The sequence below is a fragment of the Microbacterium sp. SLBN-146 genome, from assembly GCF_006715145.1.
Lineage (GTDB): Bacteria > Actinomycetota > Actinomycetes > Actinomycetales > Microbacteriaceae > Microbacterium.
In genome coordinates, this window is sequence record NZ_VFMR01000001.1 from 2,802,342 (window position 1) to 2,860,012 (window position 57,671).

Sequence of the window (57,671 nt, forward strand, 5' to 3'; positions counted from 1 at the left end):
CCGACGGCGCGCTGGACCTCGCGATGGTCATCCGCACGATCGTGACGCACCCCGGGGGTGCGTACGTCGGCGCCGGCGGGGGCATCACCTGGCACTCGGATGCCGCGGCGGAAGTCGCCGAAGTCGGCGTGAAGGCCCGCGGCCCGCTCGCGGCGATCGGTGCGACGCTGCCGCTCGGCTGGTGACGATCCCCGTCCGCTAATCTGGAGGATGGCGCTCCGGCGCTTTCCCGGCATCCATTGATTGGTTCTTCCCCGTGAGTCAGACCCTGCCCCCCGAGACCGACGCGCACTCCGACGGCGCGTTCGACGCGTACGCCATCCAGCAGAAGTGGCAGGCGCGCTGGTCAGAGGCCGATCCGTTCCGCGCGGGAGGGGCGGGTGACACCCGTCCGCGCAAGTACGTGCTGGGAATGTTCCCCTACCCGTCGGGCGACCTCCACATGGGGCATGCCGAGAGCTACGCGTATGTGGACATCGTCGCGCGATTCTGGCGTCACCGCGGGTACAACGTGCTCAACCCGATCGGCTGGGACTCCTTCGGTCTTCCCGCCGAGAACGCCGCGATCCAGCGCGGTGCGGATCCCCGCGAGTGGACCTACGCCAACATCGCGCAGCACAAGAAGAGCTTCCGCGAGTACGGCTCTTCGTACGACTGGTCTCGCATCCTGCACACGAGCGACCCCGAGTACTACCGCTGGAACCAGTGGCTCTTCCAGGCGCTGTACGAGCGCGGGCTCGCGTACCGCAAGGAGAGCCCCGTCAACTGGTGCCCCAACGACCAGACGGTGCTCGCGAACGAGCAGGTCGTCGACGGGCATTGCGAACGCTGCGGCGCCGAGGTCGTCAAGAAGAAGCTGACGCAGTGGTACTTCAAGATCACCGACTACGCCGACCGCCTCCTCGACGACCTGAACCAGCTCGAGGGGTTCTGGCCGCAGAAGGTGATCCGGATGCAGCGCAACTGGATCGGTCGCTCCGTCGGAGCCGACATCGAGTTCGAGATCGAGGGCCGCGATGAGCGTGTCACGGTCTTCTCCACTCGCCCCGACACGCTGCACGGCGCGACGTTCTTCGTCGTCGCGCCCGACAGCGATCTGGCCGCCGAACTCGTCGCGGGAGCAGATCCCGACGTGCGCATGCGCTTCCAGGACTACCTCGACCAGGTGCAGAAGCAGAGCGAGATCGAGCGCCAGAGCACCGACCGGCCCAAGACCGGCGTCTTCCTCGGCCGTTGGGCCGTCAACCCGATCAACGGGGAGCGACTCCCCGTGTGGGCCGCCGACTATGTCCTCGCCGACTACGGCCACGGCGCCGTCATGGCCGTTCCCGCGCACGATCAGCGCGACCTCGATTTCGCTCGTGCGTTCGACCTCCCCGTCAAGGTCGTCGTCGACACGACAGCCCCCATCACCGGCGCGATTCCCGTCATCGAGCTCGACGAGCACGGTGTCCCCATCGACCCGGGCGCCGATGAGGCGTCGCTCGATGAGATCGACCCCGCCAAAACGGGGATCGCACTGACCGACGACGGTCGCATGATCAACTCCGGTTCGCTCGACGGCCTCTCGAAGCGCCACGCGATCGCGCGGATCACGGAGCAGCTCGAGGCCGCCGGTGTCGGGCGCGCCGCGAAGTCGTACCGCCTCCGCGACTGGCTCATCTCGCGACAGAGGTTCTGGGGCACGCCGATCCCCATGATCCACACCGAGGACGGCAGGATCGTCCCAGTTCCCGAGGACCAGCTGCCGCTCGTCCTCCCCGACGCGCAGAACCTCGATCTGGCACCCAAGGGCACGTCGCCTCTCGGCGGGGCGACGGAGTGGATGCAAACGGTCGACCCGGAGACGGGCGAGCCGGCGCTGCGCGACCCCGACACGATGGACACGTTCGTCGACAGCTCGTGGTACTTCCTGCGCTTCCTCGACCCGAGCGATCCCGAGCGCGCCTTCGATCCTCGTGAGGCCGACAAGTGGGCGCCCGTCGACTCCTACATCGGCGGCGTCGAGCACGCGATCCTGCACTTGCTCTACGCGCGCTTCATCACGAAGGTCCTGTTCGACATGGGCCTCGTCGAGTTCACTGAGCCGTTCTCGAGCCTCATCAACCAGGGCATGGTGCTGCTCGACGGATCGAAGATGTCCAAGAGCAAGGGCAACCTCGTCGAGTTCGAGGCCAGCATGATGGACCCGGGCGCCGATGTCGTGCGCACCGCGATCGCCTTCGCCGGGCCGGTCGAGGACGACATCAACTGGGAGGACGTCTCGACGACAGGCGCCGCGAAGTTCCTCGCGCGCGCCTGGCGCGTCGCGAAGGATGTCACGAGCGAGCCCGACGTGGTGTGGGCGGAAGGGGATGCCGCGCTCCGCCGCGTCACCCACCGCCTGCTCGCCGACGCGCCCGGACTCGTCGAGCAGACGAAGTTCAATGTGCTCGTCGCGCGTCTCATGGAGCTCGTCAACGCGACGCGCAAAGCCATCGACACCGGTGCCGGTCCCGCCGACCCCGCCGTCCGAGAGGCTGCGGAGTCGACCGCGATGATGCTCGACCTCTTCGCGCCCCACACGGCGGAGGAGATGTGGGAGATCCTCGGCTACGAGCCGTTCGTCGGCCTTGCCACGTGGCGCCAGCCCGACCCGACTCTCCTCGTGGACGAGTCCGTCACGGCGGTCGTCCAGATCGACGGCAAGGTGCGTGCGACGCTCACGGTTCCGGCTCGGATCGACGCTGCCGAGCTCGAACGTCTCGCGCGCGAGGACTCGCGCATCACCCGATCGCTGGGCGACCGCGAGATCGTTCGTGTGATCGTGCGCGCTCCGAAGGTCGTGAGTTTCAGCACGCGCTGATCTTCTCCTCCCCAGAGCGGAGCTGATCAGCGGTATCCACCTTCGCGAGGTCTGGTCGTCTGCCGTGTCCGGTGCGCGCATAACGTGTCGGGATGGCATCCGACCCGTCGTACACGGATACCCGGCGCAGGCTGGGTGTCGGCGCGCTCGTGGTTCTCGTGCTCGTCGTCCTTGCGGCGACGGTCGGCATCGGCATCCTCAGAAGCGCTCTTGCGCCGGTCGAGACGATCTCGTTGGATGAGCCGGCAACGCTCGCGACCGCACCGTCAGCGGGTGTGTACGTGCACGTCTCCGGAGCTGTCGAGATTCCCGGGCTGTATGTGGTCGCGGAGGGATCCCGTGTGGTCGACGCCGTCGCCGCCGCGGGAGGATTCACAGACGAGGCGGATGCGGATGCTCTCAACCTCGCACGCCCTGTCAGCGACGGCGAGCAGATCATCGTGCTGGCAGCGGGCGAGGCGCCGGCCATGACGGAGGCGGGCGTGGCGGGGGACGGGCGGGTCAATCTCAACACCGCCGACCTGAGCGACCTCGACACGCTTCCGCGTGTCGGGCCGGCCATCGCACAGCGCATCATCGAATGGCGCGAATCGAACGGGCGCTTCTCGAGCGTCGACGATCTTCTGGCGATACCGGGCATAGGTGACAAGATGCTCGAGTCGTTCCGCGATCTCGTCACCGTGTGAGTCGCCAGACCGTTGCGCGCGTAGGCTCGATACCCATGGCCCTGGGTGCGACGATCCACACATTCGATGTGCAGTTGGCGGATGTGGACCGCGGGGTCTACGAGGATCTCTCTTTCCGCGTCGCCCGACACCCGTCCGAGACCGACGCGTACATGATGACGCGCGTGCTGGCCTACTGCCTCGAGTACCAGGAGGGGATCGGGTTCAGCGAGGGCGTTTCGGCGACGGATGAGCCGGCTGTCCTCATCCGTGACCTCACGGGGCACATCACGGCGTGGATCGAAGTCGGCGCGCCCGATGCCGAGCGGCTGCACTACGCGAGCAAGCTCGTCGATCGCACGAGGATCTACACGCATCGTGACCCGGAGAAGGTGCGCGCACCCTGGGCCGGCAAGCGGATCCACCGTGCGGAGGAGATCGAGTTGCACAGCTTCGATCCCGACTTCATCGCGCACGCCGTCGGAGCACTTGCGCGGCGCAACACGATGAGCCTCTCGGTCACAGAGCGCCACGTCTACCTCGAGCTCAACGGCACGTCGTCGGAATCCGACATTCACACGCTCAGCCTCGACTGAGCGTTTCCTCCCCAACCGGGGCGGAGTGCCCGGTTGTCCCCGGACTCATATCGCTCACATCGCGCGGCACCTCGTCTGCCTAGCGTGGGCACATGGGGTCGTCCACGCACGCGTTCACGGACCGCGTGCGGCTCGTGCCCGTCGTCCTGACGTCCTGGGGGGTCGCCCTGTGGACGACACACAACGGCGACGCACCCCTTCTTTCTGTGACCTTCTGGGTTCTCGGTGTCGTCGTCGTTCTCTGTCTCGCGGTGCTCAGCGGCCTCGGAGTCCGACGACGGGGCGTCCGGCACGCGGCGGCGATCATCGTTCTCGCACTCGCCTGCGGTGCCGCCGTCGCAACGCACGTCACGATCGGCGCGCACGACCGGAGCACACTCGCGGAGGCGGCGCTCGACGGTGGACGCGCCATCGACGTGCGTGCCACGGTGAGCGGAAAGATCGAGCATCGCGTCGACGGATCCGTCACTTTCGATGTCGTCGTGCAGGAGGTGACGGCGGGGGCGGACGCGAGGAGGGTGCACGGCGACGCCGTCATCCGGATCGATCCCGATGATGTCTCGTCGCCCCCCGGGACGCTGGACGTCGGCGCTGTCGTCTCGGCGCGCGGGTCAGCGGTCCCCGGTCGGGTCGGTGCGCGAGCGGTGTGGGAACTGAGGGCGTCGGAGCTGGAGGTGATCTCACCGGCGTCCGGGCTGCTCGGTGGCGCCGCAGCCCTGCGTCAGGGGCTCGTCGCCGCAACGTCCGGACTTCCCGATCCTGGAGCCGGGCTCGTCCCGGGGCTCTCCGTCGGCGACACCTCCGCCGTCGATCCGACCCTCGACGAGGCGATGAAGCAATCGTCCCTGTCCCACCTCACAGCGGTATCCGGTGCCAACTGCGCGCTCGTGGTGGGTCTCGGCTTCCTCGCCGCAGCGGGACTCGGAGCGGGCAGGCGCCTGCGGGTCTGCGTGGGACTCGTCGTGCTCGTGGGCTTCGTCATCCTCGTGACCCCGGAGCCGAGCGTCATCAGGGCGGCCACGATGGCCGCGATCGCCATGCTCGCCCTCCTCCTCGGCAGAACGGGCGTCGGGATGTCGGTACTGAGCCTCGCCGTCGTCGTTCTTCTCGTCCTCGACCCCTGGTTGTCCGGTTCTTTGGGATTCGCCCTCTCCGTCGCCGCCACGGCGTCGCTCCTTCTGCTTGCGAAGCCGCTGACGCTCGGCCTCGCCCGATGGCTTCCACGGTCGCTCGCGCTGCTCCTCGCCGTACCTCTCGCGGCCCAGCTCGCATGCGGACCGCTTCTCATCCTCATCGAGCCGAGCGTTCCGGTGTTCGGCGTGCTCGCCAACGTGATCGCGGCGCCGGCGGCTCCCGCCGCGACCGTCATCGGACTCCTCGCATGTCTGACCGTCGCGTTCCCGCTCGTGCAGTCCGGACTCGCCGCCGTAGCCTGGATCCCCGCGACCTGGATCGCCGTCACGGCTGACACCGTCGCGAACCTTCCCGGCGACCTCTTGCCGTGGATCGATGGTTGGCTCGGAGCCACGGCGCTCGCATTGCTCAGTGCCGCGTGCGCGATCGTGACCGCGGTCCCCTCGGGCGGGTCGCTTGTTCGCCGTGGCGCACGCGCAGCGTCTGCCGTCGCCATCGCCGTCGTGCTCGGTGCGGCCCTCGGATCGACGGCCACGCGCACGATCGCGGGTGGGTGGACGCTGCCCGACGACTGGAGCATCCTCCAATGCGACATCGGTCAGGGAGATGCCGTCCTCATTCGTTCGCACGGGGCTGTCGCGCTCGTCGACACCGGTCCCGATCCTGAAGCGCTCGACGCGTGCCTGTCTCGGGCAGGAATCGCGCGGATCGATCTCCTGGTCCTCACGCACTTCGATCTCGACCACGTCGGCGGTACGGAGGCCGTGCTCGGTCGCGTCGGCACCGTCGTGCACGGGCCGCCCGTGGATCCACCCGACGACCGCCTGCTCGATGAGCTCACCCGGGGCGGTGCGCACCTGATCCGCGGTGCCGCGGGCCACGAGGGGGCGCTCGGAGAAGCGCGCTGGCGTGTGGTGTGGCCGCCGCCCGACAGCCCGGCGTTCCCGTCGGGCAACGACGCGAGCGTCGTGATCGACATCCGTGGCGGGGGAGTGCCCGCGAGCCTGTTCCTCGGCGATCTCTCCGAGTCCCCGCAACGTGCTCTCGCGGCATCCGGCGAACTCGCGCCTCCGTACGCCGTCGTCAAGGTCGCTCACCACGGCAGCCGCGACCAGGATCCGGGACTCTATGCAGAGGCCGATCCGTCCATCGCGCTCATCGGCGTGGGTGCCGACAACGACTACGGACACCCTCGGAGAGAGATCCTCGACGTCCTCACGGTCCTCGGCGTCGTCATCGCGCGAACGGACACACAGGGCATCACGGCCGTCTCGGCCCGCGACGACGACGTCGTCGTCTGGCACGAGCGCGGCTGACTTCAGCACGTCGCTCACACCTCCCTCCCCGCGCGCAGTTCACTTGTCTCAAAGGGCGGCCCCCGCGCCGTAGACCTCGCCCTTTGAGACAAGTGAACGGGGAGGTGACCGATCGGATGCCTCGGGGAGGCGGTCGATGTCGGGGGTCTCGATAGGCTGAGTGCTATGGCCGCGGCACCTCGACGATCACCCTCGACGTCGAAGTCGGCGATCCCTCAGCTCTCGTGGCGTTCACCGCAGCCGGCCCCTGTCGTCCTCGTCTCGGGGCCTGAAGACGTGTGTGCCGAGCGAGCGACAGCGACGCTTCGCGACTACCTGCGGGCAGAAGACCCCAGCCTCGAGGTCTCGGACCTGCGTGCCGACGACTACGTCGCAGGCTCCCTCCTCGGGGTCACGTCGCCGTCGCTCTTCGGTGAGCCACGCCTCGTCCGCGTCACCGGCGTCGAGAAGTGCTCCGACGCGTTCCTCTCCGAGGCGCTCAGCTACCTCGCGCAGCCGCAGGAGGGCGCGACGCTCGTCCTGCGGCACACCGGTGCGACGGTGCGGGGCAAGAAGCTCCTCGACGCCATCCGCGCCGGAACCGGCGGCGGCGTCGAAATCGCCTGTCCCGCGATCAAGCGCGATTCCGACAAGTTCGACTTCGCGGCGGGGGAGTTCCGCGCTGCGCAGAAGCGCATCGTCCCGACAGCGCTCCGCACCCTGGTCTCCGCTTTCGCCGACGACGTCACCGAACTCGCGGCCGCCTGCCAGCAGCTCATCTCCGACGTCCCCGGCGACATCACGGATCAGATCGTCGAGCGGTACTACGGAGGCCGTGTCGAGACGTCCGCCTTCACGGTCGCCGACACCGCCATCGCGGGTCGCTATGGCGACGCACTCATCGCTCTCCGCCACGCGCTCGCCTCGGGCGCCGACCCCGTGCCCCTCGTCGCTGCCATCGCGTCGAAGCTCCGCACGATGGCGCGTGTCGCCGGACACCGCGAGTCATCCGCGGCGCTTGCTGCACGACTCGGCCTCAAGGACTGGCAAGTCGACCGCGCCAAGCGCGATCTGGCCGGGTGGAACGAAGCATCCCTCAGCGGCGCGATCCAAGCCGCAGCGCGCGCCGACCTCGAGGTCAAGGGCGGCTCCCGCGATCCGGTGTTCTCCCTCGAACGCCTCGTCACCGTCATCGCGACGCGCGCCCCCTACGCATCCTGACCGGAATGCAGAAGAGCCCGCCCCACGGGGGGACGGGCTCTTCTCACACGGATGCGGCTCAGAGAGCGGCGACCTGCTTCGCGATCGCAGACTTGCGGTTCGCAGCCTGGTTCTCGTGGATGACGCCCTTGCTCACGGCCTTGTCGAGCTTCTTCGTCGCGGTCGCGAGTGCCTTCTCTGCGGCGGCCTTGTCGCCGGCGGCGACGGCCTCGCGGGTGCGGCGCACCTCGGTACGAAGGGCGCTCTTGACGGCCTTATTGCGCTCGTGCGCCTTGTCGTTGGTCTTGTTGCGCTTGATCTGCGACTTGATGTTGGCCACGTTCGACGTATCTTTCGTTCGTTGGATTCGGAGTTGTGCCGCGTTACGGTAGAGGGGCCGCTCGCGGCGTCGTGCGGAGGTGGGACCCCACACGCAAGCCAAAAGCCGATTCTAGCAGGCGCGTCGTGATTCTCACGAACGAGACGCGGTCGGCAGGTCGCCCCGAGCGTCGATCGTCGCGATGGCGAGGTCGAGCAGCGCGTTGAAGACCCTCGGGCGCATCGCCGTCACGAGATGAGACGTGCGCGGTACGACGATCAACTCGGCGTGCGGGGCAATCGACGTGAAGAGGCGTTCGTTGACGCGAAGCTGGTCGTACTGACCGTTGATGAACCACAGCGGAACGTCGATGCGTGCGAGGGCCGTGAGGAGGTCGAGCACCGAGAGGCTCCGCAGAGCGACGTCCTGAGCGTCGAAGGCGTATCCGCCCGCTCCGAAGTCCGCGCGTGTCTCCTCGGGGAGAGTCGCGGCGAGCATTCGCTGCGTCAGCCACATTCCGCGGTCCGGCAGCGCGTCGAACCTCCGAGCGAGGAAGCGGTAGGTCGCCAGGCCCGCCCCCCGCGGTATCGCGGTGCAGGATGCCGCAATGAATCCGGCCACGGGCGGGGGATTCTCTGCTCCGACGTAATCGATGCTCAGGAGACCGCCCATCGAGTGCCCGGCGAGGAGCACCGGACCTTCGAGAGCTGCCGCACGGACCGCCCTGTCGATCGTTGCGAACGCCTCGTCGAGGGTGAAGACCTCGGCCATGCGCGATCCGTGCCCCGGAAGATCGACCGCTGTGACAGGAATCCCGCGATCGCGGAGGTGGGCGGCCTGCACACGCCACATGGAGGCGGACGTACGGATCCCGTGCACGAGCACGACTTGAACCGTCACGCTTTCAGGATAACGACGCGGTCCTATCGTTGAGGTCATGCCCGAGATCGCCCCGCACGTCGACCGGATGCCGGGTTCCGGCGTGCGACACATCCTCGAACGCGCGCTGCAGCGCCCGGACACCATCATCCTGGCTGTCGGGGAACCTGGCGAGGTCGTCGGCGTGACAGTGCGGGATGCCGCGGCGGCGGCGTGGCATGAGGGGGATATCCGGTACACCCCCAACGGCGGCATCACGCCGCTTCGCGAGGCGATCGTCGAGAAGCTCGCTCGCGAAAACGATCTCGCGGTGGATGTCGAGCAGGTGTGGGTCACGGTCGGCGCGACCCAGGCGCTCCACATGGCGATGGCCATGACGCTCGCGAAGGGCGACGAAGTCCTCGTCCCCGACCCGGGCTATACGACCTTCACGATGAATGCCCATCTGCTACAGGCGACCCCAGTGCCGTATCCACTCCGCGCGGAGCGGTTCTTCCAGCCCGACCTCGACGAGCTCGAGTCGCTCGTCACACCCCGCACGCGCGCGATCATCGTCAACACGCCCTCGAACCCGCTGGGCTCGACGTTCGACCGTACGACGCTCGAGGCAATCCTCGACCTCGCCCGACGGCACGACCTGTGGGTGATCTCCGACGAGGTCTACGAGCGATTCACCTGGAGCGTTCCGCACGTGAGCCTCACGTCGCTCGACTCCGACGATCGCGTCCTCACCGTCTTCTCGATGTCGAAGACGTACGCGATGACCGGCGCGCGAGTCGGATGGCTCGTGACGCCGCCCGGCTGGCGCCCCGCCATGCTCCGCGTGCAGGAGTCGATCGTCAGTTGCGTCGACGCCCCGTCGCAGCGTGCCGCTCTGGCCGCGCTCACAGGCGACCAGTCCGATGTCGAGCGGGCCGCGGCGCACTATCGCGACAATCTGATCGAGGCGACCCGGCTGCTGGACGACCGCGGCATCCACTACCTCCCGCCGACGGGGGCCTTCTACCTCTGGATCGACGTCGCGCACGCATCAGGGGGCGACGTCGTCGCGTGGTGCGAACGGTTCCTCGACGAGCAGGGCGTCGCCGTCGCTCCGGGATCCGCGTTCGGCGCATCAGGCGAAGGATGGGTGCGCGTGTGCGTCGCGAGCGCTCGAGGTCCGCTCCTCGAAGGCCTCCGACGACTACCCGCTCCGGCGTGAACAGGCTTCTCAGCCGCGCCCCCCGTAGAATCGATGGGATATGTCACCGCGCGCACTGAAGCCTCTCGAGCCGTCTGCCACGCCGCCCGAGCTCCTTCGCAATTTCTGCATCATCGCCCACATCGACCACGGCAAGTCGACGCTGGCGGATCGGATGCTGCAGACGACGGGCGTCGTCTCCGATCGCGACATGCGTGCGCAGTATCTCGACCGCATGGACATCGAGCGCGAACGCGGCATCACGATCAAGTCGCAGGCGGTGCGGATGCCGTGGCAGGTGAACGGCACGACATACGCCCTGAATATGATCGACACGCCCGGGCACGTCGACTTCACGTATGAGGTCAGCCGCTCGCTTGCCGCGTGCGAAGGGGCGATCCTGCTCGTCGACGCCGCCCAGGGCATCGAGGCGCAGACCCTCGCGAACCTCTACCTGGCACTCGAGAATGATCTGCAGATCATCCCGGTGCTCAACAAAATCGACCTGCCGGCGGCCGATCCCGAGAAGTATGCGAAGGAACTCGCGAGCCTCATCGGGGGCAAGCCCGAGGATGTCCTGCGGGTCAGCGGCAAGACCGGTCTCGGCGTCGAAGAGCTGCTCGACCACGTCGTCGACCTGATCCCCGCCCCCAAGGGCGATCCCGACGCCCCGTCTCGGGCGATGATCTTCGACTCCGTGTACGACTCGTACCGCGGTGTCATCACGTACGTGCGAATGATCGACGGATCGCTCACCCCTCGTGAGCGCATCCAGATGATGTCGACGCGGGCGACCCACGAGCTTCTCGAGATCGGCGTGTCGTCACCCGAGCCGACCCCGACGAAGGGGCTCGGCGTCGGCGAAGTGGGCTACCTGATCACGGGAGTGAAGGACGTACGCCAGTCCAAGGTCGGCGACACCGTCACGAACGCGCAGCGGCCATCGAAGGAGGCGCTGCCCGGCTACACGGACCCGAAGCCGATGGTCTTCTCGGGGCTGTACCCCATCGACGGGAGCGACTATCCGGTGCTCCGAGAGGCCCTCGACAAGCTGAAGCTGTCGGATGCCTCGCTCAACTACGAGCCCGAGACGTCGGTCGCGCTGGGCTTCGGCTTCCGCTGCGGGTTCCTCGGTCTCCTGCACCTGGAGATCATCACAGAGCGTCTCGAGCGCGAGTTCGGCCTCGACCTCATCTCGACCGCGCCGTCCGTGACCTACGAGGTCAAGACCGACGACAACAAGATGTTCGTCGTCACGAACCCGAGCGAATTCCCGTCGGGGACCAAGATCGCGAGCGTGACCGAGCCGATGGTGAAGGCGGCGATCCTCGCGCCGAAGGATTACGTCGGCACGATCATGGAGCTCTGTCAGTCCCGTCGCGGAACGCTGCTCGGGATGGAGTTCCTCGGCGAGGACCGCGTCGAGATCCGGTACGCGATGCCGCTCGGCGAGATCGTCTTCGACTTCTTCGATCACCTCAAGTCGAAGACCGCCGGCTACGCGTCGCTGGATTATGAGCCGGACGGCGACCAGGAGGCGGATCTCGTCAAGGTCGACATCCTGCTTCAGGGTGAGGCCGTCGATGCGTTCAGTGCGATCGTCCACCGCGACAAGGCATACGCGTACGGCGTGCTGATGACCGAACGCCTGAAGAAGCTCATCCCGCGCCAGCAGTTCGAAGTGCCGATCCAGGCTGCGATCGGCGCGCGCATCATCGCCCGCGAGTCCATCAGAGCCATGCGCAAGGACGTGCTCGCGAAGTGCTACGGCGGTGACATCAGCCGCAAGCGCAAGCTCCTCGAGAAGCAGAAGGAGGGCAAGAAGCGCATGAAGATGGTCGGCCGCGTCGAAGTGCCCCAGGAGGCGTTCATCGCCGCCCTCTCGGGGGACGTCGAGGGCAAGGGCGCGAAGTAGGCTGGTCGGCATGCGCCGCGGAAACTTCCGAGACGAGACCGTCGACTATGCCGCGGTCGGAGCCACTCAGGCGCCCGACCTCCTGCACTTCCCGCCCGAGCGGAGCATCCCCGCCGAGCAGTCCTGGCGGATCGGCAGCGGCGAGGCGCGGTTCCTCTCTGCCGGCGAATCCCTGTTGTCGTGGGCAGCGCAGCGCGGAGCGGGTCTCAGCATCCACGACGTCCGTCCCGCGTCGGGGCCTATGTACTCCGGTGTGAGCTTCGACGCTGAAGGCAACGCCGTCGCTCCGAGCCGCACCGAGACAGAGCAGAGGTTCGACGCAGACGGCACGCCGTTCGTCGCGGGCGGCACAACCGTGCGCGTGGAGGGGCGTGCCGGTGCGTACAACGTGTCCGGCGAGCTGCGGGTCATCTTCGCCGTCGAGGAGCAGCGTCGCATCGGATTCGCGCTGGGAACGGTCGGTGGGTCCGTCGTGAGCGGCGAGGAGTCGTTCATGCTCGATTGGCACGACAACGACGAAGTATGGTTCACGGTCCGGGCGTTCGACGCGCCGGCATCCTTCGTGTATCGACTCATCCCCGCCTTCACACGGCGACGTCGTCGTGAACTCTTCTCGCGCTATCTCCGCGCGATCTCGCCCCTGTACACGACGTCGCCGTAGCGATGGGTTCCGCCCTCCCGCTCGCCGATCCGGTGCCTGCCGGCGGACCGATCCCTCCGGGGACGACCGTCGACGCCTCGACCGCCTTCGGCGCATACCTCCATGTCCCGTTCTGTCGCGTGCGGTGCGGCTACTGCGACTTCAACACCTACACGGCGACGGAGCTGCGCGGAGCGCGGCAGGACGACTACGCCGACACGCTGCTGCGAGAGGTGGAGCAGGCGCGTCGTCTGCTCTCGACCGCGGGGGAGCTGCGACCGGCATCCACCGTCTTCTTCGGTGGGGGCACACCGACGCTCCTTCCGGCCGGAGACCTCGGTCGGATGCTCGCGGGCGTCGTCGATGCGTTCGGACTCGTCGACGGAGCGGAGGTGACGGTCGAGGCGAACCCCGACACCGTGACGGATGCCGTCGCGACCGAGCTCGCGGAATCCGGCGTCACCCGCCTCTCGATCGGGATGCAGTCCGCCGTCCCGCACGTCCTCCGGGCCCTGGATCGCACGCACGATCCTGCAAACGTGGCAACCGCCGTCGCCGCCGCGCGCCACGCCGGTCTCGATGTGAGTCTCGATCTCATCTACGGCGCTCCCGGCGAGACGCTGGAGGACTGGCGCATCTCGCTCGAAACAGCACTCGCGCTGGCTCCCGACCACATCTCCGCGTACGCCCTCATCGTCGAAGACGGAACGAAGCTCGCGCGGCAGATCAGACGCGGCGAGGTGCCGATGCCCGACGACGACGTCCAGGCGGACATGTACGAGCTGGCCGATGACCTGCTCGGTGCGGGCGGATACGACTGGTACGAGGTCTCGAACTGGTCGCGCGGGACCGAACACCGATCTCGCCACAATCTCGCGTACTGGACGGGAGCGGACTGGTGGGGCTTCGGTCCAGGAGCCCACAGCCATGTCGCCGGAACCCGCTTCTGGAACGTGAAGCACCCCGCGGCGTACGCACAGCGACTGGCCTCGGACGCGACGCCTGCCATCGGCAGAGAGACACCGGATGCTGCGGCGCGCGACCTCGAGCGAGTGCTCCTTCGTACGCGAATCCGCGAAGGCCTGCCGGTGAGCGCGCTCCAGGACGAGGGGCGGCACGCCGTCGCGGCGCTCATTGCGGACGGCCTCGTCGACGGGCCTGCCGCCGTCCGGGGTCGGATCGTGCTGACGCGCCGGGGCCGATTGCTCGCCGACGCGGTCGTCCGGGCGCTGACAGAGTGACGTGTCCACCGCCGCACGGCAGGCCGATCCGGTAGAATTGGCACTCCCGTGCGGCGAGTGCCAGCGCGGACCGCGGTGAGAGCGAGGGAGGCGAGATGGTCAGCGAACGAGGACTGCAGGTGCTGCGGGCGATCGTGCAGGACTATGTCGGCAGTCGCGAGCCCGTCGGCAGCAAGGCGATCGTCGAGCGACACGCATTCGGGGTCTCTGCCGCGACGATCCGCAATGACATGGCGCTCCTCGAGGACGAGGAGCTCATCACCGCCCCGCACACGTCGTCCGGAAGAGTTCCGACCGACAAGGGTTACCGCGTCTTCGTCGATCACCTCGCGGAACTCCGCCCTCTCTCGGGCGCACAGCGCACCGCCATCTCCACGTTCCTCGACGGGCCCGGAGACCTCGACGACGTGCTCGCCCGCACCGTCCGTGTGCTCACGCAGCTCACGGGGCAGGTTGCGATCGTCCAGTACCCGTCCTTCGCACGCGCCACCGTGACGCACGTCGAGCTCGTCCAGCTCGGGGGCGGGCGCATGCTCGTCGTCGTCGTGACAGACACGGGGCGCGTCTCTCAGCGCATGGTCTTCGTGCGTTCCGAGTTCGACGACGACGGACTCGCGCGGGTCCGCGCGTCGCTCGGCGACCTTCTCGTCGGCCACCCCGTACGCGAAGCCCTGCTCCGGGTCGGCGACCACCTGACCGCACACGAGACGTCAGCGTCCGACGACGAGGCGGCAACGTCGGCTATCGCGCGCGTCGTGGCCGAAGAACTCGAGGAGTTCCGTCAGGACCGACTGGTCCTCGCAGGATCGGCGAACCTCGCTCGCAGCGAGTCCGACTTCCGGGGCAGTATCTACCCGCTTCTCGAAGCGATCGAAGAGCAGGTGACCCTCTTGCGGCTGATGAGCGAAATGGTCGCCGACGAACATGGACTCGCCGCCAGCATCGGGCGCGAGAACGAGCCGTTCGGACTCGCGGAGGCGTCCGTCGTCGCGAGCGACTACGACTCGACGGGCGCGCGTGCCCGCGTGGGCGTGCTCGGCCCGACACGCATGGACTACCCCACGAACCTCGCGGCGGTCCGGGCTGTGGCCCGGTACCTCTCGCGGCTGCTGGACGAAGACGAGACCGCACGCTGACGCGTGCCGGGATGATGACAGGATCCCGCGGCGGGCCCGCGGGCGGGAAAGGCGATTGTGGCTGACCACTACGAGGTCCTCGGCGTCTCGCGAGAAGCGAGCACCGACGAGATCAAGAAGGCGTATCGGCGCCTGGCGCGGGAACTGCACCCCGACGTCAATCCGGGGGAGGACGCCTCAGAGCGATTCAAGCTGGTGACGCACGCGTACGACGTGCTGAGCGATCCCGATCAGCGCGCACGCTATGACATGGGCGGTTCGGATTCGCCCTTCGGTGGCGGCGCAGCAGGCTTCGGCGGCTTCGGTGACATCTTCGAGACGTTCTTCGGCGGAGCGGGCGGAGGCCGACAGGGGCGCCCGCGGTCTCGTCGCGAGCGCGGTCAGGACGCGCTCGTGCGCGTCACGCTCGACCTGGGTGACGTCGTCTTCGGCGTCCACCGCGACATCGATGTCGACACGGCCATCGTGTGCGACACCTGCGACGGTTCCTGCTGTCAGCCGGGGACGACGCCTGTCACCTGCGACATCTGCCATGGGTCAGGTCACGTGCAGCGTCAGGTGCGGAGCCTTCTCGGCAACGTCGTCACGAGCCAGCCGTGCAACGTGTGCCAGGGCTACGGCACGACGATCCCTTACCCCTGCGCGACGTGCCAAGGACAGGGACGCGTCCGTTCACGACGCACCGTATCGCTCGACATCCCCGCGGGCGTCGAGACGGGGCTCCGCCTCCAGCTTCCCGGCTCGGGCGAAGTCGGTCCCGCGGGCGGGCCGAACGGTGACCTGTACGTCGAGATCAACGTCACCCCGCATCCCGTCTTCAGTCGTGACGGCGACGACGTCCTCGCGACGCTCGATGTCTCGATGCCGGATGCCGTCCTCGGCACGACGACGACGATCGACTCGCTCGACGGGCCCGTCGAGCTCGAGATCCGGCCGGGCGTGCAGGCGGGCGACATCCTGACGATCAAGGGGCGCGGAATCACGCCTCTTCGCGGGTCGCAGCGCGGGGATCTGAAGGTCGGGGTCCACGTCGTGACGCCGACGCGCCTCGACCACAAGGAGCGCGCACTCATCGAAGACTTCGCAAAGCGCACGAAGCCGCCCGCTCCGAAGCTCGCCGAGTTCCATCAAGGTCTCTTCTCCAAACTGCGCGACCGCTTCCGGAACGGATAACGGATGCCGCTGCACTTCCTCCTCGACGAGCCCATCCACGCGGGGCCCGGCGAGGACGTCGTCCTGACCGGCGCCGAGGCCCACCACGCCGCAACCGTGCGGCGTGTGCGCGTCGGCGAGACCGTCACGGTGGGTGATGGCCGGGGAGGCTGGGTGACGGGGGAGTGCGTCGCGGTCGCGTCGCGCGAAGTCGTCGTCCGGGTGACGGCGCGAGAGGACGTCGCTCCGGCACATCCGCGTATCGTGCTCGTGCAGGCGCTCGCGAAGGGCGACCGCGACGAACTCGCGATTCAGGCGGCGACCGAGCTCGGCGTCGACGAGATCGTCCCGTGGCAAGCGGCGCGGAGCGTGTCCCGATGGGATGCCACGAAAGCCGTCAAAGGCCGCGACCGCTGGGCGGGAATCGTCCGTGAGGCGGCGAAGCAGGCTCACCGCGCGTGGGTGCCCGATGTCGCGGAACTCGTGACCACGAAGCAGGCGGCGGCCCGAGCCGGTGCGTGCGACGTCCTCGTCCTCGATCCGAGCGCCCCCACCCCGCTCACACGGCACGCGCTGTCGCGCGAGCGCGACCTCGTCCTCGTCGTCGGTCCGGAGGGCGGCATCGCCCCCGAGGAGCTCGCTCTCTTCTCGGATGCCGGTGCGACACTCGTCCGCCTGGGAGACACCGTGCTGCGAACCTCCACTGCAGGACCCGCCGCCCTCGCGGTCGTGAGCGCCGCCCTCGATCGGTGGTGACGAGCATCGGCCCGGCGCGGAGCGTGCTGGATAGACTGGACCGCATGAGTGAGCCGTCGATCTTCACCAGGATCCTGCAGGGCGAGATCCCTTCCGAGATCATCGCGGAGACCGACAACGCGTTCGCGATCCGCGACATCGCACCCCAAGCGCCCGTTCACCTCCTCGTGATCCCCAAGACGCAGGAGTACCGCAACGTCGTGGAACTCGCGGCGGGCGATCCCGCGCTCCTGGCAGAGGTGGTGGGGCTCGCCAACTCCGTCGCGGCCGAACACGCCGGCGGCGACTTCCGCCTCGTCTTCAACACGGGGGCCAGCGCAGGCCAGACCGTGTTCCACGTGCACGCCCACGTCCTCGCGGGCGACCTCGACGAGAAGAGCGTCGGTGGCTGACCTCGGCTCCGACGACACGGCGGTCGAACAGATCCTCGCCGACGGTGTCGCAATGGTGCAGCTGCTCGGCCCACAGGATCGTCTGCTGCGCGTCGTCGAGCGTGAGCATCCGGATGTCGACGTCCTCGTGCGAGGGAACGAGATCACGCTGACGGGTCCCGCCCCGGCGGTCGCGGGCGCACGACGCCTCGTCGACGAGCTCATCGCGATGGCGCGGGCGGGCCAGGGTCTCGATCCGGCCGATGTCTCCAGTTCGAGCAGGATTCTCCGCACAGACGCGGGGCAGCGCCCGTCCGAGGTCCTCGGCGAAGCGATCCTCTCGTCTCGTGGACGCGTCATCCGTCCGAAGACCCTCGGCCAGAAGTCCTATGTCGACGCGATCGACGAGAGCACGATCGTGTTCGGAATCGGGCCCGCGGGCACGGGCAAGACCTACCTCGCGATGGCGAAGGCCGTTCAGGCCCTCCAGCGCAAGGAGGTCAGCCGCATCATCCTGAGCCGGCCGGCGATCGAAGCGGGGGAGCGGCTCGGCTTCCTGCCCGGGACGCTCAACGACAAGATCGATCCCTACCTCCGTCCTCTCTACGACGCCCTCAACGAGATGATGGATCCGGAACTCGTCCCCAAACTCATGGCGTCGGGAACGATCGAGGTCGCCCCGCTCGCCTACATGCGCGGGCGTACCCTCAACGATTCGTTCGTCGTGCTCGACGAGGCGCAGAACACGACACCGGAACAGATGAAGATGTTCCTGACCCGCCTAGGCTTCGGCACGCGCATGGTCGTGACGGGGGACATCACCCAGATCGACCTTCCCGCGGGTGCATCCGGTCTCCGCCTCGTCACGCGCGTCCTGAAGGACATCGACGACATCCATTTCGCCTACCTCACGAGCGACGACGTCGTGCGGCACAGTCTCGTCGGGCGTATCGTCGACGCCTACACCGAGTACGACGAGAGTCGACTCGCTGCGAGGCGCGAACGCGACGAAGCATCCGAGTTCGCCAATCGCGCGGAGCGCCGCGGCGTCCAGCGCCCCGCCGGACCCCGCGATCGACTCCCCAAACGAGGACGTTCATGACGATAGAGATCGGCAACGAATCGGGGGCAGCGGTCGATGAGACCGTCCTCCTCCGACTCACGGAGCACAATCTGGCACAGCTCCACGTGAGCGCGGACGCCGACGTCGCGATCCTCCTGGTCGACGAGGGCGCCATGGAAGCCCTGCACGTCCAGTGGATGGACGAGCCGGGCCCGACGGACGTGCTCAGCTTCCCCATGGATGAGCTGCGGCCGGGCTCGGAGGAAGCTCCGACGCCTCCCGGCCTCCTCGGAGACATCGTGCTGTGTCCGCAGGTCGCCGAGACCCAGGCCCTCGCGGCCCGGCACTCGACCATGGACGAGCTCATCCTCCTCACGACGCATGGCCTCCTGCATCTGCTGGGGTTCGACCATGCCGAGCCCGAGGAGGAGCGCGAGATGTTCGGCCTGCAGAAGGAGCTCATCCACAGCTTCCAGGCATCCGAACGCCGCCGTCGCGCATGACAGAAGCGCTTCTCCTTCTCGCCGCCGCGCTGCTCGTGGCCTTCGGCGGACTCATGGCGGCGATCGATGCTGCGCTGGGCGTGACGTCTCGCGCCGACCTCGTAGACATGGCCGCCTCCGGCCGCAACTCCTCCTCGCTCGAGCGGATCGCAGCCGATCCGCCGGCGCACGCGACGGCAGTCGTCTTCATCCGCATCCTCGCCGAGACGGGTGCCGCGGTGCTCGTCACGGTGGCTTTCACGGTGCTCTTCGAGAACATCTGGTGGGCGATGCTCGCCGCCGTCGTCCTGATGACCGGGATCTCCTTCGTCCTCGTGGGGGCAAGCCCGCGGGCATGGGGCAGGCAGCACGCGACCCGGCTGCTGCGCGGCGCGGCGCCCGTCATCCGCGGCGTTCGGCTCTTCCTCGGGCCCCTCGCCCACGGACTCGTCGCGCTGGGAACGCGCGTGACACCCGGCGTCGCGCGAGGATCGTCATTCGCGTCGGAGGAGCAGCTCCTCAGCATCATCGACGAGGCGGCTGAGAACGAGCTCATCGAAGAGGACGACCGCGAGCTCATCCACTCGGTCTTCGAGTTCACCGACACGTACGTGCGCGAAGTGATGGTGCCCCGCACCGACATGGTGACGGTGGATGCCGCGGCGTCGTCGCGCGAAGCGATGAAGACGTTCCTGGAGAAGGGCGTGTCCCGCGTTCCCGTCATGGACCACGACGCGGACGACGTCGTCGGCGTGCTGTATCTCAAGGACCTCGTGCAGTTCGGCTTCGGCGGCGAATCGGGCTGGCGTGACGCGCCCATCGCGAAGATCACACGACCCGCGGTCTTCGTGCCGGAGTCGATGATGGCCGAGACGCTGCTGCAGCAGATGAAGCGCGACGCCGTGCATGTCTGCCTCGTCATCGACGAGTACGGTGGCGTCTCGGGTCTCGTGACCCTCGAGGACCTCATCGAGGAGCTCGTCGGCGAGATCGCCGACGAATACGATCCCAAGGCAGACGAAGTCACGGAGATCGAACCGGGACGCTATCGCGTCAGCGCCCGACTCGATCTCGACGACGTCGGAGAACTCTTCGGCATCGAGCTCGAGGACGACGACGTCGACTCCATCGGCGGCCTCCTCGGCAAGGCGCTCGGACGTGTTCCGCAGCCCGGTTCCACGGCGGACTACGAGGGTCTCACGCTCACGGGTGGTGCCTCTCGAGGACAGGGCCGAGGCATCGCGACGGTCTTCGTCGAACGCGCAGAGCAGCCGGAGGAGACCGAGGAGACGGCGACCCGCGGTCCACGCACCGAGGAGATCCGGCTCCCGAGGACCGACGAGACCCGAACCGTCAAGAACGAGTCGCGCACGAAGAACGAGGCGCGCGTCAAGAAGGAGAAGCGCTGATGGCGTCCGAGTCCTCGACCGGCAGATCCGGGTTCGTCACGTTCGTCGGTCGTCCCAACGTCGGGAAGTCGACCCTCACGAACGCGCTCGTCGGCGAAAAGGTCGCCATCACCAGCGACAAGCCGCAGACGACCAGGCGCGCGATCCGCGGCATCCTGAACCGCCCGGAGGGCCAGATCGTCATCGTCGACACGCCGGGGATCCACAAGCCACGCACACTTCTCGGGCAGCGGCTCAACGATCTCGTCGAGACGGTGCTCGGAGATGTCGACGTCATCGGATTCTGCGTCCCGGCGACGGAGAAGGTGGGCCCCGGCGATCGGCGCATCGCGGAGTCGCTGTCGGGATATCCGCGGTCGAAGAAGGTGGCGATCGTGACCAAGACGGATGCCGCGACGCGCGAACAGGTGACCGAGCGGCTCCTCGAGGTCGACGCGCTCCGCGAGGACTGGGCGGCGGTGATCCCGCTTTCTGCGCTCACGAGGGAGCAACTCGATGTCGTGACGCGAGAGCTCCTGGAGCTCCTTCCCGAGGGACCGCCGCTGTATCCCGAGGACATCGTCACCGACGAGTCACTCGAGGACCGCATCGCCGAGATCATCCGCGAAGCGGCGCTCGAGGGCGTCCGCGATGAGCTTCCCCACTCGATCGCCGTGACGATCGAGGACATGGCCCGGCGTGACACGGGTTCGATGACCGATATCCACGCGAACGTCGTCGTCGAACGCGACAGTCAGAAGGCGATCATCATCGGGCACCGGGGATCACGTCTGCGCGATGTCGGCGCACGCGCGCGCGAGCAGATCGAACCGCTCGTGGGCACGAAGGTCTTCCTGAAGCTGCACGTGCGGGTCGCGAAGGAGTGGCAGCGCGACCCGAAGCAGTTGGGTCGCCTGGGCTTCTGACGCTCGTCCTCAGAAGGGCCGGATGACGGACCGGATGATCACGACGTCGGCGCCGTACTCCTCGTCGGCGGCCGCTTGCCACGTCCCGTCGTCCCACACCACGTCGACCCAGAGCCACCCGTTGTCGATGTACGACGTGAGATAGCCTTCGGCGAGTCGGTCCGGAAGGTCGTTCTGCAGCTCGGCGAGCTGCTCCTCCGTACCGGCGCCTGCCCTGCCGCCCGTCGGATCGTCGGGTTTGACAGGGTCGTAGAGTGCGAGCATGACGGGCGGCTGGTCGACGGTGAAGGTCTCTCCGTCGTATGTGCCCTGCACACCGTAGGCGCCCCATGTCACGCCGTTCGCGCTCTCGGATCCGTCCACGCCGTCCCACGACCAGCCGACCACCGGTATTCCCGAGCACTGCGGCGGATACGACTCCGCGACGGCGCCGAGACAGAGCTCCACGTCTCCGTTCGTGTCCAGGACGGTGCCCTGCGTCATGACCCGCACGTCGGGCGGAGCCGGCCACACGCCGCCGAGTCCCGCCCCTGGAGGCTCGGCACCACCCGGTGCGCCAGAGGCGCATCCTGCGACGGTGAGCAGGGTGGCCGCCACGAATGCGACGGCGGCGATTCGCCGATGACTGTTCATGTGTGTGGAGCGTTCTGAGAGAGCGGATCGTCTCACATGTTCGGGAATGGGTGTAACCTGTCGTCATGCGTGCGGCCTCGCTTCTTCTCCTTAGCTGCCGCGGCGAGTCCTCGTTCTAGGGCCTTCCTCGTCGCGGAGCTTGCTGTTGGCCCGCATCCCCTGGCATTCCGCCCACCCGACCGGGCGTTGAGAGAGCGACGAGATCATGCAGAACACCCAGCAGCCTTCGGGCATGCCGACCCACAAGTACCGTGCGTACGACGAGCAGTTCGACGTACGTCTTCCCGACCGCACGTGGCCTGACGCCCGCATCACGACGGCACCGCGCTGGTGCGCCGTCGACCTTCGGGACGGCAACCAGGCGCTCATCGATCCCATGAGCCCCGAGCGCAAGCGCATCATGTTCGACCTGCTGGTCGGCATGGGCTACAAGGAGATCGAGGTCGGCTTCCCGTCGGCCAGTCAGACCGACTTCGACTTCGTCCGCCACCTCATCGAGGACGGCGCGATCCCCGACGACGTGACCATCCAGGTGCTGACGCAAGCACGGGAGCACCTCATCGAGCGGACGTACGAGGCCATCGCCGGCGCGAAGCAGGCCATCGTCCACCTCTACAACTCGACCAGCGTGCTCCAGCGAGAGGTCGTCTTCCGCACCGATCGACAGGGCATCATCGACATCGCGCTCGAAGGCGCTCGTCTGTGCCGTCAGTTCGAGAAGCGCATTCCCGACACGACGGTCTTCTACCAGTACTCGCCGGAGAGCTACACGGGCACCGAGCTCGATTTCGCCGTCGACGTCTGCAACCAGGTGATCGAGATCTTCGAGCCGACGCCCGACCGCAAGGTCATCATCAACCTCCCCGCGACGGTCGAGATGGCCACGCCCAACATCTACGCCGACTCGATCGAGTGGATGAGCCGCAATCTGGACCACCGCGAGAACATCATCCTGTCGCTGCATCCCCACAACGACCGGGGTACGGCGATCGCTGCGGCTGAGCTCGGATACATGGCTGGTGCCGACCGCATCGAGGGCTGCCTGTTCGGCAACGGGGAGCGCACCGGCAATGTCGACCTGGTCGCGCTCGGCATCAATCTGCTGACGCAGGGCATCGACCCGCAGATCGATTTCAGCGATATCGATCACATCAAGCGGACGGCCGAGTACTGCAATCAACTGCCCGTTCACGAGCGGAGCCCCTGGGCCGGCGACCTGGTCTTCACGGCCTTCTCGGGATCGCACCAGGATGCGATCAAGAAGGGCTTCGAGGCGATGGAGGCACGTGCCGCCTCGCAGGGCGTCGACGTGGATGCGATCGAGTGGGCCGTGCCCTATCTGCCCATCGATCCGAAGGATCTCGGCCGCTCGTACGAAGCGGTCATCCGGGTCAACTCGCAGTCCGGCAAGGGTGGCGTGGCCTATCTCCTGAAGACCGACCACGCTCTCGATCTGCCGCGCCGCCTCCAGATCGATTTCTCGGGCGTCGTTCAGGCCAAGACCGACGCCGAGGGCGGCGAGGTCACGAGCGAGCAGATCTGGTCGATCTTCACCGACGAGTATCTGCCGTCCACCGTCGCAGACGACAAGTGGGGACGGTTCGAGCTGCTCGGAACCCGCACAGCGAGCGACATGACCGGTGATGTCACGCTCGAGGTGAAGCTCCGAGACGGCGACGAGCCGCACGACGCCACGGGCCACGGCAACGGACCGATCGCGGCGTTCCTCGACGTCCTGCAGGCTCGCGGTTTCGACATCACGCTGTACGACTACGTCGAGCACACCCTGAGCGCCGGCGGAGATGCACAGGCTGCCGCCTACGTCGAGCTGCAGGTGGACGGTGAGCGCCTGTGGGGAGTCGGCATCGACGGAGACATCTCGACGGCCTCGCTCAAGGCGATCGTGTCGGGCGTCAACCGGGCGATCCGGACGCGCGAACGCTCGCAGGAGCTCGCGAGCGTGTGACGACCTCGGCGATCCCGGTCAGGACTTGACGATCGGGATCGCCGACGTCTCCACGGCGACCTTGCGGCGATGGAGCGCCCGCTGCTCGGGCAGCGAGATGTCGAAGATGACGGCCAGCAGCCGGATGACGGCGGTGACGGCGATTCCCGCGATGGAGGCGGCGACGAGCGGCGCACCCAGGGCGTGCGCGCCGGCCAGGACGGCGCAGCCCGCGCCCGCGGCGACGGCATAGAGCGACCCGACGTGCATGATCGCGACGGGGAGCCCCATGATCATGTCGCGAAGGATGCCGCCGCCGACGGCGGAGCAGACCCCGACGAAGATCGCGGGGACGGCGGGAAGTCCGAGGGCGAGGGCCTTGCCCGTCCCGAAAGCCCCGAAGAGGCCGATGACGATGGCATCGAGACCCACGATGACGGCGTTCAATCGCTGGAAGATCCCCGCCAGAAGCATGCCCACGAGCGCGGCGGCCGTCGCCGTCAGCAGGTACCAGTTGCTCTGCAGAGTGACGGGTGACACGTTCAGCAGAAGGTCGCGGATGAGTCCGCCGCCCATGCCCATGACGATTCCGATGATCGCGACCCCGAGCAGATCCAACCTCCGCTCTCCGCGGAACCCCGACGCGAAAAGCGCCCCCTGCACACCGCCGAGCGCGACAGCGGTCAGATCAGCCCACAACGGGATCACGAAGAGCGGCTCGTCCACGCCTCTATTGTGGTGCCTGCACGCGATAATCGAGTGTGCCCACCTACCGCGACGAGGTCGTGGTGCTCCGAACCCACAAGCTGGGTGAAGCAGACCGTATCCTCACGCTCCTCAGCCGCCGCCATGGCAAGATCCGCGCCGTGGCGAAGGGAGTTCGGCGTACCTCCTCGCGGTTCGGTGCGCGACTCGAGCCCTTCATGGTCGCCGACGTTCAGCTCTACCAGGGACGATCGCTCGATATCGTGCAACAGGCGGAGTCCCTCGGGTCGTACGGTGCCGACATCGCCGTCCACTACGACCGCTACACCTCCGCCCACGCCATGGTGGAAGCAGCCGACCGGCTCAACGAAGCCGAGGCCACCCCGCAGCAGTACCTCCTGCTCGTCGGCGGTCTGCGGGCCCTCGCCCGCGGCGAGCACGCGTCGCGCAGCATCCTCGACTCCTATCTGCTGCGAGCCATGGCGCTGTCCGGCTGGGCGCCGGGTCTCGGCGAGTGCGCCCGCTGCGGGCGTCCCGGCCCGCATGACTACTTCGTCGCTCAGCTCGGCGGAGCCGTGTGCGCGGAGTGCGCACCCGTCGGCTCCGCGCGCATCGCGAGCGCGACATCGGCCCTTCTCGGAGCACTCATGGCAGGGGAGTGGGACGACGTGGATGCCGCCTCCGCCGGCACGACGGCATCGGCATCCGGACTCATCGCCGCTTACGCGCAGTGGCACTTGGAGCGTGGCATCCGCTCGCTCTCTCACGTCTCCTCCGGGGAGGAACGATGACGCCGAAGCCCTACACGCATCGCGACGCCGTCGCGTATCGTCCCGTCGACTGGACCGGACTCTACCCCCCGGCCTTCCCCCGCGGAGGTGTGCCCGAGCACGTCGCGATCGTCATGGACGGAAACGGCCGCTGGGCCAATCGCCGTGGACTCACACGTGTCGAGGGCCACAAAGCCGGAGAGGCGGCGCTGCTCGATGTCGTGGCGGGTGCGATCCAAGCGGGTGTCAAGCATCTTTCGGTCTACGCCTTCTCGACGGAGAACTGGGCGCGTTCTCCCGACGAGGTGCGGTTCCTGATGGGGTTCAACCGTGACGTCCTGCATCGCCGACGCGATCAGCTCAACGAGTGGGGAGTCCGCGTCCGCTGGTCGGGACGCAAGCCCAGGCTGTGGGGCTCCGTCATCAAAGAACTGCAGTACGCGGAACAGCTCACGCGCGACAACGATGTCCTGACGCTGACGATGTGCGTCAACTACGGCGGACGCATTGAACTCGTCGATGCGATGCGCTCGATCGGAGACGACATCGCCGGTGGGCGAATCAAACCCTCCGCGATCACCGAGAAGCTCATCCGTCAGCGCCTCTATCAACCGGGGATGCCGGACGTGGATCTCTTCATCCGGTCGAGCGGCGAGCAGCGCACGTCCAACTTCCTTCTCTGGGAGTCGGCGTACGCCGAGTTCGTCTTCCTCGATCGGCTCTGGCCCGACTTCTCTCGCACCGACCTCTGGGAAGCGATCGGTCTCTACCTGGGTCGTGATCGGCGATTCGGCGGGGCGGTCGACACCCCCGACCCGCCTGCCCTCTGACGGAGCGCGAATGTGCCCCGGAGGGAATACATCGCGACGAGGGCGACGTTGTGCCTGAGGTGAGTGAAGCCATCAAGATCGACGTCTGGTCCGACATCGCCTGCCCCTGGTGCTACATCGGCAAGCGCAACCTCGAGAACGGTCTCGCCGCGGCATCCGCAGACCCCGATGCACCTGCCGTCGAGGTCACGTACCACTCGTTCGAACTGGCGCCGGACACTCCTGTCGACTTCGAAGGCGGCGAGTCCGACTACCTCGCGGAGCACAAGGGCATCTCTCCGGACCAGGCGCAGGAGATGCTGTCACGCGTCACCGGTGTCGCCGCCGATGCGGGGCTCACCTACCGGTTCGATCTGCTCCGCCACACCAACACCGTCAAGGCCCACGAGCTGCTTCACTTCGCGAAGTCTCAGGGACGTCAGCACGAGATGGCGGAGCGGCTCATGGCTGCCTACTTCACGGAAGGACGTCACGTCGGGCGCATCGACGATCTCGTCGCGCTGGCGGAGGACGCAGGACTCGACGGCGACGCAGCACGGGAGGCGCTCGAATCCGGACGCCACCTCCAGGACGTCCGCGCGGATCAGGCGCAGGCCGCCGCGTACGGCATCAACGGCGTCCCCTTCTTCGTGATCGACGGCAAGTACGGGGTCTCGGGCGCGCAGCCCGCCGAAGCGTTCAGCCAGATCGTGCGCCAGGTGTGGTCGGAGCGTTCGGAGCCCGCGGCGTCCTGACCTCCTCGCCGGTCAGGCGGGAAGATTCCTCTCGATGACCGCGATGATCTCGGGGTCATCGGGCTTGGTGTTCGGGCGGAAACGGTGCACCTGACCGCCCGGCGTGAGAACAAATTTCTCGAAGTTCCACATGATCGGACCCTTTTTGCCCTCTTCGTCGTGGGACTTCTTCAGCGCCTTGTAAAGCGGGGCGGCTCCCGGGCCGTTCACCTTGATCTTGTCGTTGACGGGGAACGTGACGCCCCACGTCATCGCGCAGTAGTCGAGGATCTCTTCCATCGAGCCGGGCTCCTGCCCCATGAACTGATTGCACGGGAACCCGACGACGGTGAAGCCGCGATCGCCGTAGGTGCGCTGCAACTCTTCCAGCTGCTCGTACTGCGGAGCGAGACCGCACTTGGACGCGACATTGACGACCAGGATGACCTTGTCGCCGTAATCTGCCAGCGTCGAGGTCTCTCCCTCTGCCGTCTGGAAGGGGATGCTCCGAAGATCGGTCAGCGTCTCTGCAGTCATGCCATCAGGCTACGCCCTGGTTTCCCCGGTGCCGCCGGACTCTCACCTCTGTCTGGGAGAATAGTCGGGTGACACCCACACTCGCTCCTGCACGCCCGCTGCGCATCGGGCCGATCGAGCTCGACGCACCGGTCGTGCTCGCCCCGATGGCGGGCATCACGAACACCGCGTTCCGTCGGCTCTGCCGCGAGTACGGAGCCGGGCTCTACGTCAGCGAGATGATCACGTCGCGCGCTCTCGTCGAACGCAACGCGACGACGATGCGCCTCATCACTCACCACGAGTCCGAGACACCGCGCTCCATCCAGCTCTACGGCGTCGACCCCGGCACCGTCGAGTCGGCCGTGCGCGTGCTGGTAGAAGAGGACCGCGCCGACCACATCGACCTCAACTTCGGCTGTCCCGTCCCCAAGGTCACCCGCAAAGGCGGCGGGGCGGCGCTGCCGTGGAAGCTCGGACTGTTCCGCGAGATCGTGACTCGGGCCGTTCAGGCCGCGGGGGACATCCCCCTGACGGTCAAGATGCGCAAGGGCATCGATCCCGATCATCTGACGTTCCTCGACGCGGGCCGGATCGCCGAGGATGCCGGCGTCGCCGCCGTCGCCCTCCACGCCCGCACTGCGTCCGAGTTCTACTCGGGCACGGCCGATTGGTCGGCCATCGCGGCGCTCAAAGCCGCGGTCACGAGTGTCCCTGTCCTCGGCAACGGCGACATCTGGTCGGCGGCCGACGCCGAGCGGATGATGCACGAGACCGGATGCGACGGTGTTGTCGTCGGACGTGGCTGCCTCGGGCGGCCGTGGCTTTTCGGCGATCTGGCGAGGGCACTGGGCGGCGCCGGCGCAGCATCCGATGAGCCTGTCGACGCGACACTCGGATTCGTCGCCGCCGCATTCCGTCGCCACGCCGAACTGCTCGTCGAGTTCTTCGACGACGAGGGACGCGGATGCCGCGACATTCGCAAGCACGTCGCGTGGTACTTCAAGGGCTATCCCGTCGGTGGCGACACGCGCGCCGCTCTCGCGACAGCGTCCACTCTCGCGGAGATCGACGATCTTCTCGCAACACTCGATCACGATGCGCCGTATCCGGGCGACGCCGCCGAGGGGCAGCGCGGACGCGCAGGTTCCCCGAAGCGCCCGGCGCTTCCCGACGGCTGGCTGGCCTCTCGCGAGCTCGGCGCCGAGGCCACGAACGCACTCGCCGATGCGGAGCTCGACCACAGTGGCGGTTGACGCCTCGGCCCGTCCGGGCGGGGTGGCCCTGCGCCCCGAGGGCTATGACGACCACGACGCGGAACGGTTCCACACCGAGCTCCACCGATCCTCGCGGGACGACTTCGCCCGAGATCGGGCGCGAGTTCTGCATTCCGCTGCGCTCCGACGCTTGGCGGCCAAGACCCAAGTGCTGAGTCCGGCGAGCCCGGCCGACTTCGCGCGCAACCGATTGACCCACTCGCTCGAGGTCGCGCAGGTCGGCCGCGAGCTCGCGACGGCCCTGCAGCTTTCCCCCGACGTCGTCGACACGGCGTGTCTCAGTCACGATCTCGGACACCCGCCCTTCGGTCACAACGGCGAAAGAGCGCTCAACGAGTGGGCGGAAGACATCGGGGGCTTCGAAGGCAACGCGCAGACCCTGAGGATCCTGTCGCGCCTCGAACCCAAGGTCATCGTCGACGCACGCACCTTCGGGCTGAATCTCACGCGCGCGAGTCTCGACGCGACGTGCAAGTACCCGTGGACGGCAGAGCACCCCGTGCCGGACCCGGGCGGGCGGCTGAAGTTCGGCGTCTACCCCGACGACGAGCCGACCTTCGCATGGATGCGCGAGGGGGCCCCCGGCCGCATCCGCTGCATCGAGGCAGAAGTCATGGATCTGTCCGATGACATCGCCTACTCCGTGCACGACTTCGAGGACGCCGTCGTCAACGGCTATCTCGATCCCGCATGGCTTGCCGACCCCGCGCAGCGCGAGATGCTGCTGACATCGATCCAGACGTGGGTCGGATACGACTTCGCACGGGACGAACTCGCCGACGCCCTGTACCGGCTCATGCGCATCCCGGAGTGGATCTCCTCGTTCGACGGCACCCGCGGTGCCCTCGCACGACTCAAGAACCTCACCTCCGACCTCATCGGCCGATTCGCACGCGCGGCCACGACCGCGACACGTGAGGCCTACGCGGCGCCCGTCCTCACGCGATATCGGGCGCACGTCGTGGTGCCGCGCGTCATCGAGGCCGAGATGGCGGTTCTCAAGGGCATCATCGGCGCCGCTGTCGTGTCGATCGACGGACGCAAGACGCTCTACCGCGAGCAGCGTCGCGTGCTCAAGCGCGTCGCCGACGCGCTTTGGGCCGACCCGACGCGGCTCGATCCCCTGCACACGGAGGACTTCGCGGCGGCGACGTCCGACGCCGCGCGGAAGCGGGTCGTCGTCGACCAAGTGGCGAGCCTCACCGACCAGCTCGCGATCGCGTGGCATGAGCGGCTCGTGGGCGAGCTCGACGCCGGTTCCATCGGGATCTGGGCCCCCCGAGCATCCGTCTCTCCCGCGGAGAGCACCTGATGGCGGGGCGCATCCGCCAGGCCGACGTCGACGAGGTGAAGGCCCGCACCAACATCGCCGACATCATCGGAGAGCGCGTCGCTCTCAAACCCGCTGGCGTGGGCGCTCTCAAGGGACTCTGCCCCTTCCACGACGAACGCAGCCCCAGCTTCAACGTGCGCCCGCAAGCCGGGTTCTACCACTGCTTCGGGTGCGGCGAATCCGGCGACGTGTACTCGTTCCTCCGCGCGATGGACCACATGACGTTCACCGAGGCCGTCGAACGCCTCGCCGGGCGCATCGGGTACTCGCTGCACTACGAGGACGGGGGAGCGGCGCCCGAAACGGCAGGTCGCTCGCGCCTCTACGCCGCGAACGCCGCCGCCGCCGACTTCTTCCGCGCGCAGCTCGCGACGCCGGAGGCGGAGACCGCGCGCCGATTCCTCGGCGAGCGAGGCTTCGATGCCGGCGCGGCCGCGCACTTCGGAGTGGGATACGCCCCGCGAGGATGGTCGGGAATGCTCAACGCCCTTCGGGCCGAGGGTTACCCCGAGGATGTCCTCAGCGCGGCAGGACTCGTCTCGCAAGGCCAACGCGGCGTCTACGACCGCTTCCGCGGAAGAGTCGTCTGGCCCATCCGCGACGTGACGGGACAGGTGCTCGGGTTCGGGGCCAGGCGACTCTACGACGATGACAACGGACCCAAGTACCTCAATACGCCGGAGACGACGATCTACAAGAAGGCCCAGGTGCTCTACGGGCTCGATCTCGCGAAGCGCACCGTGTCTCGCGAGCACAGGGTCGTCGTCGTCGAGGGCTACACCGACGTCATGGCGTGCCATCTCGCGGGCGTGACGACCGCGATCGCGACCTGCGGCACGGCATTCGGCTCCGATCACATCTCCGTGCTGCGTCGTGTCATGGGCGACGATTCGGCCGCGGGCGAGGTCGTCTTCACCTTCGACCCCGATGCCGCCGGCCAGAAGGCCGCTCTGCGCGCCTTCGCCGACGCCAAGCGATTCAACGCGCAGACATACGTCGCGACCGGTCCCGAGGGGCTGGACCCTTGCGATCTGCGGCTCCAGCGAGGCGACGGCGCCGTGCGGGCCCTCGTCGAGGCGAAGGTGCCCATGGTGGAATTCGTCCTCGACCAGCGCATCTCGGGCTTCGATCTCGCGAGCGTCGAAGGGCGTGTCGGCGCGCTGCGATCCGCCGCCCCCGTCGTCGGCGAACTGCGAGATCCGCTCCTGCAGCCGGAGTATGTCCGCGTTCTCGCCCGTCGCCTCGGCATGGACACCGAGGACGTGCGGCGAGAAGTCGAGCGGGCAGCGCGTGGGGGTTCTCGGACACCCGATGCCACGAAGCCCGCGGAGGCGCTCTCCGGGGAGACCGCCCGCGTGACGATCGCCTCGCTCCCACGGTCAGCCGAGGTTGCCCTCGAACGCGATGCACTCATGGGATTCCTGCAGTTCGGTCACCGGCTGGACACAGATCTGGTGTCACGCGCGGTCGGCTTCCCGTTCCGCCATCAGGCGCTCGACGCTGTCCGCCAAGCGATCGCGAGTGCGCCCGACCGTCAGCGGGTGGGGTGGGCGATGGAGGCCGTGACCTCGATCCGTGAGCCGTACCGTTCGCTCGGGGGAGAGCTGCTGGCCGCCGACTTCCCCGCACTCACCGACGATGCGGCGGTCTCGTCGACGACGGATCTCGCGCGCCATCTCATCCGTCGCGCGCTCGAGACCGAGAAGTCCGAGTTGCTCGGTGCGATCCAGCGGGTGCCACCGGATTCGACCGACGGTCGGAGCATCCGGATCCGTCTGCGTGAGATCGATCGGGAGCGTGCCCGGATCACGGACGAGGCGTGATGCGCGCGGCGCGGTGGCGAGTCGGCTCCGCGGCAGGCAGGATGGCGTGATGACCACGTCTCGCGAAGCCGATGCCGCCATCCGCTGCGAAGACCTGTCGATCGCCCGAACGGGCAGGCTCGACAGGGAGCGGATCGTCGACGGCCTGACCTTCGCTCTCGATCATGGTCATACCCTCGCGATCATGGGGCCGACGGGATCGGGAAAGTCGACTCTCGCGGCGATCCTCGCCGGTTCCGACGAGAGCGGGAGATCGATCAGCGGCGGCGAGGCGTGGGTCGAGGGCATTCGGGTCCGACGCCCGGGCCGCGCACACCGCGTGCTCACCTACCGCACGGGATACCTCGCGCAGTCGGCGGGCGCCACGCTCCCCGCGCGATCGACCGTCGCCGAGGTGATCGCCGAGCCGATCACGAGCCGCGACCGCACGGTCAATCAGCGTGCCCTCTCGGTGCGCGTGGCTACGCTCCTCGACGAATTGATGCTTCCCTTGGGCGCAGCGAACAAGTACCCCTACGAGCTGAGTGCCGGCATGCGCCAGCGTGTCGCCTTCGCGCGCGCCATGATCCTCCAGCCGACCGTCTTCATCGCCGACGACCCCTTCGCGAACATGGACGTCGAAGTGCGGGTGGCCGCCCGCGAAGCAATCATCCGGAGGCGCGACGAGTACGCGATGGCGACCCTGGTCGTCACGAACGAGATGGACGTCGCGCGGGACCTGCACGCTCATGTGCTCGTCATGCACGCGGGCCACGCCATCGCCTACGGACCTGACGCCGACTCGATGTTGTGGACCCCGAGCAGCGAAGCCGACCGCTGGCTGATCTCGACCTGACGTCACGAACACCGTCCGAGCTTTGCTAGGATGGTCTGGTTGCCTCGCGCGAGCGGGGCTCTTCCTCGGTAGCTCAATTGGCAGAGCAATCGGCTGTTAACCGATAGGTTCTTGGTTCGAGTCCAAGCCGGGGAGCGAAGGCCTCGGGCTCCACCCCGGGGCCTTTCTTCTTGCCCTGGTCAGGCCTCGAGGTCAGGCCTCGAGGTCGTCGATCCCCGGGGTCCACGACTGGCCGGGGCGTCCCCAACCGCGCTTGCGGGCGATCTTCTGCGCCGTCTTCCAATCGGCATCCGAAAGTCGATCGACGTAGATGATGCCGTCGAGATGATCGAACTCGTGCTGCATGATCCTGGCACGCCATCCGTCGACCTCGATGCGGACGGGGTCGCCTTCGAGGTCCGTCCCCGTGACGAGGACCGAATCGGAGCGGCGCAGCGGGAATCGCTCGCCGGGAAACGACAAGCACCCCTCGGATTCGTCGTCGGGATCGGGGTCACCCGGAACGAGCGGCCGCATCCACAGCTCGGGATTGAGGATGACGCCGCGCCACGGCTTGCCCTCGTCGTCTTCGTAGCTATAGGTGAAGATGCGGAGGCCGACGCCCACCTGCGGTCCCGCGAGACCCACACCGGGCGCGGCATCCATCGTCTCGAACATGTCGGCGACAAGGGTCCGGATGTCGTCGGTGATCTCGTCGACGGGAGATGCGGGTGCGTGCAGGACGGGATCGCCCATGATGCGAATCGGGAGAACAGCCACGCCTTGAGCCTATCGAGGGGTGGTGCCGGTTAGTGTCTAGGGGTGATGTGGACGACCGGCGATATCGAGAACCTCGAGGATGTCGGCAACGCCCTCGCCGGCGTTTTCGAGAATCCCGCCCTCTTGATCGGCATACCCCTCGCCCTCCTGGGTGCCGTCTTCATGTCGTTCGGTGCGCAATACCAACACCGCGGTGTCATGAAAGTCGAGCAGCAGTCGGGCGGCCCCTCATCGGGTGGGCTCACTCCGCGGCAGCTCGGTCGTCTGCTGACACGTCCTTCGTGGGTCGTCGGAACGGTGATGCTCGGACTCGCGATCGCCTGCCAACTGGGCGCTCTGTCGTTCGCTCCGCTCATCGTGGTGCAGCCCCTGGGCGCGATCGCACTCGTCATCACGACGCTTCTCAACGCGCGGATCAGCGGCCACAAGCCCACGAAGAGATCCATCCGAGCCATCATCGAATGCGTCGGCGGCATCTTCATCTTCGTCACGATCGCGGCCCTCGTGGCAAGCGACGAGCCTGTCTCGAACGGGCAGCTCATCACGATTCTCCTGATCCTCGCCGTCGTCACTCTCGTCCTCGGAGCCCTGTGGGTGTGGCTGCGCCTGCGGATGAACGCGCTCTTCTACATCCTGGGCGCAGGCATCATGTACGGCTTCGTCGCGACTCTCGCGAAGGTCGTCATCAGCCGCATCCAGTCCGGAGATTTCGAGTGGCTCACGCTGACGTGTCTCGCGGCGCTCCTCGTGGCCGCAGGAATCGGTGCGTACTTCGTGCAGACGGCATACTCCTCCGGTCCGCCGGACCTCGTGATCGCCGGTCTCACGGTCATCGACCCGATCGTGGCGATCGTCATCGGACTGACGGTTCTCGGCGAAGCGGCGAACGCGCCGCTGTGGGCCTACATCGGGTTCGGGATCGCCGGCGTGATCGCCGTGATCGGTGTGTACGACCTCGCGCGCAACCATCCGCAGGTCGTGAGCGACAGCCAGGGACTGCCGATCCAACGGGGGAGCGAGCGCACCGAACCGGTCGCGCCCACGACGGGCTCGATCCGCATCACGAGGGCTGTGTCGAAGGTCTGGCCCGAGCCTCCCGTCGACGATGACAAGCCGCCTCGTCGCTGACGACTCATTCCGGATGCCGGTAGGCTCGATCCTCGAACGGGGCGGTGGCCAAGCTGGTCAAGGCAGCGGGCTCATAACCCGACGATCGTGGGTTCAAGTCCCACCCGCCCCACCACAGCCCCGCTGAGCAGGCCCCGCATCGCGCATCCTTGCCTCTGCCAGGGCCGACCGTCCTACCCGTCGAAAAGACCCGTACTGCGCGTCTGCGCCCGGCTCGACGACAGTTGGGGTCTTCTCGGCAGGGTGCGTCGGGCGCACGAGGCCGGTCATCCGCGCGAGAGGTCGACGCCGGAGGGGGAGCGCGCTACATGGCGGCGCCGATGTAGGAGTACTTGACGAAGACCTCGCGCGCGAGGCCTGCTTCGTCGAGGACGCCCTGCACCGCCGTGAGCATGTACTTCGAGTCCCATCCCATGTAGAGATAAGTCTCGTCGTCGAGCTGGTCCCACTGACCGTTCCACGCGCGAGCGGGGTAGAGCGGACCTCCGCGGTTCTCGCTGAAACGGATGACACTCTCGCGCTCGTCAGCCCACAGTCGCTTGAAGATTCGGTTGAAGAGGTACTTGACGTCGTACACTTCCCAGTGCTCGCCGCGATACTCGGTGTACTCGAACTCGCGCTCCCACCCGCGCGGCCAGCCGCGACGGCGTACGGCATCGAGGATCGGAGTGAGACCGTCGTCGTCGATGAGACCCGCGGCGGGTCGCCGCCATACGTCGAGGAAGCGATCCGTCAGCGCGACCGTGCGTGTAGTGATCTCCTTCGTGCCCCAGTGGTCGAGCTCGGCGAGCGATCTAGTGGCGGCGACGCCGCTCGAGCGGTAGATGTCGCGCTTCGAGGGGAACGACGCATCGAGCGCACGCATCGCAAGCGGCTCCTCGAGCAGAGTCAGGTTGCCGAGGGTCTGGGCGAGGGCACGGTGGCTGTTCTGCTCGTCGTCGGTGAGGTCCGCCCAGACTCGCACACCGTCTCCTGTCCAGTCCGCCCGCGGCGACAGGGGGACCACGTGCTCGACATCGGGCGCGTCGTCCGCGTCGACGTCGAAGATCCGGCTTAAGACGTGCGCCGCGTGGGGAAGATCGCTGTACTTCAGGGCCGCGCGTACGCGCTCGTCCGACGGCGTGATGCGGGTGATCGCTCGGATGAGCTCATCGGGACCCTCGTCCCGAGCACGACACAGTCGCGCGATCAGTCGATCGTTGCTGAGGCCGACGACGGTCCTTCTCAGATACAGAGACTGCACGTGCTCGAGGGTGTCGACAAGTCCCTGGAGTGCGATGCGGCCCTGTTCGTAGTCACGGTAGGCGCGCATCACGAGCGGGAAGGCCCCCCGCGCGAAGGTGTTGATCGAGGTCAGCTGGGGGACCAGCTCGGGCGCGTGGGCTCGCGACGGCTCGAGGAGCGTGCGGTAGATGTCCGCGTAGGCCCGCCACTCGTGGGCGTGCGCCCGCAAGGTGTCGAAGTCGATCCGCGGGAAGCGCTGGCGGAAGGCGCTGTACACGCCGTGCTCGCCCGCGACGGCAACCTCGCGGCCCGTCAACATGACGAGGTAGTGGCGCCAGAACGCACCGATGGCTGCTCCCGTCGCCTGCTCGATCGGAAGCCAGTACTCGTCCTCGATCTCGCTCTGCTCCGCGTGCGACAGCCCCATGAGCACGTAATTGTGGATCAGCTCGTGGTCGCGGAGCGGCTCACCCGTCGAATTGAGGCTCGCGAAGATCTGCTGTGCGTTCGCGCCCGCACCGAGTGTGATCGCGACGTGCTCGAGTCGCTGCACTCCCGCCCAGATGAGCGGTGCCTCCTCGGCGCTGATCTGGCTGCGGAAGAACGCGTAATTGTCATCGAAGCGGGAGTCCCGCTGGGCGGCATCCATCGAACGCCGTTCCAGCACGACGTCTTGGAAGACGCCCGCCCACGCGTCGTGCGGACGCAGCTTGGTCTTGCCGGGGTCGGTCGGCCGCACGAGCACGGCCTCCAACTCCGACGCGAGTCCCGCGTCGGTCTCACGGATCGTGTGATGAAGCGCGGCCACGAGAAGCATGAGCGTCGTGATCCGTTGCTGTCCGTCGATCAGGACGAGCTCGGAGGAGTCGCCGTCGACGGAAGAGAGGATGGAGCCGATGAAGTGCATCGACCGGCTGCCGCTGGCCGCAGCCGCTCTGACATCCGCGAGGAGTTGCTCGCAGCCGCCGATGTCCCAGCGGTACTGGCGCTGATAGACGGGAACGACGATGGCGGTCTTGGGGTCCGACAGCCACGAGATCGTGTTCACCGCTGTCGCGTCGATGTTGGTGGCTACCGCCATGTCCCCGTTTCGCCCCCTTCGTCCGGTGCGGATCGCCCCGCGCCGCCGTCGAGTCTAGCCGCGCAGTCGCGGGCCCGATTTTTCACGGTCGGGCTCCAGAGTCCCTGCGGACCCCCGAGGTAGGCTTGCCTAAGTTGGGCCTGTTAAAACGTGCTGGCCCCCTACGAAAGGCTGATCCACCTCATGGGTTACATCAAGTCCGCCGCGCTCGAGGAAACCGGCTACGTCGTCCTCGACCGGTACAACCAGGAACTCGATCCGAAGGAATGGCTCGACATCGAGTACAACGACTGGAAGTCGTCGGGTGACACCCGCTTCGCTCCGCTCGCCAGCGCATTCGGCGAGATCGAGTGCAACGGGTTCTGGAACCACAAGCCGCCGCGCACCGACAAGGACGGCGTCTGGATCGACTCGCAAGTCGAGAAGGCTCCCAACCTGACGCGACGCGCACAGGAGCCGGGTGCAAATGTCGGCCGCTGCCGCGTCATCGAGCTGCAGCCGACGCCGTACGGCGAGTGCCTGTACAACCTGCATCAAGACGACAACAACCGTCTCAACCCCGACGGCACCGGATGGGTCGTCCGTGGGTTCTTCAACTTGACGGATGACAAGGACAGCTTCTTCGTCCTTCGTGAGAACCGCACCGACCCGCAGGGCGAAGTGCGTATCGCGCTTCCTGCCGGCGCGCAGCTGATCATCGACACGCAGCGTCTCTGGCACGCTGCGACCCACGTCGGCACAGAGCCCCGTTACTGCCTCATCACGTCGTGGACGTCGGGCCCGGAACTCGATGCCTATATCGAGAAGTACAACGGCGTGAACACCGTCGAGAGCGTCGCGGTCGATCAGGAGATCCTCGATGCCGGCTACGCCGAGCAGGCGCGGAAGGATGCCGCGCGCGCGGCGTACTACGCCGCGAAGGGCCAGGCGGCCGTCAATGTCATGAGCGAGGCCTGAGTCCTCTGCTCGTTCGGTGCCCCGGTCGGTGACGGCCGGGGCACCGTCATGTGACACGCGGAATGACACGCTTGTCATTCCGCGTGTTCCTGAGACATAATTGCCGCAAGCACAACCGAATACACATGCACCGTTCGACAGGTCGTAGGGGAAGACGTACCTGACGAAACGGAGACATGATGGCGACACCACAGGCGCGCGGAGTGATCTTCATTCACTCAGCGCCACGAGCGTTGTGCCCCCACCTCGAGTGGGCGGTCGGTCGCGCCCTGGGCCGGGCGGTGAACTTCGAGTGGACGGAACAGCCCGTCCTCGCCGGTAGTCGGCGCGCGGAGTTCTACTGGGAGGGCAACGCCGGAACCGGCGCAGCACTCGCGACAGCGATCCGTGGCTGGGAGCACCTCCGCTTCGAGGTGACGGAGGATCCCACTCCGCGCTCCGACGGCGGCCGGTGGATGCACACGCCCAGCCTCGGCATCCATTTCGCTCAGACCGATACGGCGGGCAATGTCGTCGTCGGCGAGGAACGCGTCCGCTACGCGCTCGAGATCTCCGCGGGCGATCCTATGGAGTTGCGACGCGAGTTGGAGATCGCGCTGGGTGCGGCATGGGACGAAGAACTCGAACCCTTCCGGCACGCGAGCGACGAGGCTCCTGTCGTCTGGCTCCACAAGGTGGGATGAAGCTCGGGCGGTGAGGCGTCATACCTGACGGTCGGTGTCATTCCCGGACGGTAGGAAGACGTATCGCCGCCTGACAACGGCAGATGCCCCGGACCGTGAGGTCCGGGGCATCGTCGCGTGTGCTCAGACGGATGCGAACGCGGCGACCGCGTTGTGCCCGCCGAAGCCGAAGGAGTTGCTGATCGCCAGCTGGTCCCCGGCGCCCAACGGCGTCGGATCGCCCGTCAACCGGAAGGGCACGGCCGGATCCGGCTCGGTGATGTTGATCGTCGGCGGCGCGACACGCTCCTTGATCGCCATGATCGTGAAGATCGCCTCGAGTGCCCCGGTGCCGCCGAGAAGGTGACCCGTCGAGGCCTTCGTCGCGGACACGGGGATCTCGTCGACGCGGGACCCGAAAACAGTACGGAGGGCCTGGTACTCGTTGGGGTCACCCACGGGGGTCGACGTCGCGTGCGCGTTGATGTGCGTGACATCGTCGGGAGACGCGCCGGCCATCGCCAGCGCCATCTCGACGGCACGCGCGGCACCGGTTCCTTCGGGGTCGTTGGCCGTGATGTGGTACGAATCCGCGGTCACGCCGCCGCCCACGATCGCCGCGTAGATCTTGGCGCCGCGCGCGCGCGCGTGCTCTTCCGTCTCCAGGATGAGCACAGCCGCACCCTCTCCCATGACGAAGCCATCACGATCGATGCTCCCCGGACGGGAGGCCGTCGCGGGGGAGTCGTTGCGCTTGGACAGCGCCTGCATGGAGGCGAAAGAAGCGATCGTGATCGGATGGATGGCCGACTCCGTGCCGCCGGCGATCACGACGTCGGCATACCCTGCGCGAATGTGCTCGACGGCGTTCACGATCGACTCGGTGCTCGATGCGCACGCGCTCGCAACCGTGCGCGCATACGCACGCGCGCCGAAGTGCAGCGAAAGGTTGCCCGCCGCGGCGTTCGGCATGAGCATCGGGACCGTCATCGGCATGACCCGGCGCGGTCCCTTCTCGCGCAACGTGTCCCAGGCGTCCAGAAGCGTCCAGACACCGCCGATCCCCGTCGCGAAGTCGACGCCGAGTCGATCGGAATCGACGTCGGGCGAACCGGCGTCCTCCCACGCCTCCTTCGCTGCGATGAGGGCGAGCTGCGACGACGGATCCAGCCGCTTCGCGATGGGCCGCTCGAGGACGGTCTCGGGGCGGACGAGAGCCTCGGCAGCGAAGGTGACGGGCAGCTGGTACTGCTCCACCCAGTCGTGCTCGAGGGTGCGGGCACCGGAGGCGCCGTCGAGCAGAGCCGACCAGCTCTCGGGTGCCGTGCCGCCGATCGGAGACGTTGCTCCGATGCCGGTGACGACGATGCGTGACGATGTCATGGGCGAGATGTGTCCTCGGGGTGAGCCCGGTGGGGGCATGAGCCCCCCACCGGAGGCGGGTTACTCCTGGTTCGACGTGATGAAGGTGACGGCGTCGCCGACAGTCTTGAGGTTCTTGACCTCGTCGTCGGGGATCGTGACGCCGAACTTCTCCTCGGCGTTCACGACGATCGTCATCATCGAGATCGAGTCGATGTCGAGATCGTCGGTGAACGACTTCTCGAGCGCGACCTCGTCGGCCGAGATACCCGTCTCGTCGGTGATGAGCTCGGCAAGTCCGGCGAGGACCTCGTCGTTGCTGAATGCCATGGTGTTCTCCTGTTTCTCCGGGATTCGTGGGCCTCGTTGGGCCAGAAGTCAGTCTAGGGTCGCAGTCGTCGGCCTCACGGGAGGACGACGACCTGTGCACCGAACACGAGTCCGGCGCCGAACCCGATCTGCAGCGCGAGACCACCGCTGAGCTCGGGATGCTCTTCGAGAAGCCTGTGTGTCGCGAGCGGAATGGACGCCGCAGAGGTGTTGCCCGTCGTCTCGATGTCGCGCCCGATGACGACGGTCTCAGGCAGGCGAAGCTGCTTGGCGAACTCGTCGATGATCCGCATGTTCGCCTGGTGCGGGACGAATGCCGCAAGATCGCTGACCTCGACGCCCGCGGCAGCGAGCGCCTCGCGTGCGACCTTCACCATCTCCCACACCGCCCATCGGAAAACGGTCGGACCTTCTTGCCTCAGCGTCGGCCATGCCGCTTCCCCGTCGCGGAACTGCGTGAGGGTCGCGTTCATCCCCACGGCGTCGGCCTTGGAGCCGTCGGATCCCCATACGGTCGGGCCGATCCCGGGCGTGTCGCTCGGGCCGATGACGACCGCGCCGGCACCGTCGCCGAGGAGGAACGAGATGCTCCGATCGGTCGGATCGACGACATCGCTGAGCTTCTCGGCACCGATGACGACGGCGTAATGCGCGAGACCACCGCGGATGAGCGCATCCGCCTGCGCAACGCCGTAGGCGAATCCCGCGCAGGCGGCATTCAGGTCGTACGCGGCTGCCGGGTTGGCGCCGACGCGGTCGGCGACGATCGCGGAGACCGAGGGCGTCTGCTGCGGATTGGAGATCGTCGCGACCAGCACGGCGTCGATGAGCGACGGGTCGACACCCGAACGCTCGATCGCCTCTCGCGCGGCGGTCGTGGCCAGGTCGACGGCGCTCGTCTCCTTGACAGCACGCGTGCGCGTCACGATGCCCGTCCGCTGGCGGATCCACTCGTCGCTCGAGTCGATGGGGCCGACCAGATCGTCATTGGGGACGGCGATCTCGCCACGGGCCGCACCATAGGCGTAGATACGCGTATGTGCCGGGCCGGTGGGCTGTGCGAGGGTCGGGGTCATTCGGAGCCTCCCTGAAGCATCGCCGAGAACTTCTCCCGGTCGGCGGGCGTCTTCATCGCCACGGCAGGCGTCCCGCGCAGTCCGCGCTTGGCGAGACCCGTCAGCGTCCCGCCGGGCGCGAGCTCGACGAGCCCGTCGACTCCCGCGGCGGCGAACGACGCCATGCAGAGGTCCCAGCGCACGGGCGATGCGACCTGTTCGACGAGAAGCCGCGCGAATTCCGCGCCTGAGGAGACGGTCGAACCGTCTCGGTTGGTCCAGATCGTGAGCGTCGGATCGGACACCGACGCGTCCTGAACGGCGGCGCGGAGCGTTTCGACCGCGGGAGCCATGAAGCGCGTGTGGAAGGCGCCAGCGACCTGGAGCGCGATGATGCGCGTTCCCGCAGGGGGTGCCTCCGCGAGTCGTGAGAGAGCATCGAGCGTTCCCGCGGCGACGAGCTGCCCGCCGCCGTTGTAATTCGCCGGCGTGAGGTCGAGTTCCACGAGACGTTCGAGGACCGCTCCCTCGTCTCCGCCGAGAACCGCGCTCATTCCCGTCGACTCTGCCGTCGCTGCCTCAGCCATGGCACGCCCGCGGATGCCGACGAGACGCATGGCGTCTTCCTCCGAGAGGATGCCGGCCGCGGCAGCCGCCGCGAACTCTCCGACGGAGTGCCCGGCAACGCCGTCGACTCGCTCGCGCTCATCCAGCGTGTTCCACGACAACAGACTTGCCGCGACGATGAGGGGCTGGGCGACCTGGGTGTCGCGGATCTGGTCCGCATCCCACTCGGTACCCGCGGCGACGAGGTCGACCCCGGACCACTCCGAGTACGCCGCGAGCCGATCGGCAGCGCCGTCGAGTTCGAGCCACGGCGTGAGGAAACCGGGGGACTGCGAGCCCTGACCCGGGAAGAGGGCAATCATCACTTGTCCATCCTGCCAATCATCGGGAGTGCGTTCTGGCGCTGATCACACAAGAATCGCCGAAGTGTTTGTGCGTGCCGTACAGAAGAGTCGTACGCGCGCTACCGAGCGGTTCGACGCTGCGGAGGACGGCGACGTGCCGCATCCGTGCCGATCGATCCCAGGATGAGTGCCGTCTGAAGGATCAGCGCCTCTCGAGGCCCAGTAGCATCCCACCCGATGACCTCCGAAACGCGCTTCAGCCGGTATCTCACGGTGTTGGGATGCACGAAGAGTTCGCGCGCTGTCGCTTCGAGCGAACGGCCGTTGTCGAGATAGCTCCAGAGCGTCGCGACGAGGTCGGCGCTGTGCGCCTGCAGCGGCCGGTAGATCCGCTCGACGAGCGTCTGCTTGGCGAGCGGGTCGCCGGCCAACGCGCGCTCGGGAAGGAGGTCGTCCGCCTCGACCGGTCGGGGCGCGTGCCGCCAGGCGCGGGCGACGGCGAATCCGGCGAGTGCCGCACGCGCGCTTTGACTTGCCTCGACGAGGGCGGGGACCGACGGACCGAGCACGAGGTGACCGGCCCCGAATCCGGGTTCGAGCCGTCGGGCGATCTCGACGAACGGCAGATCCATGGGGGCTTCGTCGCGCCCTCCCGTCTCGGCGCGTCCGACAACGAGCACGAGCCGTGAGCCCTGCACCCCGATCAGCACATCGACGCCGAGCTTGCGCGCCACCCTCCGCAGTTGATCCACATCGAACTGAGGTGGGGTCGTCCCGACGAGGACCGACACCTCTCCGTGGCCGTGCCATCCGAGTGCGGCGATCCGGCTCGGCAGCTCTTCGTCGGTCTCGCCCGTGAGGATCGAGTCCACGACGAGCGCTTCGAGCCGGGCATCCCACAGCCCTCTCGCCTCCGCGGCACGCGCGTAGACGTCAGCGGCGGCGAAGGCCACGTCACGCGAGTAGAGCAGGATCGCCTCGCGAAGGCTCTCGTCCTTGCCCGCGACGCGCTCTTCCGTGACGCTCACCGTGACGCGGATGAGCTGGAGCGTCTGCTGAAGGCTCACGCTTCGCAGCAGCTCGCGGGGGGCTGCCGCGAAGATGTCCGCCGCGATCCACGGTGTCGAGGCCGGATCTTCGTACCACTGGATGAACGATGTGATGCCCGCCTGTGCGACGAGGCCGACGGCCGACCGGCGCGCCGGAGGCATGTCCGCATACCAGGGCAGCGTGTCTTCGAGTCGCTTGATCGTCGCCGACGCCAGATCTCCCGAGATCTTGCGCAACCACGCAAGGATCTCGGACTTGTCCGCCGCGGACGTGTCTGCCATCGCGGGCGTCAGCTTTCGCCGCCCGCGTTTCCGCTCGTGCCGGCGTTCACGTCGTGCAGGCGATACTTCTCGATCGCCTGCGCCGCGAGCGACGCATCGACCGAGCCCTCGGCGGCGAGAGCCTGGAGGGTGCGGACGACCATCGACGGTCCGTCGATCTTGAAGAAGCGCCGTGCTGCCGCGCGCGTGTCGGAGAAGCCGAATCCGTCGGCACCGAGCGTCCAGTAGTTGTGCTCGACCCACGGGCGGATCTGGTCCTGGACCGCGTTCATGAAGTCGCTCACGGCGACGACGGGGCCGGGCGTCCCACGCAGCTTGTCGGTGATGTACGCCGTCCGAGCGGGCTCCGACGGGTGGAGGAAGTTGTGCTGATCCACCTCAAGTCCGTCACGACGCAGCTCGGTCCACGAGGTGACCGACCAGACGTCCGCCTGGACGCCCCAGTCCTCACGGAGGAGCTCCTGCGCTTCGAGCGCCCACGGGACACCGACACCCGAGGCCAGCAGCTGCGCCTTGGGACCGTCGCCCTCCGACGCGGAGATGCGATGGATGCCGCGGACGATGCCATCGACATCGACATCCGCCGGCTCGGCGGGCTGGACGATCGGCTCGTTGTAGACCGTCAGGTAGTACATGACGTTCGGGTCGTCGTGCTCACCGCCGTACATGCGCTCGAGTCCGTCGCGCACGATGTGGGCGATCTCGTAGCCGTACGCGGGGTCGTACGAGATTGTCGCGGGGTTCGTCGAGGCGAGGAGGTGCGAGTGGCCGTCCGCGTGCTGCAGGCCCTCACCCGTCAAGGTCGTGCGACCCGCCGTGGCTCCGATGATGAAGCCGCGAGCCATCTGGTCGCCCGCCGCCCACTGGGCGTCTCCCGTGCGCTGGAATCCGAACATCGAGTAGAAGACGTAAACGGGGATGAGCGGCTCACCGTGCGTCGCGTACGACGTGCCGGTCGCCGTGAACGCGGCGAGAGCACCCGCCTCGTTGATACCGACGTGCATGATCTGGCCCTGCGGGCTCTCCTTGTAGGCAAGGAGGAGTTCGCGGTCGACCGACGTGTAGTTCTGGCCGTGCGGGTTGTAGATCTTGGCCGTCGGGAAGTAGGCGTCCATGCCGAACGTCCGCGCCTCGTCCGGGATGATCGGGACGATGCGGTGCCCGAAGTCCTTGGCGCGAAGCAGGTCCTTCAGCAGTCGGACGAACGCCATCGTCGTGGCGATCTCCTGCGTGCCGGAGCCCTTCTTGGGCAGCGCGTAGGCCGCGTCGCCGGGCAGCTCGAGACCGACGTGGTGCGTGCGACGCTCGGGGAGGAACCCGCCGAGAGCCTTGCGACGCTCGCGCAGGTACTGGATCGTCTCGTCGTGCTCACCGGGGTTGTAGTACGGCGGGAGGTAGGGGTTCTCCTCGAGCTGCGCGTCGGACACGGGGATGCGCATCGAGTCGCGGAAGTGCTTGAGGTCGTCGAGCGTCATCTTCTTCATCTGGTGGGTCGCGTTGCGTCCCTCGAAGTGGTGACCGAGACCGTAGCCCTTGATCGTCTTCGCGAGGATGACGGTCGGCTGTCCCTTGTGCTCGACGGCGGCCTTGTACGCGGCGTAGACCTTGCGGTAGTCCAGTCCACCGCGGCGAAGCTTGCCCCAGATGTCCTCGTCCGACCAGTCTTTGACGAGCGCTGCGGTCCGCTCGTCGCGACCGAAGAAGTGGTCGCGGATGAACTTGCCGTCCTCGGCGCGGTACGTCTGGAAGTCACCGTCCGGCGTCGTGTTCATGAGGCGGACGAGAGCGCCGTCGACATCCTGCGAGAGGAGCTGGTCCCAACCGGAGCCCCAGACGACCTTGATGACGTTCCAGCCCGCACCGCGGAAGTAGCTCTCGAGCTCCTGGATGATCTTGCCGTTGCCGCGAACCGGGCCGTCGAGGCGCTGCAGGTTGCAGTTCACGACGAAGGTCAGGTTGTCGAGGCCCTCGTTGGCAGCGACCTGCAGCTGTCCGCGGCTTTCGACCTCGTCCATCTCGCCGTCACCGAGGAACGCCCAGACGTGCGAGTCGGAGAGGTCCTTGACGCCACGGTTGGTGAGGTACTTGTTCGTCATCGCCTGATAGATGGCGTTGATCGGGCCGAGTCCCATCGACACCGTCGGGAACTGCCAGTAGTCCGGCATGAGACGGGGGTGCGGGTACGAGGGGATGCCATTGGGCGCGGTCGACTTCTCCTGGCGGAAACCGTCGAGCTGCGCCTCGGTCAGGCGACCCTCGAGGAACGACCGTGCATAGATGCCGGGGGAGGCGTGTCCCTGGATGAAGATCTGGTCGCCGCCGCTCGGGTCGTCGAGCCCGCGGAAGAAGTGGTTGAAGCCGACTTCGTAGAGCGACGCGGACGAGGCATACGTCGAGATGTGGCCACCGACGCCGATCCCGGGGCGCTGCGCGCGGTGCACCGTGACCGCGGCGTTCCACCGGATCCACCGGCGGTAGCGGCGCTCGAGCTCCTCGTCACCGGGGAACTCGGGCTCGGCATCGGGAGAGATGGTGTTGATGTAGTCCGTCGTCGGGACCTGCGGAACGTTCAGCTGCAGTTCGTGCGAGGTCTGCAGGAGGCTCAGCATGATCTCGCGGCCGCGGCCGTGGCCCTTGGCCTGCACGAGCTGCTGAAGGGATTCCCGCCATTCCGATGTCTCTTCGGGGTCGCTGTCGAGCGGCTCCTGCGAGTACGGGTCCTGGTCGTTGACAGTCACGCGAGACCTTTCGTCGTTCTGGCAGGTCATGCCAGGTAATCGCAATAGATGCGGGCGCGCCGTTGTCGGGCGCGCACAACACACCGCCTCTCAGCCTACTCACTCGGAAGGGGTTCGGGATGCCGCACGGCCACCTCGATGAACCGTAGACTGATCCGCGAAGGGCCTTTAGCTCAGCTGGTAGAGCGCCACGTTTACACCGTGGATGTCGTCGGTTCGATCCCGGCAGGGCCCACCGGAAACCGCGCGCCAAGCGGTGATCACTGACTCGGCTAGGTTGATGTCGTGGTGGCGGAGTGGGTGCGGCGGGTGCTCGTCGTCGAAGATCTCGCGGCACTGCGTGTACTGGTCTGCGACCTTCTCGACCGACACGGATTCATCACGGCCGGTGCGGCGGATGCCGCCGATGCCACACGCCTGTTCGCCGAGTTCGACCCCGACGTACTCCTCACCGACATCGATCTGGGCTCGCGGCCCTCGGGTGCGGAACTCGCCGTCATGCTGACGAGGCTCGCCCCGCATGTGGGCGTCGTGTTCTTGAGCAGCTTTCCTCGAGCCGCGGCAGGCGCGACGGCCATGGGCATCCCTCGTGCCGAGTTCGTCTCCAAGCAGCGCCTCGACTCGCCCGATCAGCTCATCTCGGCGATCGAGAGGTCGCTCGCGGTTCGCCCGCTGCCATCGGATCCAGTGATCCATGATCGGGCAGGGCTGGGTGGTCTCACTCGACACCAGCTCGAGGTCCTCGCGATGGTCTCTCGTGGGTGGTCCAACGAGCAGATCGCGCACGCATCTCGCATCTCGGTGCGTGCAGTGGAGCGCTCGATCAGCCGCATATTCGCGCGACTGGGTCTCACGGGCGATCTCGCCATCAACCCTCGGGTCGCCGCGGCGGCGCTGTACATCACCGAGTTCGGCCCAGTTCGGTGAGGGAGCTGCTGTCCGCTGCCGTGCGAGTCCTTGACAGCGGGCGCGTCGTGTCGGGCTGGTCCGTCGCGCTCACGTTGCCGGTGTCCCTGACGGTGATGGCGCCGGCATCGTACGGCGCAGAGCGTCTGACTTGGCTGATGGCCGTCGTGCTGGCCTGGATGTGCTTCGCCGGGGCGCTCGCGTTCCTCGGCTTGCTCGAGAGGCGTCTTGTTCACCCCCGAGTCCGCCGTACGGTCGTGATCGGTGGCGTGATCGCGGCTGCCGCCGCCCGTCCCGTCGTTCTGGACGCATGGGTGACGGCGTTCGGAGGCGATGTCGCGCCCTCGGGGCACCTGCCGTTCCGCGTCGCCACAAATGTCGTCGTGTGGGCGGTCATGCTCCTCACCGTGGCGGTCACCCTGGACGCGTTGCGCGCGCTCCGCACGGCGAACACCCTGCTGCGCTCGGTCCTCCGGGAGCTCGAAACACCACGCAGGAGCGCGCTCGCATACACCTCCCGTGCTCGACGGACGGTGCAGGATGCCACGAGCCACGTGCAGCGAATGGCGGACGCGCTTCAACAGGGTCCGGCGACGAGACCCGATGTGCAGCGCCTTGCGGACGCGCATCTTCGCGGCCCGGCGAGGCGACTGGCGGCACTCGCCAGAGAGAGCGTGGACGACGTCCCGCCCGGCATCGCTCTCGCGGGCACGAGCTCCGCGCGACACATCGCGTTTCGGCTGCCCCCGGCGGGTGTGGTCTCCACGCTGTACGTCGCGTGCATGCTGCCGTACGCCGTTCGCACCGCCCCGCTCTCGGAGATCCTCGCCGGTGTTGCCCTTGTGCTGTGCAGCGGCCTTGCTCTCGACCTCATTCCCCGCCGAATCCTCCGGCGCGGACGCACCGCGGCGCTCACACTTTTCGCTGTCATGGCGCTGAATATCGGCCTCCTTCTGAGCGCCGTGGCATGGATGACGGGCGCGGGGCTGATCACGGGTCTTGTCCCGGCCGTCGTCTACCCGCTGATTGCGTTCTGCACAGCGGGGTGTGCGGGCGAGGTGCGTGCGCTTCGGGTCGAGCAGCGCCGCCTCTCGAATGCACTGACAGGACGAATGCGACTCGCGCACGCCGGCACACGCCGCGCGCGCGAGGGTCTGCGCACGGCGGCGACGTTCCTCCACCGCGACGCGCAGGGGCGCAGCATCGCGTTCGCTCTTCGGCATCCCGAGCCCTCGGCGTCCGCTCTCGCGGAGCTCGTCGACGATCTCGGCGTCGTCGCGCGCCGCGTCGCCGATGTCATGGACGCGCCGCGGCAGCCGCGTGATGCACCGTCGCTCGATGCCCTGGTCGACACCTGGGGCCGCGTGCTGTCGCTTCGCGTCCAGATCGATGCCGAGGCTCGCACAGGGTGCGCCGCGGACGCCGCGGCAGGGTCGGATGTCTACGACATCGTGGCGGAGGGCCTGCTGAACGCCGCCAAACACGGCCTTGGTCGACACGCCGACGTCGTCATCGATCTCGTGACGACGGGCGCCGGACCCCACGTTCGTGTCCGCGTCACGTCACCCGGCGCACTCCCGGCCGGTGTACAACTCCACCCTTCCTCGCATGCTCGCGCGCTGGGGGCTCGGCTGGACGCCGTGCCCGACGGAGTCCGCCTCGAAGGCCGTGTCGCGCTCCTCACACCAGATGCTGTCGTGTCAGCCGACCATCTGGCCGAGGCATCCATCCGCCGTCCGTAGCGTCCTCGTCGGAGCCCACGGGAAGTCGCCTGTGCGCCCGAGACGAACGGATGCCGACGTGCCCGCGTTGCACACTCTCATCCCGATGGCGGTCGGGATGCTCATCTCTCCACTGCCGATCGTTGCGATCATCGCCATCCTGCTGTCGGCGCGAGGACGAAGCGCTGCGCCCGCCTATGCGGCGTCGTTCACTCTTCTCGCGTTCGTTTTCACGGGCCTCGGGGCCGTGAGCGCGGCTGGTGCCTCGGAAGCGAACTCCGGGGGCGGCAAGGTCGCCGTGCTCATCCTGACGATCCTTCTCACCGTCGGCTTCACCGTCCTTGCGCTCACGAGTTGGGTGTCACGGCCGAAGGCGGGCGCAGCACCCGAGCCTCCCGCATGGCTCGCCGCCGTCGACTCGATCACGCCGGCGCGAGCTGCAGGGCTCGGCCTCCTCATGGCGGTGACGAACTCGAAGAACATTCCGTTGGAACTCAAAGCGGGCTCGGTGATCGGCGCTGCGCACGACAATCCCGCCGTCGCGGCGATGATCTGTCTTCTCTTCGCCGTCGCCGGATCCCTCGCCATCATCCTGCCGACGCTTCTCGCATCGAGCGGATCACCAGCGGTCACGCGTGCCCTCGCACGGTTGAAGTCCGACATGATCACGCACAACGCCGTCATCATGACGGTGCTGTTCGCGATCCTCGCGGCCAACGAGGCCGCTCACCTCGTCCACCAGCTCACCGCCTGACCCGGTCAGGCACCCGAAGACAAGAGGTTCTCGCGTGGATCACATCGCTCTTCAACTCACGCCGGCGGAGGCGACGTGCCTCGCCGTCGCACCGAGCGGCACCTTCCGCGGTCGTGTCATCGAGGGCGTGCGTTCGTGGCGAGGCATCCGATTCGGCGAGTCGCCGGGCGGGGCGCTCCGCTGGCGCGATCCGATTCCCACGTCGCCCGCGGAGCACGAGGTCGATGCACGTTGCTACGGGCCGGTGTGCCCGCAGCGCATGAACCCCGCCGTCCCCCTGGGAGGCCACGCGGACATGGACGAGAACTGTCTCGTCCTCAACGTGTGGTCGCCGGGAGGTCCCGCGGAGGATCCCGCACCCGTCACCGGTGGCGAGCACGGTTCAGAAACTCTGCCCGTCATGGTGTGGCTGCACGGCGGCGCCTACACCTTCGGAGCGTCGAGCCAACCGCTCTTCGACGCGACGTCGATGGTGACGAACGGCGACGTCGTGGTCGTGACCGTCAACTACCGACTCGGCGCGTTCGGCTTCCTCGACCTCGCCGGTCTGCTTCCCGACGCCGGATTCGATCGCAACCTCGCTCTGAAGGACGTTCTCCTCGCCCTCCGCTGGGTGCGCGACAACATCAGCGCTTTCGGCGGTGACGCCGAACGCGTGACGGTCTTCGGGGAATCCGCTGGCGCCGGACTCGTCACGACGCTGCTTGCGACCCCCTCGGCCGAAGGGCTCTTCCATCGCGCGATCGCCCAGTCCTCGCCCGCGTCGAGCATCTACGGCATCGAGCGCGCACGCGTCGTCGCGGAACGGTTCGTCCGCGCGATCGGGGTGACGTCGGACGATCCCGTCGTCATCGCCGACGCGCTTCGGGCGTGCTCCGCCGATGACATCGTGTCCGCCGGGATGACGGTCTACGCCGACGTGCCGACAGAGGTTCCCGGCACTCTCGCTTTCGCTCCCGTCATCGACGGCGACCTGCTGCCGGAATCTCCTGCCGTCGCGTTGCACGAGGGACGCGGGCTGCCCGTGCCGCTGATCATCGGGACGAACAAGGACGAAGCCTCGCTCTTCCGCTTCATGAAGTCGCCCCTCATGCCGATCACCGACGATCGCATCCAGCAGATGATCGAAAACATGCGCCTCGACGACCCGACGGTGGACGTGCCCCCGCTCGCGCAGATACGCACGGCCTACGAGCACGCCCGCCACCGGGCGATCGGTCTCGGGATCGCGCGCGACATCGGATTTCGGATGCCGACGCTGTGGATCGCCGAGGGACACGCTCGAGTGGCCGATGTGTGGCTTTACCGATTCGATCACGCGTCGCCGTTCCTCCGCCTGATCGGACTCGGCGCGACTCATGCGACCGAGCTGCCCTACCTGTGGGGCAATCTCGACGGCGGGCCCAAGGATCCGACGTTCCGACTGGGCGGCAGACGCCTCGCGCAGGCCGTTTCTCGGCGGATGCAGGAGCGGTGGACCTCTTTCGCGCACGGACGCACGCCCGACGCCGCGGACACCGTCGTCTGGGGTCGGTACCGAACCGTCGATGGCACCGGGGACGGGGATCGCCCACGCGAGACGCTCGTGATCGATCATGTCGACACGCTCGTTTCGGACCCCGACGCCTCTCTTCGCACCGCCTGGGGGGACGAGGTCCTCACGTTCCGCTGAGCCGCATCGGACGCGCTCTCCAGTTGAGTAACGGCGCTGTGCGAGGATGCGCGCATGGACGAAGACTTCGACGAGTTCCGCGCTCGCATCGAGCCCGCTTTGCGCTCTCGCGATCTCGCGGAACTCGGGCGTGTGCTCGGTCAACACGACGCACCTGAGATCGCACGGCTGCTCGAGCGCGAAGACGCGACGGATCGCGCCGTGCTGTATCGGCTTCTTCCGCGTGACACGGCGCTCGAGGTGTTCGAGCTCCTCGACTCGGGCATGCGGGCGGAGCTGTTCACGGGACTCCGCGCCGATGACGTCGCCCGTGTCTTCGAGGACCTCGATCCCGACGACCGCGCACAGCTGGTGGATGAGCTTCCCGCGGGGGTCGCCCAGAAGCTCATGAGCGGGCTGTCGGTGCGCGAACGCGAGCTGACCGCGCCGATGCTCGGCTATCCGAAGGACAGCATCGGCAGGTTCATGAGTACGGAGTACGTGCGGCTCCAGCCCCAGTTCACGGTGGGCGATGCGCTCACCCACGTGCGGCATCGGGGCCAGGATGCCGAGACGATCTACACGCTTCCCGTGACAGACGCGCATCGGCGCGTGCTCGGGGTCGTCGGTCTCCGCGATCTCGTCATGGGGCCGTCGGATCGACTCGTCGCCGACATGATGACCGACGCCCGGCATCTGCACGCGCGTGAGGAGGCCGAGACGGCGGCCCGGGCGCTCGTCGAGGCGCAGCTGCTCGCGGCACCGGTGGTCGACGGCGAAGACCGGCTCGTCGGCATCCTCACGATCGACGACGCGTCGCGGATCGTCGAAGAAGCGGAAGACGAGGATGCGGCGCGTCAGGGTGCATCGGAGCCACTGCGCCGCCCGTACCTCACGACACCCGTCTTCGGAATCGTCCGCTCGCGCGTCGTGTGGCTGCTGGTCCTCGCCGTTTCGGCTCTCTTCACTGTCGGCGTGCTCGACATCTTCGAGGCGACGCTCGAGCAGGTCGTCACCCTCGCGCTGTTCATTCCGCTCCTCACCGGCACCGCCGGCAACACGGGCGCGCAGGCGGCGACGACCGTGACCCGCGCGCTGGCGATCGGAGAAGTGTCCGTGCGGGATGCCGCATCCGTCGCGTGGCGCGAGGTCCGCGTCGGCGCACTCCTCGGAGGAATGCTCGGAGTGCTCGGATTCGTCCTCGCCAGTGCCGTCTTCAGCGTCCCCCTCGGACTCGTCATCGGCCTCACCCTTTTCAGCGTCTGCACGCTCGCGGCGACCGTCGGCGGCGTCATGCCGATGCTCGCGCGGGTCCTCCGCGCCGACCCCGCCGTCTTCAGCACACCGTTCATCTCGACCTTCTGCGACGCGACGAGCCTCATCATCTACTTCCTCGTCGCCACTTGGATCCTCCAGCTGTGACCGCGGCCTGGGCACCACGGTAGGTTTGGATATGTGAACGCGAGCCCAGCCGATCAGCACAGACTGCTTGAAGTAGCCGAACTCGACGGCCGCATCCGCCGGGCCGAGCACGCACGCAAGAACCCGCCGCAGGCCGGTCGGATCCAAGAGCTCCTCTCGCAGCGCCAGGTGCTCTCGCACGAGCTCGCCACCCGCCTGGGCGCCCGAGACGACCTCCGCGCCGAGATCGCACGGATCGAATCAGACGTCGCGATCGTGGATGCGCGTTCGGCACGCGACAGCGGGCGGCTGGCGTCGTCGTCCAATGCGAAAGAGGCACAGGGCTTGGAGTCCGAGCTGCAGGCCCTCGCCCGACGCAAGAGCGACCTCGAAGACGCGGAACTCGACGCGATGGACCGACTCGAGCAGGCCGACGCGGCCGTCGCCGAGCAGGAAGCCGCGATCGCCGCGATGAACGCGGAAGGTGCCGAGCTGAGTGCCGAGGCGAAGCGCATCGTCGCGGAGGCCACGGCAGCCGCCGAGGCGGGTCTTCGGGATCGTGCAGCCGTCGCCGGGGCGATCCCCGCCGACCTGCTCGCACTCTATGACCGGATCGCCGCGCGCGGGACCGGCGCAGCTGCGCTCCTTCGTCGTACGTGCGAAGGATGCCGGATGGTGTTGTCGGGCAACGATCTGAACCGCATCCGCGCCGCGGCTCCCGATGCCGTCGTGACGTGTCCGGAGTGCGGCTGCATCCTCGTGCGCTCCGAGGAGTCGGGCCTCTGACCTATGTCCGGTGGCCCTGAGCCGGCCTGGATCGTCCTCGGCCGAGCCGAAGGCACCGCAGTGGCCGCCGTCGCACTCGACATCGAGGGGCAAGAACTCTCCCGCGATCGCATCGCGCAGGCTGACGTACCCGGCTGGGTGGAACGCGAAGAGCAGAGGCATCGCCCGCGCTGGGTGTGGAGCGACGCCCCGCAGTGGTACGGCCCGATCGTCGCCGCGGGGCACCGCGTGGCGCGCTGTCACGATCTTCGACTCGTACATGCGATCCTCCGGGATAGTGCGCTCGTCCGCCCCGAAGCACCTGTCAAGGACCCCTCGTCCTGGGACTCCCCGCCCGCGGAGCAGGATACGCGCGGGGCGACGCTCTTCGATCTCGCCGACGCCGAGAGTGTGACGACTCCGCACGACATCGACGAAGCACTGGCGGAGTTCCAGCGTCAGCGAGCGGCCATCGCGGAAGGCGCTGACGCGACACGTCTACGGCTTCTCGCCGCCGCGGAGTCGGCCGGGGCACTGATCGCCGTCGAGCTGCGAGCCGCCGGAGTGCCGTGGGATGCCGGCAAGCACGACGCCATCCTTCAGGACGCCTTGGGTCCGCGACCTCACAGCGGGGGAGTGCCCACGAAGATGCTGACCGCTGCGGACCGCGTACGAACGGCCCTGGGAGACCCGGCGGTGAGTCTCGACTCGCAACCGAAGCTCCTCCGAGCGCTCCATCGATCCGGAGTCCAGGTCGCGTCGACGAGCCGGTGGGAGCTCGCCCAGCACACGCACCCCGTCATCGAGCCGTTGCTCGAGTACAAGAAGCTCGCTCGGCTCCTGTCGGCGAACGGATGGGCGTGGCTCGACGACTGGGTCGCCGGTGGCCGGTTCCGCCCTGTCTACGTGCCGGGCGGCGTCGTGACAGGACGCTGGGCGTCGTCAGGGGGCGGAGCACTGCAGCTCCCTCGCCAACTCCGCGCCGCGGTCCGCGCTGATCCCGGATGGAAGCTCGTCGTCGCCGACGTGGCGCAGCTGGAGCCGCGTGTCCTCGCGGGGATGTCGCGCGACATGGCACTTGCGGATGCCGCGCGTGGCCGCGATCTGTACAGCGGCATCGTCGACAGCGGCGCTGCCGCCACACGCGACGAAGCGAAGCTCGCGATTCTCGGCGCCATGTACGGGGCGACGACGGGAGACTCCGGCCGCCTCGTTCCGCGACTTCGCCGCATCTTTCCGCGCGCGATGGCGCTCGTCGACGATGCTGCGCGAGTGGGCGAAGACGGCGGCATCGTCACGACGTGGCTCGGTCGCTCCTCGCCCCCACCATCATCGGAGTGGGTCGAGATCCTCGCCCGCGCGACGGAAGCCGACGCCACCCCCGCCCAGGAGCTCGGGGCCCGTCGCCTCGCACGCGACCGCGGGCGCTTCACGCGCAACTTCGTCGTCCAGGGGACGGCCGCCGAGTGGGCGCTCGCGTGGCTCGCCGATCTGCGACTGCGTCTCGCGGAACTGCGGGGGAGCGCGGCCGACGCAGGTCATTCCCGGTCGGGGCCCGCCTTCGCGGAGCATCCGCATCTCGCGTTCTTCCTGCATGACGAGGTCATCGTGCACGCGCCCGCATCGACCGCCGATGCGGTCGCCGACGCAATCGCGGGCGCAGCAGATGCCGCAGGGCACCTGCTCTTCGGCGACTTCCCGCTCGACTTCCCCCTCGACCTTCGCATCACTGACTCCGCCGAGAAGTCGTGAGGGCTCACACGCAGGCGCGCTCCGCAACCGTGACGGACGACGGGCCCATGAGGGGAGTGTGGACGATTGCGAGCTGCCGCGCCTGATCCTCGGGGAGGAAGAAGTGGAACTCGAGGCGGTTCTCCTCGGCGGGCGAGAGATTGACGCGCGCGGCGCTCGTCGCGCGTCCGTCCGACATCGCGGTCGCGGCCGGATAGGTCTCGCCCTTGACGATCACCTCTCCTGCGAACGAGCCGCGCGGGCCCTCGACGGAGACATTCGTTCCGATGTCTCCCGCCCCGACGCCGAAGAGTCCTCCGCCGGTGACGCTGGTGGGCCACGTCTCGACGTCAGCGGGAGCGGTGCTGGCCATGTCGACGGTGACGACGACCTCGGCCAGCCCTTGGGGGGTGCACCCGCTCACGGCGGCGTCGATGTCGATGTCGAGGAAGCGGGCCATCTTCGCGCCGGTCGCGTCGTTGAAGTAGACCGCGAAAGCACCGTCACCCGCGGCGTCCTGTCGTGCCCGCGGACCCGAGAGACTCGCACCGATGCCCTCGTTCTCGGCGGGGTCGGCGTTCCACACCGAGATGCGTCCTTGCTCGATGGGAGCCTGCAGCGCCGTCGCGAGGCTCACGATGTCGATCCCCCCCGATGACAAGCGTGTGAAGACCGCGTCCACCGCCGCCTGGTAGAGCTCCGTCTGCTCCTCGGAACTCATGGTCAGGTATGGCTGGACGAGCAGCATTTCCTCGAGGTTGTCGGCAGTGAGCTGCGTGCCGTTCGGCAGATCGACGGGGCCCGTCGCGCTCAGCAGTGCACCGAGCACGTACGGATCGACGGACACGATCGTGTCGGGGGTGGTTCCCGTGCGCTCCTGCCACCACGCGGTGGCGATCTCGGCGGTCAACGCGAAATCCGCTGGGGCGGAGGCATTCTGAACGAAGCGGCCGACGACGTCGGAGTAGACGGTCGTCACCTCCGCCGGCAGGTCGACGATGGACGCGGCGTGCGGTGCGAATTCACGAGACTGCGCTTGCCCGACGAGGGAGAGTCGGCCGTCGCTCGCCTTGACTTCGGCGAAGGTGCCCGTGATCCCCCCTCCCGTACGCAGTTCGGCGGGGTTCTGCAGCATGACGAGGATCGTCCGCTCTCGATCGAGCCCGAGGATCGCGGGGAGGACGTCACTCGCTCGAGCCGCGGCGTCGAGCGCGGGCGCCGCGACGTCTACGAACTCGCGCACCTCGTCGACGCCGCGGGAGACCGGAGAGATCAGCGCGGAGGTGTCGACGGCATCCAATTGTTCTGCGGCATCCTGCATCGTGCCGTTGAGCTCGTCTATCGATCCGCTCGCGTCACGGAGAGTCGCAAGCGGGAGGAGCTGACCGCTGTCCTCCGAAGCCGAAAGATCGCGGACGAACGCGGTCAGCGCGGGCAGCTGTGCCGAGATCGCATCGAGCTCGGATGCCACGATCCGGACCGCCTGCAAATTGGTGCCGACGGCGGGAACGGCTTCTGCCGCCGCCCAGACCGGGTCGCTCGAGAGGGATGCCGCAGTTTCGGCGTGCCCCGCGAAGTCGGGAATCAGCTGGTCGACACGATCCAGATCACCGGACTCGAACGCCGACTTCAGCTCTTGCGCGAGAGGAGTGAGACTGTCGACTTCGGACTTGATGAGCAGCGCGCGCACGCCGACCCACGTGCTGAGGCCTACGAGCACGAGGAGCGCCAGGCCGAGCACGATCACGATGACGCGCGCACCCTTTCGTCGGGGTGCGAGCGCCGGTGTGGCGCCGGACACGATCTCAGGCGCGCGAGCGGCGGCGGCGCTGAACGACCAGGAAGCTCACACCCGCGAGGACGATCACTCCACCGGCGATGCTGAGCGGAAGCACGGCTGCGCTCAGACCCGTGGCGGGAAGGAAGCCCGCCGTCTGGGCCGACGAACGAGGCCCGGAAAGGCACTCGGGCGTCGCCTGCGGGTAGGACAACGCGACGGCGAGATTCGGGTTGACTCGGATCTCCGACGTGATGTCACCGCGGGTCCAGCGATAGTTGCCGTCAGTCTCGACCCACGCACCGGACGCGTTCTGGGCCCAGCCCGGCCATCCGTTCGCCACGCCGCTCGCGTCGACCGATGCACCCGGCCACAGAATGCGGCCGCTCAGGCGGTTGTTCTGAAGGGTTCCCAGAGGGATCTCTAGCGAATCGGTGCCGTTCGTCATGAAGAGCGTCGCCGTCTTGTCCGTCGACACGTTGTCAGGATCGGTCAACTCCAGTGAATACGAGATCCACGGGACGTCCCGCTCGCAATCGCCGATCGCCGTCGAACCGGCGATCGATGGCGTGATCGGCTCGTCGGGCGTGTAGTCCGACGTCTGCAGCGGAGCCGGTGACTCGACGACATCGTCAGCGAGTGCCATCGTCGAACCGCTGAACACGAGCGCTGCCCCCAAAGCAACGCCAGCAATGAGCTTGCGCATGAAAATCAGGCCTCCCCAAAGGCTGAATACCTGCAACGCGACCCCAGTGCGCGTCGACAGTGTTCACAACCTACTACTACGAACCTGGATTTGCACCGTGTTCTGCGCGATTCGAGATAAAGTCGAGACGCGAATGGGTCGACTGGACGGTCGCGTTG

51 protein-coding genes, 3 tRNA genes and 1 other RNA gene (2 of these 55 cut by a window edge) are annotated in these 57,671 nt (G+C 67.6%); 40 read left to right on the forward strand and 15 right to left on the reverse strand.

Going from position 1 to position 57,671, the window contains the following annotated elements:
* The 6 genes from pabB to holA all read left to right on the forward strand — a co-directional run.
* Positions 1-185, forward strand: the end of a protein-coding gene (gene pabB, locus FBY39_RS12510) for an aminodeoxychorismate synthase component I (protein ID WP_141932603.1). It extends 1,108 nt beyond the left edge of the window; only the last 185 of its 1,293 coding nucleotides appear in the window; its start codon lies off the left edge, out of view; its stop codon occupies positions 183-185.
* A gap of 71 nt (positions 186-256) precedes the next feature.
* On the forward strand, positions 257-2,845 hold the full coding sequence (leuS, locus tag FBY39_RS12515; protein ID WP_141932604.1) for a leucine--tRNA ligase: 2,589 nt from the start codon (positions 257-259) through the stop codon (positions 2,843-2,845).
* A gap of 92 nt (positions 2,846-2,937) precedes the next feature.
* Complete coding sequence (locus FBY39_RS12520) at positions 2,938-3,531, forward strand: ComEA family DNA-binding protein (RefSeq protein ID WP_141932605.1); 594 nt, start codon at positions 2,938-2,940, stop codon at positions 3,529-3,531.
* A gap of 35 nt (positions 3,532-3,566) precedes the next feature.
* On the forward strand, positions 3,567-4,106 hold the full coding sequence (locus tag FBY39_RS12525) for a YaeQ family protein (RefSeq protein ID WP_141932606.1): 540 nt from the start codon (positions 3,567-3,569) through the stop codon (positions 4,104-4,106).
* Positions 4,107-4,198: 92 nt separating this feature from the next.
* Positions 4,199-6,556, forward strand: coding sequence for a ComEC/Rec2 family competence protein (locus FBY39_RS12530; RefSeq protein ID WP_141932607.1), 2,358 nt, complete (start codon positions 4,199-4,201; stop codon positions 6,554-6,556).
* 165 nt (positions 6,557-6,721) lie between these two features.
* Positions 6,722-7,756: a DNA polymerase III subunit delta gene (gene holA, locus FBY39_RS12535; protein ID WP_141932608.1), complete on the forward strand. Its 1,035-nt coding sequence runs from the start codon at positions 6,722-6,724 to the stop codon at positions 7,754-7,756.
* A 58-nt stretch (positions 7,757-7,814) separates the two neighbouring features.
* Here the strand turns inward: holA and rpsT are convergent, their stop codons facing one another.
* Both rpsT and FBY39_RS12545 read right to left on the reverse strand, forming a co-directional pair.
* Positions 7,815-8,075, reverse strand: a complete 261-nt coding sequence (rpsT, locus tag FBY39_RS12540) for a 30S ribosomal protein S20 (RefSeq protein WP_141932609.1) — start codon at positions 8,073-8,075, stop codon at positions 7,815-7,817.
* Positions 8,076-8,207: 132 nt separating this feature from the next.
* Entirely contained in the window at positions 8,208-8,954 is a 747-nt protein-coding gene (locus FBY39_RS12545; protein ID WP_141932610.1) for an alpha/beta fold hydrolase, read from the reverse strand.
* A 37-nt stretch (positions 8,955-8,991) separates the two neighbouring features.
* Here FBY39_RS12545 and FBY39_RS12550 point away from each other — a divergent pair, with 37 nt between their 5' ends.
* From FBY39_RS12550 to era, 12 genes are all read left to right on the forward strand, one after another.
* The gene (locus FBY39_RS12550) at positions 8,992-10,134 is read left to right on the forward strand and encodes a pyridoxal phosphate-dependent aminotransferase (RefSeq protein ID WP_141932611.1); all 1,143 of its coding nucleotides are present in this window, start codon (positions 8,992-8,994) and stop codon (positions 10,132-10,134) included.
* A 40-nt stretch (positions 10,135-10,174) separates the two neighbouring features.
* Positions 10,175-12,028: a translation elongation factor 4 gene (gene lepA / locus FBY39_RS12555; protein WP_141932612.1), complete on the forward strand. Its 1,854-nt coding sequence runs from the start codon at positions 10,175-10,177 to the stop codon at positions 12,026-12,028.
* A 10-nt stretch (positions 12,029-12,038) separates the two neighbouring features.
* Complete coding sequence (locus FBY39_RS12560; RefSeq protein WP_141932613.1) at positions 12,039-12,689, forward strand: DUF1990 family protein; 651 nt, start codon at positions 12,039-12,041, stop codon at positions 12,687-12,689.
* 2 nt (positions 12,690-12,691) lie between these two features.
* Positions 12,692-13,909, forward strand: coding sequence for a radical SAM family heme chaperone HemW (gene hemW, locus FBY39_RS12565; RefSeq protein WP_141932614.1), 1,218 nt, complete (start codon positions 12,692-12,694; stop codon positions 13,907-13,909).
* Positions 13,910-14,004: 95 nt separating this feature from the next.
* Positions 14,005-15,045: a heat-inducible transcriptional repressor HrcA gene (hrcA, locus tag FBY39_RS12570; RefSeq protein WP_141932615.1), complete on the forward strand. Its 1,041-nt coding sequence runs from the start codon at positions 14,005-14,007 to the stop codon at positions 15,043-15,045.
* Positions 15,046-15,102: 57 nt separating this feature from the next.
* Positions 15,103-16,218, forward strand: a complete 1,116-nt coding sequence (gene dnaJ, locus FBY39_RS12575; RefSeq protein ID WP_141932616.1) for a molecular chaperone DnaJ — start codon at positions 15,103-15,105, stop codon at positions 16,216-16,218.
* 3 nt (positions 16,219-16,221) lie between these two features.
* Entirely contained in the window at positions 16,222-16,953 is a 732-nt protein-coding gene (locus FBY39_RS12580) for a 16S rRNA (uracil(1498)-N(3))-methyltransferase (RefSeq protein WP_141932617.1), read from the forward strand.
* A 44-nt stretch (positions 16,954-16,997) separates the two neighbouring features.
* Positions 16,998-17,345, forward strand: coding sequence for an HIT domain-containing protein (locus FBY39_RS12585; RefSeq protein ID WP_141932618.1), 348 nt, complete (start codon positions 16,998-17,000; stop codon positions 17,343-17,345).
* Positions 17,346-17,397: 52 nt separating this feature from the next.
* Complete coding sequence (locus FBY39_RS12590) at positions 17,398-18,426, forward strand: PhoH family protein (protein ID WP_141934172.1); 1,029 nt, start codon at positions 17,398-17,400, stop codon at positions 18,424-18,426.
* Positions 18,423-18,890: an rRNA maturation RNase YbeY gene (gene ybeY, locus FBY39_RS12595; RefSeq protein WP_141932619.1), complete on the forward strand. Its 468-nt coding sequence runs from the start codon at positions 18,423-18,425 to the stop codon at positions 18,888-18,890. Before FBY39_RS12590 ends, ybeY begins: the two co-directional genes overlap by 4 nt.
* Positions 18,887-20,278 (forward strand): hemolysin family protein, encoded by a 1,392-nt coding sequence (locus tag FBY39_RS12600; protein ID WP_141932620.1) that lies wholly within the window; start codon positions 18,887-18,889, stop codon positions 20,276-20,278. The genes ybeY and FBY39_RS12600 overlap by 4 nt, the downstream gene beginning before the upstream one ends.
* Positions 20,278-21,183, forward strand: coding sequence for a GTPase Era (gene era / locus FBY39_RS12605; protein ID WP_141932621.1), 906 nt, complete (start codon positions 20,278-20,280; stop codon positions 21,181-21,183). Before FBY39_RS12600 ends, era begins: the two co-directional genes overlap by 1 nt.
* Positions 21,184-21,192: 9 nt before the next feature.
* On the opposite strand, the gene FBY39_RS12610 is transcribed toward era, so the two are convergent.
* Positions 21,193-21,816, reverse strand: a complete 624-nt coding sequence (locus FBY39_RS12610; protein WP_141932622.1) for a hypothetical protein — start codon at positions 21,814-21,816, stop codon at positions 21,193-21,195.
* Between the two features lie 205 nt (positions 21,817-22,021).
* Between FBY39_RS12610 and leuA the strand changes: the two genes are divergently transcribed.
* Complete coding sequence (leuA, locus tag FBY39_RS12615; RefSeq protein ID WP_141932623.1) at positions 22,022-23,782, forward strand: 2-isopropylmalate synthase; 1,761 nt, start codon at positions 22,022-22,024, stop codon at positions 23,780-23,782.
* Positions 23,783-23,800: 18 nt separating this feature from the next.
* Here the strand turns inward: leuA and FBY39_RS12620 are convergent, their stop codons facing one another.
* Positions 23,801-24,487: a trimeric intracellular cation channel family protein gene (locus tag FBY39_RS12620; RefSeq protein WP_141932624.1), complete on the reverse strand. Its 687-nt coding sequence runs from the start codon at positions 24,485-24,487 to the stop codon at positions 23,801-23,803.
* A gap of 35 nt (positions 24,488-24,522) precedes the next feature.
* Between FBY39_RS12620 and recO the strand changes: the two genes are divergently transcribed.
* Genes recO through FBY39_RS12635 form a run of 3 tightly spaced genes read left to right on the forward strand, consistent with a single transcriptional unit; the run spans position 24,523 to position 26,800 of the window.
* The gene (gene recO / locus FBY39_RS12625; RefSeq protein WP_141932625.1) at positions 24,523-25,257 is read left to right on the forward strand and encodes a DNA repair protein RecO; all 735 of its coding nucleotides are present in this window, start codon (positions 24,523-24,525) and stop codon (positions 25,255-25,257) included.
* On the forward strand, positions 25,254-26,066 hold the full coding sequence (locus tag FBY39_RS12630) for an isoprenyl transferase (RefSeq protein ID WP_141932626.1): 813 nt from the start codon (positions 25,254-25,256) through the stop codon (positions 26,064-26,066). The genes recO and FBY39_RS12630 overlap by 4 nt, the downstream gene beginning before the upstream one ends.
* 59 nt (positions 26,067-26,125) lie before the next feature.
* A complete protein-coding gene (locus tag FBY39_RS12635; RefSeq protein ID WP_141934174.1) occupies positions 26,126-26,800 on the forward strand; it encodes a DsbA family protein in 675 nt (224 codons plus the stop codon).
* A 12-nt stretch (positions 26,801-26,812) separates the two neighbouring features.
* Here the strand turns inward: FBY39_RS12635 and FBY39_RS12640 are convergent, their stop codons facing one another.
* Positions 26,813-27,316 carry a glutathione peroxidase gene (locus tag FBY39_RS12640; RefSeq protein ID WP_141932627.1) on the reverse strand — a complete coding sequence of 168 codons (504 nt, stop codon included), beginning with the start codon at positions 27,314-27,316 and terminating at the stop codon, positions 26,813-26,815.
* Positions 27,317-27,384: 68 nt separating this feature from the next.
* Here FBY39_RS12640 and dusB point away from each other — a divergent pair, with 68 nt between their 5' ends.
* The 5 genes from dusB to FBY39_RS12665 all read left to right on the forward strand — a co-directional run bounded on the left by dusB (position 27,385) and on the right by FBY39_RS12665 (position 32,698).
* A complete protein-coding gene (dusB, locus tag FBY39_RS12645; protein WP_141932628.1) occupies positions 27,385-28,551 on the forward strand; it encodes a tRNA dihydrouridine synthase DusB in 1,167 nt (388 codons plus the stop codon).
* Positions 28,523-29,884, forward strand: coding sequence for a deoxyguanosinetriphosphate triphosphohydrolase (locus tag FBY39_RS12650; RefSeq protein ID WP_141932629.1), 1,362 nt, complete (start codon positions 28,523-28,525; stop codon positions 29,882-29,884). Before dusB ends, FBY39_RS12650 begins: the two co-directional genes overlap by 29 nt.
* Complete coding sequence (gene dnaG / locus FBY39_RS12655; protein ID WP_141932630.1) at positions 29,884-31,728, forward strand: DNA primase; 1,845 nt, start codon at positions 29,884-29,886, stop codon at positions 31,726-31,728. The genes FBY39_RS12650 and dnaG overlap by 1 nt, the downstream gene beginning before the upstream one ends.
* A 49-nt stretch (positions 31,729-31,777) precedes the next feature.
* Positions 31,778-32,563, forward strand: a complete 786-nt coding sequence (locus FBY39_RS12660) for an ATP-binding cassette domain-containing protein (protein WP_141932631.1) — start codon at positions 31,778-31,780, stop codon at positions 32,561-32,563.
* Positions 32,564-32,625: 62 nt separating this feature from the next.
* Positions 32,626-32,698 (forward strand) — tRNA-Asn (locus FBY39_RS12665).
* Positions 32,699-32,755: 57 nt separating this feature from the next.
* On the opposite strand, the gene def is transcribed toward FBY39_RS12665, so the two are convergent.
* Positions 32,756-33,322 (reverse strand): peptide deformylase, encoded by a 567-nt coding sequence (def, locus tag FBY39_RS12670; protein WP_141932632.1) that lies wholly within the window; start codon positions 33,320-33,322, stop codon positions 32,756-32,758.
* A gap of 45 nt (positions 33,323-33,367) precedes the next feature.
* Between def and FBY39_RS12675 the strand changes: the two genes are divergently transcribed.
* Positions 33,368-34,450 carry a DMT family transporter gene (locus tag FBY39_RS12675; protein WP_141934176.1) on the forward strand — a complete coding sequence of 361 codons (1,083 nt, stop codon included), beginning with the start codon at positions 33,368-33,370 and terminating at the stop codon, positions 34,448-34,450.
* 38 nt (positions 34,451-34,488) lie between these two features.
* Positions 34,489-34,565 (forward strand) — tRNA-Ile (locus FBY39_RS12680).
* 189 nt (positions 34,566-34,754) lie between these two features.
* Here the strand turns inward: FBY39_RS12680 and FBY39_RS12685 are convergent.
* Entirely contained in the window at positions 34,755-36,755 is a 2,001-nt protein-coding gene (locus FBY39_RS12685; protein ID WP_141932633.1) for a DUF262 domain-containing protein, read from the reverse strand.
* 183 nt (positions 36,756-36,938) lie between these two features.
* Here FBY39_RS12685 and FBY39_RS12690 point away from each other — a divergent pair, with 183 nt between their 5' ends.
* Together FBY39_RS12690 and FBY39_RS12695 are read left to right on the forward strand one after the other, a co-directional pair.
* Positions 36,939-37,712, forward strand: coding sequence for a hypothetical protein (locus tag FBY39_RS12690; protein ID WP_141932634.1), 774 nt, complete (start codon positions 36,939-36,941; stop codon positions 37,710-37,712).
* Positions 37,713-37,891: 179 nt separating this feature from the next.
* Complete coding sequence (locus tag FBY39_RS12695; protein ID WP_141934179.1) at positions 37,892-38,395, forward strand: DUF3145 domain-containing protein; 504 nt, start codon at positions 37,892-37,894, stop codon at positions 38,393-38,395.
* 123 nt (positions 38,396-38,518) lie between these two features.
* On the opposite strand, the gene FBY39_RS12700 is transcribed toward FBY39_RS12695, so the two are convergent.
* The 6 genes from FBY39_RS12700 to aceE form a co-directional block, all read right to left on the reverse strand.
* Positions 38,519-39,757, reverse strand: coding sequence for a beta-ketoacyl synthase (locus FBY39_RS12700; RefSeq protein ID WP_141932635.1), 1,239 nt, complete (start codon positions 39,755-39,757; stop codon positions 38,519-38,521).
* A gap of 60 nt (positions 39,758-39,817) precedes the next feature.
* Positions 39,818-40,066: an acyl carrier protein gene (locus tag FBY39_RS12705; RefSeq protein ID WP_141932636.1), complete on the reverse strand. Its 249-nt coding sequence runs from the start codon at positions 40,064-40,066 to the stop codon at positions 39,818-39,820.
* 74 nt (positions 40,067-40,140) lie between these two features.
* Positions 40,141-41,142: a beta-ketoacyl-ACP synthase III gene (locus FBY39_RS12710; RefSeq protein WP_141932637.1), complete on the reverse strand. Its 1,002-nt coding sequence runs from the start codon at positions 41,140-41,142 to the stop codon at positions 40,141-40,143.
* Positions 41,139-42,053, reverse strand: a complete 915-nt coding sequence (locus FBY39_RS12715) for an ACP S-malonyltransferase (protein ID WP_141932638.1) — start codon at positions 42,051-42,053, stop codon at positions 41,139-41,141. Before FBY39_RS12715 ends, FBY39_RS12710 begins: the two co-directional genes overlap by 4 nt.
* 98 nt (positions 42,054-42,151) lie before the next feature.
* Complete coding sequence (locus FBY39_RS12720; RefSeq protein WP_141932639.1) at positions 42,152-43,363, reverse strand: CdaR family transcriptional regulator; 1,212 nt, start codon at positions 43,361-43,363, stop codon at positions 42,152-42,154.
* Between the two features lie 8 nt (positions 43,364-43,371).
* Positions 43,372-46,101, reverse strand: coding sequence for a pyruvate dehydrogenase (acetyl-transferring), homodimeric type (gene aceE / locus FBY39_RS12725; RefSeq protein ID WP_141932640.1), 2,730 nt, complete (start codon positions 46,099-46,101; stop codon positions 43,372-43,374).
* Between the two features lie 162 nt (positions 46,102-46,263).
* Here aceE and FBY39_RS12730 point away from each other — a divergent pair.
* The 8 genes from FBY39_RS12730 (at position 46,264) to FBY39_RS12765 (ending at position 55,051) form a co-directional block, all read left to right on the forward strand.
* Positions 46,264-46,336, forward strand: a tRNA-Val gene (locus FBY39_RS12730).
* Positions 46,337-46,386: 50 nt separating this feature from the next.
* Positions 46,387-47,028, forward strand: coding sequence for a response regulator (locus tag FBY39_RS12735; protein ID WP_141932641.1), 642 nt, complete (start codon positions 46,387-46,389; stop codon positions 47,026-47,028).
* Between the two features lie 20 nt (positions 47,029-47,048).
* Complete coding sequence (locus FBY39_RS12740) at positions 47,049-48,749, forward strand: hypothetical protein (protein WP_141932642.1); 1,701 nt, start codon at positions 47,049-47,051, stop codon at positions 48,747-48,749.
* Positions 48,750-48,807: 58 nt separating this feature from the next.
* Complete coding sequence (locus FBY39_RS12745; RefSeq protein ID WP_141932643.1) at positions 48,808-49,482, forward strand: GAP family protein; 675 nt, start codon at positions 48,808-48,810, stop codon at positions 49,480-49,482.
* 34 nt (positions 49,483-49,516) lie between these two features.
* Positions 49,517-51,154, forward strand: a complete 1,638-nt coding sequence (locus FBY39_RS12750) for a carboxylesterase/lipase family protein (RefSeq protein ID WP_260837967.1) — start codon at positions 49,517-49,519, stop codon at positions 51,152-51,154.
* Between the two features lie 54 nt (positions 51,155-51,208).
* Entirely contained in the window at positions 51,209-52,555 is a 1,347-nt protein-coding gene (gene mgtE, locus FBY39_RS12755; RefSeq protein ID WP_141932644.1) for a magnesium transporter, read from the forward strand.
* Positions 52,556-52,588: 33 nt separating this feature from the next.
* Positions 52,589-53,320, forward strand: coding sequence for a zinc ribbon domain-containing protein (locus FBY39_RS12760; RefSeq protein ID WP_141932645.1), 732 nt, complete (start codon positions 52,589-52,591; stop codon positions 53,318-53,320).
* Positions 53,321-53,323: 3 nt separating this feature from the next.
* Positions 53,324-55,051, forward strand: a complete 1,728-nt coding sequence (locus tag FBY39_RS12765; protein WP_141932646.1) for a bifunctional 3'-5' exonuclease/DNA polymerase — start codon at positions 53,324-53,326, stop codon at positions 55,049-55,051.
* A gap of 4 nt (positions 55,052-55,055) precedes the next feature.
* Here the strand turns inward: FBY39_RS12765 and FBY39_RS12770 are convergent, their stop codons facing one another.
* Together FBY39_RS12770 and FBY39_RS12775 are read right to left on the reverse strand one after the other, a co-directional pair.
* The gene (locus tag FBY39_RS12770) at positions 55,056-56,831 is read right to left on the reverse strand and encodes a DUF4012 domain-containing protein (protein WP_141932647.1); all 1,776 of its coding nucleotides are present in this window, start codon (positions 56,829-56,831) and stop codon (positions 55,056-55,058) included.
* 4 nt (positions 56,832-56,835) lie between these two features.
* Positions 56,836-57,513 carry an LPXTG cell wall anchor domain-containing protein gene (locus FBY39_RS12775; RefSeq protein WP_260837968.1) on the reverse strand — a complete coding sequence of 226 codons (678 nt, stop codon included), beginning with the start codon at positions 57,511-57,513 and terminating at the stop codon, positions 56,836-56,838.
* 134 nt (positions 57,514-57,647) lie between these two features.
* Here FBY39_RS12775 and rnpB point away from each other — a divergent pair.
* Positions 57,648-57,671: RNase P RNA component class A (gene rnpB, locus FBY39_RS12780), an RNA gene on the forward strand (it continues 344 nt past the right edge of the window).

Coding starts and splice junctions, on each gene's coding strand:
- FBY39_RS12520 (WP_141932605.1), top strand. CDS start 2,938: ATGGCATCCGACCCGTCGTACACGGATACCCGGCGCAGGCTGGGTGTC.
- FBY39_RS12525 (WP_141932606.1), top strand. CDS start 3,567: ATGGCCCTGGGTGCGACGATCCACACATTCGATGTGCAGTTGGCGGAT.
- FBY39_RS12530 (WP_141932607.1), top strand. CDS start 4,199: ATGGGGTCGTCCACGCACGCGTTCACGGACCGCGTGCGGCTCGTGCCC.
- holA (WP_141932608.1), top strand. CDS start 6,722: ATGGCCGCGGCACCTCGACGATCACCCTCGACGTCGAAGTCGGCGATC.
- FBY39_RS12550 (WP_141932611.1), top strand. CDS start 8,992: ATGCCCGAGATCGCCCCGCACGTCGACCGGATGCCGGGTTCCGGCGTG.
- lepA (WP_141932612.1), top strand. CDS start 10,175: ATGTCACCGCGCGCACTGAAGCCTCTCGAGCCGTCTGCCACGCCGCCC.
- FBY39_RS12560 (WP_141932613.1), top strand. CDS start 12,039: ATGCGCCGCGGAAACTTCCGAGACGAGACCGTCGACTATGCCGCGGTC.
- hemW (WP_141932614.1), top strand. CDS start 12,692: ATGGGTTCCGCCCTCCCGCTCGCCGATCCGGTGCCTGCCGGCGGACCG.
- hrcA (WP_141932615.1), top strand. CDS start 14,005: ATGGTCAGCGAACGAGGACTGCAGGTGCTGCGGGCGATCGTGCAGGAC.
- FBY39_RS12580 (WP_141932617.1), top strand. CDS start 16,222: ATGCCGCTGCACTTCCTCCTCGACGAGCCCATCCACGCGGGGCCCGGC.
- FBY39_RS12585 (WP_141932618.1), top strand. CDS start 16,998: ATGAGTGAGCCGTCGATCTTCACCAGGATCCTGCAGGGCGAGATCCCT.
- FBY39_RS12590 (WP_141934172.1), top strand. CDS start 17,398: ATGGTGCAGCTGCTCGGCCCACAGGATCGTCTGCTGCGCGTCGTCGAG.
- ybeY (WP_141932619.1), top strand. CDS start 18,423: ATGACGATAGAGATCGGCAACGAATCGGGGGCAGCGGTCGATGAGACC.
- FBY39_RS12600 (WP_141932620.1), top strand. CDS start 18,887: ATGACAGAAGCGCTTCTCCTTCTCGCCGCCGCGCTGCTCGTGGCCTTC.
- era (WP_141932621.1), top strand. CDS start 20,278: ATGGCGTCCGAGTCCTCGACCGGCAGATCCGGGTTCGTCACGTTCGTC.
- FBY39_RS12610 (WP_141932622.1), bottom strand. CDS start 21,816: ATGAACAGTCATCGGCGAATCGCCGCCGTCGCATTCGTGGCGGCCACC.
- leuA (WP_141932623.1), top strand. CDS start 22,022: ATGCAGAACACCCAGCAGCCTTCGGGCATGCCGACCCACAAGTACCGT.
- FBY39_RS12630 (WP_141932626.1), top strand. CDS start 25,254: ATGACGCCGAAGCCCTACACGCATCGCGACGCCGTCGCGTATCGTCCC.
- FBY39_RS12640 (WP_141932627.1), bottom strand. CDS start 27,316: ATGACTGCAGAGACGCTGACCGATCTTCGGAGCATCCCCTTCCAGACG.
- FBY39_RS12650 (WP_141932629.1), top strand. CDS start 28,523: ATGCGGAGCTCGACCACAGTGGCGGTTGACGCCTCGGCCCGTCCGGGC.
- dnaG (WP_141932630.1), top strand. CDS start 29,884: ATGGCGGGGCGCATCCGCCAGGCCGACGTCGACGAGGTGAAGGCCCGC.
- FBY39_RS12660 (WP_141932631.1), top strand. CDS start 31,778: ATGACCACGTCTCGCGAAGCCGATGCCGCCATCCGCTGCGAAGACCTG.
- FBY39_RS12675 (WP_141934176.1), top strand. CDS start 33,368: ATGTGGACGACCGGCGATATCGAGAACCTCGAGGATGTCGGCAACGCC.
- FBY39_RS12685 (WP_141932633.1), bottom strand. CDS start 36,755: ATGGCGGTAGCCACCAACATCGACGCGACAGCGGTGAACACGATCTCG.
- FBY39_RS12690 (WP_141932634.1), top strand. CDS start 36,939: ATGGGTTACATCAAGTCCGCCGCGCTCGAGGAAACCGGCTACGTCGTC.
- FBY39_RS12695 (WP_141934179.1), top strand. CDS start 37,892: ATGGCGACACCACAGGCGCGCGGAGTGATCTTCATTCACTCAGCGCCA.
- FBY39_RS12700 (WP_141932635.1), bottom strand. CDS start 39,757: ATGACATCGTCACGCATCGTCGTCACCGGCATCGGAGCAACGTCTCCG.
- FBY39_RS12705 (WP_141932636.1), bottom strand. CDS start 40,066: ATGGCATTCAGCAACGACGAGGTCCTCGCCGGACTTGCCGAGCTCATC.
- FBY39_RS12710 (WP_141932637.1), bottom strand. CDS start 41,142: ATGACCCCGACCCTCGCACAGCCCACCGGCCCGGCACATACGCGTATC.
- FBY39_RS12720 (WP_141932639.1), bottom strand. CDS start 43,363: ATGGCAGACACGTCCGCGGCGGACAAGTCCGAGATCCTTGCGTGGTTG.
- mgtE (WP_141932644.1), top strand. CDS start 51,209: ATGGACGAAGACTTCGACGAGTTCCGCGCTCGCATCGAGCCCGCTTTG.
- FBY39_RS12765 (WP_141932646.1), top strand. CDS start 53,324: ATGTCCGGTGGCCCTGAGCCGGCCTGGATCGTCCTCGGCCGAGCCGAA.
- FBY39_RS12775 (WP_260837968.1), bottom strand. CDS start 57,513: ATGCGCAAGCTCATTGCTGGCGTTGCTTTGGGGGCAGCGCTCGTGTTC.